The sequence below is a fragment of the Acidisoma sp. genome (genome assembly GCF_965199065.1).
Lineage (GTDB): Bacteria > Pseudomonadota > Alphaproteobacteria > Acetobacterales > Acetobacteraceae > Acidisoma.
This window is the reverse complement of the sequence record NZ_CBDAQN010000002.1, coordinates 57,672-115,342: the sequence shown is the minus strand read 5'-3', so window position 1 is coordinate 115,342 and position 57,671 is coordinate 57,672. Positions and strand designations below refer to the sequence as shown.

At 64.4% G+C, this 57,671-nt stretch carries 44 protein-coding genes (2 of these 44 cut by a window edge); 20 read left to right on the top strand and 24 right to left on the bottom strand.

All coding sequences use genetic code 11. The features are described from left to right. The 5 genes from ACOEQ1_RS08125 to ACOEQ1_RS08105 all read right to left on the bottom strand — a co-directional run. Positions 1–1,825: the 5' portion of a heavy metal translocating P-type ATPase gene (locus tag ACOEQ1_RS08125; RefSeq protein WP_419758764.1), read on the bottom strand. It extends 185 nt beyond the left edge of the window; the window shows 1,825 of its 2,010 coding nt (coding positions 1–1,825); its start codon is at positions 1,823–1,825; its stop codon lies beyond the left edge, outside the window. Beyond that, a complete protein-coding gene (locus ACOEQ1_RS08120) occupies positions 1,822–2,925 on the bottom strand; it encodes an SPFH domain-containing protein (RefSeq protein ID WP_419758763.1) in 1,104 nt (367 codons plus the stop codon). Before ACOEQ1_RS08120 ends, ACOEQ1_RS08125 begins: the two co-directional genes overlap by 4 nt. Then, on the bottom strand, positions 2,922–4,016 hold the full coding sequence (hflC, locus tag ACOEQ1_RS08115) for a protease modulator HflC (protein WP_419758762.1): 1,095 nt from the start codon (positions 4,014–4,016) through the stop codon (positions 2,922–2,924). The genes ACOEQ1_RS08120 and hflC overlap by 4 nt, the downstream gene beginning before the upstream one ends. Beyond that, positions 4,013–5,887, bottom strand: a complete 1,875-nt coding sequence (locus ACOEQ1_RS08110) for an SPFH domain-containing protein (protein WP_419758761.1) — start codon at positions 5,885–5,887, stop codon at positions 4,013–4,015. Before ACOEQ1_RS08110 ends, hflC begins: the two co-directional genes overlap by 4 nt. Before the next feature lie 159 nt (positions 5,888–6,046). Continuing rightward, positions 6,047–8,023: an alkaline phosphatase family protein gene (locus tag ACOEQ1_RS08105; protein ID WP_419758760.1), complete on the bottom strand. Its 1,977-nt coding sequence runs from the start codon at positions 8,021–8,023 to the stop codon at positions 6,047–6,049. Positions 8,024–8,546: 523 nt separating this feature from the next. Between ACOEQ1_RS08105 and ACOEQ1_RS08100 the strand changes: the two genes are divergently transcribed. Further along, on the top strand, positions 8,547–8,960 hold the full coding sequence (locus ACOEQ1_RS08100) for a lytic transglycosylase domain-containing protein (protein ID WP_419758759.1): 414 nt from the start codon (positions 8,547–8,549) through the stop codon (positions 8,958–8,960). Between the two features lie 95 nt (positions 8,961–9,055). Here the strand turns inward: ACOEQ1_RS08100 and ACOEQ1_RS08095 are convergent, their stop codons facing one another. The 3 genes from ACOEQ1_RS08095 to ACOEQ1_RS08085 all read right to left on the bottom strand — a co-directional run bounded on the left by ACOEQ1_RS08095 (position 9,056) and on the right by ACOEQ1_RS08085 (position 15,819). Continuing rightward, complete coding sequence (locus ACOEQ1_RS08095; protein ID WP_419758758.1) at positions 9,056–9,979, bottom strand: ferritin-like domain-containing protein; 924 nt, start codon at positions 9,977–9,979, stop codon at positions 9,056–9,058. Between the two features lie 44 nt (positions 9,980–10,023). Beyond that, positions 10,024–10,902: a ferritin-like domain-containing protein gene (locus ACOEQ1_RS08090; RefSeq protein ID WP_419758757.1), complete on the bottom strand. Its 879-nt coding sequence runs from the start codon at positions 10,900–10,902 to the stop codon at positions 10,024–10,026. A gap of 249 nt (positions 10,903–11,151) precedes the next feature. Continuing rightward, positions 11,152–15,819 carry an FkbM family methyltransferase gene (locus tag ACOEQ1_RS08085; protein WP_419758756.1) on the bottom strand — a complete coding sequence of 1,556 codons (4,668 nt, stop codon included), beginning with the start codon at positions 15,817–15,819 and terminating at the stop codon, positions 11,152–11,154. 228 nt (positions 15,820–16,047) lie between these two features. Between ACOEQ1_RS08085 and ACOEQ1_RS08080 the strand changes: the two genes are divergently transcribed. Both ACOEQ1_RS08080 and gspG read left to right on the top strand, forming a co-directional pair. Next, entirely contained in the window at positions 16,048–17,055 is a 1,008-nt protein-coding gene (locus ACOEQ1_RS08080; RefSeq protein WP_419758755.1) for an FkbM family methyltransferase, read from the top strand. 133 nt (positions 17,056–17,188) lie between these two features. After that, positions 17,189–17,614 (top strand): type II secretion system major pseudopilin GspG, encoded by a 426-nt coding sequence (gspG, locus tag ACOEQ1_RS08075; protein ID WP_419758754.1) that lies wholly within the window; start codon positions 17,189–17,191, stop codon positions 17,612–17,614. A gap of 52 nt (positions 17,615–17,666) precedes the next feature. Here gspG and ACOEQ1_RS08070 read toward each other — a convergent pair whose 3' ends face one another. From ACOEQ1_RS08070 to ACOEQ1_RS08020, 11 genes are all read right to left on the bottom strand, one after another. Then, on the bottom strand, positions 17,667–18,437 hold the full coding sequence (locus ACOEQ1_RS08070) for a ferritin-like domain-containing protein (RefSeq protein ID WP_419758753.1): 771 nt from the start codon (positions 18,435–18,437) through the stop codon (positions 17,667–17,669). A 299-nt stretch (positions 18,438–18,736) separates the two neighbouring features. Then, the gene (locus ACOEQ1_RS08065) at positions 18,737–19,540 is read right to left on the bottom strand and encodes a general secretion pathway protein GspK (protein WP_419758752.1); all 804 of its coding nucleotides are present in this window, start codon (positions 19,538–19,540) and stop codon (positions 18,737–18,739) included. 5 nt (positions 19,541–19,545) lie between these two features. After that, complete coding sequence (gene gspD / locus ACOEQ1_RS08060; RefSeq protein WP_419758751.1) at positions 19,546–21,888, bottom strand: type II secretion system secretin GspD; 2,343 nt, start codon at positions 21,886–21,888, stop codon at positions 19,546–19,548. Further along, positions 21,885–22,565, bottom strand: a complete 681-nt coding sequence (locus ACOEQ1_RS08055) for a hypothetical protein (protein WP_419758750.1) — start codon at positions 22,563–22,565, stop codon at positions 21,885–21,887. Before ACOEQ1_RS08055 ends, gspD begins: the two co-directional genes overlap by 4 nt. Then, positions 22,562–23,137 (bottom strand): type II secretion system protein GspM, encoded by a 576-nt coding sequence (gene gspM / locus ACOEQ1_RS08050; protein ID WP_419758749.1) that lies wholly within the window; start codon positions 23,135–23,137, stop codon positions 22,562–22,564. The genes ACOEQ1_RS08055 and gspM overlap by 4 nt, the downstream gene beginning before the upstream one ends. Before the next feature lie 18 nt (positions 23,138–23,155). Beyond that, positions 23,156–24,208, bottom strand: a complete 1,053-nt coding sequence (locus ACOEQ1_RS08045; RefSeq protein WP_419758748.1) for a PilN domain-containing protein — start codon at positions 24,206–24,208, stop codon at positions 23,156–23,158. 124 nt (positions 24,209–24,332) lie between these two features. Continuing rightward, a complete protein-coding gene (locus ACOEQ1_RS08040; protein ID WP_419758747.1) occupies positions 24,333–24,932 on the bottom strand; it encodes a prepilin-type N-terminal cleavage/methylation domain-containing protein in 600 nt (199 codons plus the stop codon). Further along, the gene (locus ACOEQ1_RS08035) at positions 24,929–25,354 is read right to left on the bottom strand and encodes a type IV pilus modification PilV family protein (protein WP_419758746.1); all 426 of its coding nucleotides are present in this window, start codon (positions 25,352–25,354) and stop codon (positions 24,929–24,931) included. Before ACOEQ1_RS08035 ends, ACOEQ1_RS08040 begins: the two co-directional genes overlap by 4 nt. Next, complete coding sequence (locus ACOEQ1_RS08030) at positions 25,344–25,802, bottom strand: GspH/FimT family pseudopilin (RefSeq protein ID WP_419758745.1); 459 nt, start codon at positions 25,800–25,802, stop codon at positions 25,344–25,346. Before ACOEQ1_RS08030 ends, ACOEQ1_RS08035 begins: the two co-directional genes overlap by 11 nt. After that, positions 25,792–27,009, bottom strand: coding sequence for a type II secretion system F family protein (locus tag ACOEQ1_RS08025; protein ID WP_419758744.1), 1,218 nt, complete (start codon positions 27,007–27,009; stop codon positions 25,792–25,794). The genes ACOEQ1_RS08030 and ACOEQ1_RS08025 overlap by 11 nt, the downstream gene beginning before the upstream one ends. Before the next feature lie 4 nt (positions 27,010–27,013). Continuing rightward, positions 27,014–28,774, bottom strand: a complete 1,761-nt coding sequence (locus ACOEQ1_RS08020; RefSeq protein ID WP_419758743.1) for a GspE/PulE family protein — start codon at positions 28,772–28,774, stop codon at positions 27,014–27,016. Between the two features lie 150 nt (positions 28,775–28,924). Between ACOEQ1_RS08020 and ACOEQ1_RS08015 the strand changes: the two genes are divergently transcribed. Beyond that, positions 28,925–29,638: a prepilin peptidase gene (locus ACOEQ1_RS08015; protein WP_419758742.1), complete on the top strand. Its 714-nt coding sequence runs from the start codon at positions 28,925–28,927 to the stop codon at positions 29,636–29,638. On the opposite strand, the gene ACOEQ1_RS08010 is transcribed toward ACOEQ1_RS08015, so the two are convergent. Beyond that, the gene (locus ACOEQ1_RS08010) at positions 29,635–30,909 is read right to left on the bottom strand and encodes a penicillin-binding protein activator (RefSeq protein ID WP_419758741.1); all 1,275 of its coding nucleotides are present in this window, start codon (positions 30,907–30,909) and stop codon (positions 29,635–29,637) included. The genes ACOEQ1_RS08015 and ACOEQ1_RS08010 overlap by 4 nt on opposite strands. Before the next feature lie 226 nt (positions 30,910–31,135). After that, complete coding sequence (locus ACOEQ1_RS08005; RefSeq protein ID WP_419758740.1) at positions 31,136–32,011, bottom strand: SDR family NAD(P)-dependent oxidoreductase; 876 nt, start codon at positions 32,009–32,011, stop codon at positions 31,136–31,138. 515 nt (positions 32,012–32,526) lie between these two features. Here ACOEQ1_RS08005 and ACOEQ1_RS08000 point away from each other — a divergent pair. From ACOEQ1_RS08000 to ACOEQ1_RS07975, 6 genes are all read left to right on the top strand, one after another. Then, positions 32,527–33,804, top strand: coding sequence for a replication protein RepA (locus tag ACOEQ1_RS08000; RefSeq protein WP_419758739.1), 1,278 nt, complete (start codon positions 32,527–32,529; stop codon positions 33,802–33,804). Positions 33,805–33,821: 17 nt separating this feature from the next. Next, positions 33,822–35,018 carry an AAA family ATPase gene (locus ACOEQ1_RS07995; protein WP_419758738.1) on the top strand — a complete coding sequence of 399 codons (1,197 nt, stop codon included), beginning with the start codon at positions 33,822–33,824 and terminating at the stop codon, positions 35,016–35,018. An 83-nt stretch (positions 35,019–35,101) separates the two neighbouring features. Then, positions 35,102–36,181 (top strand): ParB/RepB/Spo0J family partition protein, encoded by a 1,080-nt coding sequence (locus ACOEQ1_RS07990; protein ID WP_419758737.1) that lies wholly within the window; start codon positions 35,102–35,104, stop codon positions 36,179–36,181. Next, positions 36,178–37,176 (top strand): alpha/beta fold hydrolase, encoded by a 999-nt coding sequence (locus tag ACOEQ1_RS07985; protein ID WP_419758736.1) that lies wholly within the window; start codon positions 36,178–36,180, stop codon positions 37,174–37,176. The genes ACOEQ1_RS07990 and ACOEQ1_RS07985 overlap by 4 nt, the downstream gene beginning before the upstream one ends. Positions 37,177–37,203: 27 nt before the next feature. Continuing rightward, entirely contained in the window at positions 37,204–37,503 is a 300-nt protein-coding gene (locus ACOEQ1_RS07980) for a hypothetical protein (protein WP_419758735.1), read from the top strand. Positions 37,504–37,525: 22 nt separating this feature from the next. Next, positions 37,526–37,933, top strand: coding sequence for an MFS transporter (locus ACOEQ1_RS07975; RefSeq protein WP_419758734.1), 408 nt, complete (start codon positions 37,526–37,528; stop codon positions 37,931–37,933). On the opposite strand, the gene ACOEQ1_RS07970 is transcribed toward ACOEQ1_RS07975, so the two are convergent. Then, positions 37,916–38,554, bottom strand: coding sequence for a TetR/AcrR family transcriptional regulator (locus ACOEQ1_RS07970; protein ID WP_419758779.1), 639 nt, complete (start codon positions 38,552–38,554; stop codon positions 37,916–37,918). The two genes, ACOEQ1_RS07975 and ACOEQ1_RS07970, sit on opposite strands and share 18 nt — an antisense overlap. 175 nt (positions 38,555–38,729) lie before the next feature. On the opposite strand from ACOEQ1_RS07970, the gene ACOEQ1_RS07965 reads away from it, so the two are divergent. The 4 genes from ACOEQ1_RS07965 (at position 38,730) to ACOEQ1_RS07950 (ending at position 45,099) form a co-directional block, all read left to right on the top strand. After that, a complete protein-coding gene (locus tag ACOEQ1_RS07965; RefSeq protein ID WP_419758733.1) occupies positions 38,730–40,289 on the top strand; it encodes an efflux transporter outer membrane subunit in 1,560 nt (519 codons plus the stop codon). 33 nt (positions 40,290–40,322) lie between these two features. Continuing rightward, complete coding sequence (locus ACOEQ1_RS07960) at positions 40,323–41,456, top strand: efflux RND transporter periplasmic adaptor subunit (RefSeq protein ID WP_419758732.1); 1,134 nt, start codon at positions 40,323–40,325, stop codon at positions 41,454–41,456. A 9-nt stretch (positions 41,457–41,465) separates the two neighbouring features. Beyond that, positions 41,466–44,558: an efflux RND transporter permease subunit gene (locus tag ACOEQ1_RS07955; protein ID WP_419758731.1), complete on the top strand. Its 3,093-nt coding sequence runs from the start codon at positions 41,466–41,468 to the stop codon at positions 44,556–44,558. Positions 44,559–44,667: 109 nt separating this feature from the next. Beyond that, positions 44,668–45,099, top strand: a complete 432-nt coding sequence (locus ACOEQ1_RS07950; RefSeq protein ID WP_419758730.1) for a MarR family winged helix-turn-helix transcriptional regulator — start codon at positions 44,668–44,670, stop codon at positions 45,097–45,099. A 17-nt stretch (positions 45,100–45,116) separates the two neighbouring features. Here the strand turns inward: ACOEQ1_RS07950 and ACOEQ1_RS07945 are convergent, their stop codons facing one another. Then, positions 45,117–48,278 (bottom strand): efflux RND transporter permease subunit, encoded by a 3,162-nt coding sequence (locus ACOEQ1_RS07945; protein ID WP_419758729.1) that lies wholly within the window; start codon positions 48,276–48,278, stop codon positions 45,117–45,119. Between the two features lie 40 nt (positions 48,279–48,318). Then, entirely contained in the window at positions 48,319–49,581 is a 1,263-nt protein-coding gene (locus ACOEQ1_RS07940) for an efflux RND transporter periplasmic adaptor subunit (protein WP_419758728.1), read from the bottom strand. 736 nt (positions 49,582–50,317) lie between these two features. Between ACOEQ1_RS07940 and ACOEQ1_RS07935 the strand changes: the two genes are divergently transcribed. From ACOEQ1_RS07935 to ACOEQ1_RS07910, 6 genes are all read left to right on the top strand, one after another. Beyond that, complete coding sequence (locus ACOEQ1_RS07935) at positions 50,318–51,271, top strand: COX aromatic rich motif-containing protein (protein WP_419758727.1); 954 nt, start codon at positions 50,318–50,320, stop codon at positions 51,269–51,271. A 34-nt stretch (positions 51,272–51,305) separates the two neighbouring features. After that, positions 51,306–53,339: a cbb3-type cytochrome c oxidase subunit I gene (locus ACOEQ1_RS07930; RefSeq protein WP_419758778.1), complete on the top strand. Its 2,034-nt coding sequence runs from the start codon at positions 51,306–51,308 to the stop codon at positions 53,337–53,339. Beyond that, a complete protein-coding gene (locus ACOEQ1_RS07925; RefSeq protein WP_419758726.1) occupies positions 53,339–53,965 on the top strand; it encodes a cytochrome c oxidase subunit 3 in 627 nt (208 codons plus the stop codon). Before ACOEQ1_RS07930 ends, ACOEQ1_RS07925 begins: the two co-directional genes overlap by 1 nt. Then, positions 53,965–54,378 carry a hypothetical protein gene (locus tag ACOEQ1_RS07920; RefSeq protein ID WP_419758725.1) on the top strand — a complete coding sequence of 138 codons (414 nt, stop codon included), beginning with the start codon at positions 53,965–53,967 and terminating at the stop codon, positions 54,376–54,378. Before ACOEQ1_RS07925 ends, ACOEQ1_RS07920 begins: the two co-directional genes overlap by 1 nt. Positions 54,379–54,408: 30 nt before the next feature. Next, complete coding sequence (locus tag ACOEQ1_RS07915; protein ID WP_419758724.1) at positions 54,409–55,278, top strand: DUF2189 domain-containing protein; 870 nt, start codon at positions 54,409–54,411, stop codon at positions 55,276–55,278. A gap of 1,146 nt (positions 55,279–56,424) precedes the next feature. Continuing rightward, on the top strand, positions 56,425–57,671 hold the 5' end (the start) of the coding sequence (locus ACOEQ1_RS07910; RefSeq protein WP_419758723.1) for a carbohydrate-binding domain-containing protein. It continues 1,963 nt past the right edge of the window; the window shows 1,247 of its 3,210 coding nt (coding positions 1–1,247); it begins with the start codon at positions 56,425–56,427; its stop codon lies beyond the right edge, outside the window.

Genomic DNA, 57,671 nt, shown 5'->3' with positions numbered 1-57,671 from the left:
CCGCCAGCACGACCAGGATGATTGTCCAGCCCAGGCCGAGCACGACGTTGACGTGGATGGTCCGCCGGCAGCGGCGGCTGAGGCGGACGCAGGTCGCGAGGCGGCGAAGGTCGCTCGTCATCAGCACGAGGTCGGCGGAGGCGAGCGCCACGTCCGTGCCCTGCGCGCCCATGGCGATGCCGACGGCGCCGGCTTTCAGGGCCAGGCTGTCGTTGATGCCGTCGCCCACCACCAGAGGACGGAAGCCGCGCTTCACCTCATCGAGCACCCGGCGCATCTTCTCCTCGGGCAGCGCCTCCGCGGCGACATCGGTGATGCCGAGGAGGCCCGCGATGCGGCGGGCGACGGGCGCCCGGTCGCCGGTCAGGAGCAACTGCCGGTTGAGGCCGAGGCCCCGCAGCGCCTCCATGGCGGCACGTGACTCCGCACGCGGTTCATCCGCCAGCATGAGCCAGCCGAGGAAACGACTGCCCCGGCAAAGACCGACGATCGGCCCGTCATGATCGGGCACCGGCCCGGGCACGGCGCCAAACTGCGCCAGCAGCGCCGCGCGTCCCATGGCGACGGGTGCGTCGCCCTGCCACGCATGCATGCCGAGACCCCGCTCCTCGCGCGGTTCGCGCAGCAGGGGGCGAAGCTCACCCGGCGCCGCATCGGCCAACGCACGGCTGACCGGGTGGCTGCTGGCGCCGCCCAGGCTGGCGGCGAGGCCGAGCACGTCCTCCTCCGTCACGCCTTCGGCCAAACGAACGCCGATCAACTTCAGTTCCCCGGTGGTGACGGTTCCGGTCTTGTCGACGACGACCGAGGTGACCTCGGCGAGCTGCTCCAGAAAGGCCGAGCTCTTGATGAGGATGCCATGACGCGCCGCGACGGCGATGGCCGCGACCGCCGTCGCCGGGGCCGCGAGCACCAGCGCGCAGGGGCAGGAGGCGACGAGCACCGCGAGCATCGCGGCGGTGTTCGCGGTCGCGAACCATACGCCGGCGGCGACCAGCAGGATCAGCACCATGTAGTGGCCGGAATAGGCCTCCAGCAGCCGGGTGACCGGCGGCTTCGCCCGCTCCGCCTGGTGCATCAGGGCAACGATCTTGCCGAGCGTCGTCTCGCCGCCGACCTTGGTCACGTCGAGCAGCAGGCTGCCGTCGAGGTCGATCGACCCGGCCAGCACCACATCCCCCTCGACCGCGTCGATGGGCACAGACTCGCCCGTCAGCGAGGCGGTGTCGATGCTCGCCGCGCCCTCGCGGATGATGCCGTCCACCGGCACCCTGTCCCCTGCCCGCAGCGCGATGCGGTCGCCCACACGCAGCGTCTGCGTCGGCACCTCCTCATGCGCGCCGTCTTCTCGCACCAGGATCGAGGTGCTCTGCACCAGCCGGCCGAGGGCGTCGATCGCCTCGCGCGAGCCGAGCAGGCTGCGCTCCTCCAGGACATGGCCGATGATCATGACGATGGGCAGGATGGCCGCGGTCATCAGGTCGCCGGTCGCCCAGCAGGCGACCAGGGCCAGCGCCACAAGCTGATCGCTCATGCCGTGCAGGCTAGGGTGGCGCAGGCTGCTCCAGGCGGCGGAGAGAACCGGCACCGCGACCAGCAGCGCGGCGAGTCCCGCCACCAGTTCGGCTATGCCACCCTCGGCGGGGAACAGCACCCGCCAGAGCAGGGCGATGCCGAGCAGCCCGGCCGCGAACATGGAGAGCGTCAGGCGCATCGCCAGCGTCCAGCGTTCGCCGAGGCTCAGCAGCGAGGTGCGGGCCGGCTTCGCACGCCGGTCGTCTTTGGTGTGGCGGTCGTCGGTGGAACCGAGGGCAAGTCCGCTCATGGCATGGGTCCTGGCAGCACGAGTTGTTTTCCGCCTCGCATGTCGACCGCCGTCACCTCTCCCGCATGCTGCAGGATGATCGCGATCTGGTCCTGATAGGCGTGGGTCAGCAGCGTGTCGCGGTTGGCCGCGGTCTCCTGGGCTTCGAGGGCGTCCACCGGATCGGTCTGCGACATGGCGGTACGGATGCGCTCGTCCGCCGCCGCTGAGGCCGCCGCCAGGACAGCGTCGCGTTGCTGGTCGGCCTCCTGGGTCATCTGCGCGGCATCGGTCCGGGCGGCCGCCGCCTCCTGGTCGGCGATCTGCGCCGCCGTCAGCACGGCATCGAAGGCGGTCTTTGCGACCGGGGGCAGCAGCGCGACCAGATCGACGCGGCTGATCCCGACGCCGAGGTCCTCCCCCGCGAGGCGCAGCTTGTTGAGCCGGGCGTTCATCGCCGCCACCAGGTCGCTGCGCAGCGCCTGCCGTCGCGCGGCCAGGGCAAGGGTGTTCGGGTTGCCGGCGTCGGCAGCGGCGCTACCCGTCTGGTCGGGCTGGGCGACGAGAAAATCGTCGAGCTTGCGCGACGCCGTGAGCGATACGGCGGTCGCGAGGAAAATCCGCTGCAGGGCGGGCCGGACATGATCCTCGACCAGCAGATAGGCCGTCGGGTCGATGATGGTGAAGAACAGGGTGGCATTGAGTGAGACGACGTTGCCGTCGCCCGTCATCAGGTAGGCCGAGTTGTTCAGATCCCGTTCGCCCTGCAGGTGGATGACGTCGTCATTGGGTTCGAGCTGCATGTCGGTCTCGTCCGACTGGAAGCCGGTCTGCTGCGCCTGGACGTGATACTCGATCTGCCGGTCGGACGCGGGCAGCAGCCGCACCTGCTCGATGGGCGTTGGCCAGGCGAGGAGCAGCCCGGCCTCCTGCACACGGTTCACCCGGCCGAAGCGGAAGACGACGGCGCGGCTGTCCGGCGGCACCTGCCGCAGATTGGTCGTCACCCAGCCGACAGCCAGCAGAAAGACCATGGCGTAGAGCATGAGGAAGCCTAGCCGGACCGACCCCGCCAGCGGTCCGCGCAGCGCCGGATCCTTCTCCGGACTACCCTGGCTCATGGAGCCTCCGGGCCATGCCGCGGATCGAGCAGGCCCATGACCGAGGCGGCTCCACCATCGAGCTTGTCGCTTCCGGGCCTGTCGTCGCCGGGCGGCGCGCCCGCCGGCGGCGGAGGCGGCGGTGCCTTGGCCTTGAAGTCGATCGGCGGACCCTGCACCAGAACGTTGAAGGGCGCGGCATCCGTGCGCAGGATGAGCCGCGTCCGCGGCCCGACGATCGTGTTGATGGTGTCGAGCGACCGCAGGAGCATGTAGAGCTGCGGATCGCGGGCGTAGCTCGCGGCGTAGATCTGGGCCGCCTTCTCGCGCGACTGGGCCTCGATCTGGGCGGCGTCCGACTGCGCGTTGGCGATGGTGATGCGCGCATCCCGCGCCGCATCCGACCGGATCTGAGCCGCGATCCGCAGGCCCTCGGCGGCCCGTTGAGCGGCCACCGTTTCGCGCTCGGCCCGCATGCGCGCGACCGTCGCCGCCAGCGTTTCGGACGGCAGGCTGAGGCGCTGGACGCCGACCTGCTCGATGCGGACGCCGTAGATCTCGAGCACCTGCTTCGCCACATTGTCCTGCAACTGCTGCTCGAAGTCAGCGAGCCTCACCTTGCCAGGGTCGGTGTTGACGAGGTCGGCGAGGTCGAAGTTGCTCGCGGTGATCTGCAGCGCCGAGCCCACGAAGCTGCGCAGCTGGCGCGCCGCCTCATCCGGGTTGTTGCCGGTGGACCGCAGGAACTGGCGGATATGGGCGGCGTCGGGGGCGACGCGCCAGGCCAGGAACGTCTGTACGAGGATTCGCAGGCCGTCCCGCGTGCCGACATCCTCGAGGCCGCTCGACGTCGTATGCAGCCGCAGATCGACCGCGATGGTGCTGTCGACCGGCGCCGGCACCTTCCAGGCAAGGCCCGGATGGGTCAGCACACGCAGCGGGTTGCCGAACCGGGTGACGACCACGGCCTGGCCATCCGCGACCATGATCTGGGACGAGACGATGACGGCCCCCGCCAGGATGAGCGCGGCGAGACCCATGCGGATCGCTTGCCGACCGCGCGGCGCTGTCGCCGGCGTCGCATCCTCGATGGCGATGTCATGTGCGGTCATTGCGAGTTGTCCTGGCTGGCGGCCGGCGCCACCGGTGCGGTGCCGTTGGTGGTGGTGGGCCTCAGGTCGAGGATCGGCGTTGTGGCGGCGCCCAGGCGGCTGTCCATGATCTCCACCGCCGCCTTGCTCAGGGCCGAACCGAGATTGGCGAAGTAGCGTTCGATCAGGAAAGCGTTCCCGGAGTGGCGGAAGGCCAGGGTATCGGCGCTCGATTGCCAGCGTTCGACGGTGGCGGAGCTGACCAGCTCAGCAGCCGCCGCTGCCGCCGAATCCCGCATGTTGTGCGCGTCCGCGGCGGCGACGCTCAACGTTCCCTGCGCCCGCCCCATTTCCTCGGAATAGCGCATCGAGGCGATGATCTGTTCCGTCTGCACGCCGCGATAGGCGGTGGCGGCGCCGCTCGGCGGATGCATGGATTCGACGACCAGCGCCACGACCTCGAGCCCGCTCCTGTCGCGGTCGAGATCGGCCTGGAGGGCGCCACGCAGCTGTGTGGCGATCTCTTCGTTGCGCTCGCCGAGAACGGCAAGAAGGGTCCGGGAGGCGAAGAAATGCGACAGTTCGCGGCCTGCCAGGGCGCGCACGAGCGCCGCCTGATCGATGGCGCCGTAGAGCGCCCGCCGCGCCGATTCGTCGTCAAGCCCGATCCGGTAGAGCACGGTCATGACCACGCTGACGGTCTCGAAGCTCTGGCGGTCCCCGGTCTGGCTCGCGATGATGTAGGACGTGTCGTTGCGGAGTTGCTCGTCCCACAGCCTGTTGGCGCTGCGCGGCGCCGGACCGTCGGCTGTCGAGGCATCCTGCGGCAGCTGCCCTGAGTTCGTGGGGCCGTTGACCGTGGCGCCGATCGGAAGCGCATGGACGACGCCGTATTCGACGAGGCGGACGCGGCCGAAGGGCCAGGGGAGCAGCACGTGCAGGCCGGGCCGCAGCATGGCAACCGGTGCGCCGAAGCGCTCGTAGGAGCCGCGCTGGTCCAGATTGATCCGGGTGACGCCGCTCAAACCCCAGGTGAACATCAGCAGGACGAGCAGAACCGGAGCCGCCGCCGTGCGGGCGTAGGCCACTGCCCAGCTGCGGCTGATGTCGATGCCGAAGTTCCGGCGCATGCGCCGCGTCATCTCGCCGGGCCGCAGCGCGCCCGGCTGCAGGAGGGAGGCTGCGGCGCTGCCGATGGAGGCGCGCGCCAGCTCCGGCACGGGAGGCGGCAGGAACCAGACCGCGACCGTCCGTACCGCGAGTTCGGCCGCAACGATATAGAAGAAGACGTCGACCACGGTGGCGGCCAATGTCCCGCCAGGGAGACCGAACCCGCCGGCGACGATGATCGCGGCATGGGCGGCGAGCGCGACGACCGGCAGTCGCAGCAGCGCGGCGAGGCTCGGCACTTCAGGCAGACGGCCCGGCGACGTGGACGATACAACGCTTTCGAGGACCATCAAAAAGAAGGCCGGGATGACCATGAGCGCCGCGGAGACCGGCCAGTTCGGCATGGTGTCGCGCGCCAGGGCCGGCAGCGGCGGCCAGACATGCAGGCTGGAGGCCGCGAGCGCGGCTCCGGCGAGCACGACGATAGCCTGCGGCCAGCCGGCGGCGATGGTCACGGGAGCGCGCTCGAGGCTGGTGTCGAGCCCCTCGTGGCGGAAGGTACGGTGTCGCGCGGAGGCCAGGAGGAGGCAGGCAAGCGTGCCGGTCAGCGCGAGAAAAAGGGTGGCGCAAAGGGCGCCGACGGCGCCGGTTCGGACGAACCCCTCCCATACCGGCGCCCAGGGAGGCGACCACTTCGCATGGAGGCGTGCCCAGAGGGTGGGTGCGAGGAGAAGAGCGAGGAAAAGAAACTGGCAGCCCGCGACCCGCCGTAGAAGCCGCATGACGCCTCCGGCATCGGCGAAAGCAGGCAGCGCATGAAGATCAATATCGTCAGCGGTCGAAATTCCGGGTCGCCCCATTACTGATACACCTCGAAGCAGAAAGTCGGGGCGGCGCCTACGCGCTGCCCCGACCGGCCTTGTCCTGATGTCAGCGCAACATCAGTTCTTCTGGTAAAAGTTGAACATATCCATCAGGTCGCCGATGGCCGGGCTGTTGACCGGAGCATACGGGTTGTTGGCGTAGGCGATCGGGTCAGGCAGGTTGTCACGGCCGCTCTTGGAGACCGCCTCGAGACCCCAGTTCCGCTCGATGAACTTCAGGAACGAGACATGATCTGCGTAGACGTGGGTGACATGGCCGCCGGTGGAGTAGGGCGAGACCATAATCGCCGGGATACGCGTGCCGTCGCCGAAGAAGTCGAGCGGCTGGATGTAGCCCGAGTCCCAGTATCCACCGCCCTCGTCGAAGGTGATGAGGATCGCGGTATGCGCCCACAGCTTGGGGTTGGCCTGGATCTCGGAGACGATGTTGCTGGCGAAGGCTTCGAAGAGATCGAGCTTAGACGAAGCCGGATGTCCGTCGAGCAGGCCATCGGGCTTGATGATCGAGACCGCCGGCAGATTGCCGGTGCTGATGTCGGAGACCAGATCCGGCACGTCCTTCAGATGCGTCGAGCGCTGCGTCGCGCTCGTCATGATGTTGGTTTCATACAGGAAGGGATTGCAGATGTTGCAATAGAGGCCGCCGAGGTCGCTCGACGGGTTGGCCACGTAGTTGTCCCATCCGGCGCCGTAGTATTTCCAGGAGATGTTGTGCGCGTTCAGGACATCCGCGATCGTGTGCACCGGCGAAGGCGGCACGGTGAAGGTCGAGGTGTTGACGGTGCCGTCCCCGAAGTAGCCCGGGTTGTAGTTGTTGAGAAGGTAGTAGGCGTCCTTCTTGCACTTCAGGGCGGGCTTCGACGGCAGAGACTTGAGGTAGGTGCGGACTGCCGTCACGCCCGGCTGCGTGTCGTCCGAGCAATTGCTATATGAACCGCCCGAGTAGCCGTCCTGCACCCACCAGTTGTTGGTGCCGGATTGGCTGTTGGGGTTCTCGATTTCATCCGCGGGCGGCGTCGCGACGTTGCCCTGACCATCGGTGTAATAGATGGCGAGGCCGGTCCCGAGCGCGATGTGGTTGGCGCCGGTGCCGCCCATGATGGCCTGATGGTAGTTGTCGCTGATCGTGTACTGGTCGGCGAGCGACTTGAACGTTGCCGCGTCCCCCTGCGCCATGTTGAAGAAGCCCATCGACGCCGAGCCTTCGCCCGTTGTCAGATTATTGAACCCGGCGGGTTGCGGCTTGCCGTTGGTGCCGGCGCCCTCGGTGACTTCGGTCCAGGGAAAGAGGTCGTTCAAGCAGCCGGAAGGATTGGCGGCTGTGATATGGCCTTTGGCGCAATCAGTTTGTTGCCACATCTCGTAGAAGCGATGAACCGGGCTCGCTGTATAGGAGTCGTACGGCAGGGTCGGGCCGGTGATCTGATAAGGGCCATCCGGGAGCGAGTTCGCGTTCGTGATGCGCGTGTCCGCGACATCCGAGGCGAGGCCGGTCGCGCCCGTCGTCAGCAGATTGTAATCGGCGCTGGGCAGGCCGTCGTTGATCTGTGACTCAACAGCCGCGACCGCCGCAACGCTCGCGAAGGGAGGCGGGTTGCTGTCTGACGACGCGGTCGGCGCGCCGTCCGTGCCGGGCGCCGGAAGGTTCGTGTAGAGAACCTTGCCGCCGGGGTGCGTGCTGTAATTGGCCGGCTGCTGGGCCGAGAACTGTCCGGCGTTGCGGTAGTTCGGTCCGGGCGTGCCGTTCGCGTTGATAATGCCCTCGGAGAGGAGGTTGAACACCTTTTCCCCGTGCGGCGGCTGATACGTTGCGAACACATGGTCGAACGTGCGGTTCTCGCCGATGATGACGACGATGTGCTGGATCGGAGTGCTCGCAGGCGGCGATCCAACCATATTGTCGACGCCACCGGTCGCGGCGGCGGATTGGGCGAAGGCCGGAACCACCGGGCCTGCGATCAGGCTAGCGGCGGTCGCGGCGAGCATCGCCGACCGGAATTGCAGGCGCGTTCGCGCCCACGTTGATTTCTGCAAGAGAGGAACCCTCCACAAATACAATTGTTGCCAGAGCCATCTCGACCTTTCGAGCACGGCCAGGGTTGGAGGTGTTTTCATTCATCGCACGCCGCGCGTCTGTAGCAATGCGATGACGGTTTCATGAATGCTCAACGCAATTTGTTTGGAGCATCGACCGAATACCGGTGAAAGCAGTTTCTGCAATCGCTGACAATTCTGCAGAAGCTGACGGCTAGCGCTTTTCACGCGACGATTTGTAACGTTCCGTCGCAACGTCAATCCATTTCGATTTCGGTTCGGATATATGGGAGTGTTGACATAGAGCCGTCGCAGGGTGCTTTGTCATCTATCGTCCGGGCGGCGGCCCTGTGTTGTAAGCGGCTGCCGTTTCGCGTAATCGGCTGCGGCTTACGTTTGTGCAGACCCAACGCCGTCGAGGCTGCCTCTCGCCTGCTTCGGCGGTTTGTTTTTGTTCACGGCTTCCCGGCGCGGCGTTTAGCCAGTAGAAGCTGTCAGCCGTATCATCCAGGATGCTGCCGTCGTGATACCGTTCCTCGCTTGCATGGCGCTCGTCGCGTCGATCTACCACCTCCCGCCTCGGGTGCTGCCGTCTATCCAGGCGATAGAAGGCGGCCGGCCAGGGACCATTAGCAACGACGCCGACGGATCGCAGGACCTAGGGGTTATGCAGATCAACACGCGTTGGATTGGGCCGCTCGTGGCATACACGCGAGAACCGGCCAGTCAGGTCCGGGCCCGTCTCATCAACGCGCCCTGCTATAATATCGCCGCAGCCGGGGCGATCCTCAAAACCTACCTCGCCGAGGATCGAGGCGATCTCATGCGGGCAATCGGCGACTACCACTCTCACACCCGCCAGCTCAACCTCTCCTACCAGTCGCAGGTCATCCAGGCGGCCGAGGCGCTGTTCGTACGGGTCCATCATCACGATTGACAAGGAAAAGCGTGCCCCTGACTACCGTCCGCAACGGACCAGGTCAGGCGCACGCTTGCAGCTGAGAAGGCGGCTGGCTCAACCGAGCCAGACGATCAGGCGGAAGCCGTGGTTGTGATGGCGCCGTTTACGCCATTCGGAAAGAATCCGCCACCCGCCGGTGCCCCACCGTATGCAATCGCCAGAACTTCCTGGGGGGTGCGACGAAACGCCTGGGCGTTGCTGTCAGCATTGGTGAAGTTGAAGGGGTTGCCATAGGCATTTGTGCCTACATCATTGACGCCCATGTTGACGACCGTGTTCGAGAGGCTCGACCGAAGAGCGGAGATGGCATCCGTAGCGACATCCGCGCCGATCGCCGATAGACGCGATCTGATGAGGCCGACCTGGTAGCCCTCCACGCCGAGAATGGACGCGGCATAGGCCAAGTTCACCTTGCTTGAGATTAGCGGCGCCGCGCCACAAAGTGCGGTGACGCAAACATCCTCCAGAACGTAGGCACCCAGCAGGAAGTCGGTTTCGCTAGCGAAGGGATTGAAGGTCTGGCCCGGAGTGATCAATCCTGCCGCCGCCGCGAGCGAAGTCCAGCTCGTGTTGAGGTTGATAACCGGTTGCGGGATCGGAGTGGCGCCCTCAGCCGCCAGAGCCTCCCGGATAACGGTGACGTGCGCGAGTTCGTCAACAGCGAGCTGCTGAGCGAAGTAAGCAACGGCCTTGTTCTGGAACGGAACGGCAGTCGGGGTCGGCAGGATCACCGCACCTGCGCCGGTACCTGTCAGGCTCGCAGGCAAGGAAGTGCCAAGCGCCGCAAGATAATACTGCGACCCGAGATACTCGAAATTCAAAGCAAAGTTGAAGATGTCCGCGTCGGTCAGGGCCTGAGCGCGCGCGGGCTTGGCGGATAGAAACGCACCTGAGACTGCAGTTGCCAATCCGGTCAGGCCAAGCCCGGAGCGCCTCATGAAGCGGCGGCGGTCAATACTCTTCTGGAGTACGGTCTTGATTGTGTTGTCAGGCATTGAAGCGTCCTCGATGATGTTAGTGCTATCGGCTGGCGGCTTGCTTAAGTCGAGGCAACGGCACCGTTGACGCCATTGGGGAAGAACAGACCGGACGTGACGCCCGTTCCAGGTGCACCGTAGACGATGTTAAGCACCTGCTGCGGCGTTCTGCGGAACACCTGGCCGTTGTAGTCGTCGTTTGCGAACGAAAACGGGTTGCCACCGCTCCCGCTGAGATCGGTCCCGTTGTCCTGCACGCCGGAAAGCTTCTGACGCAGCGCGGAAATAGCGTCTGTAGCCGCTCCGCCGCCAATCGAGGCAAGGTAGCCCCGGATGCAGCCGGCATGTTCGGCTTCGATCGCGAGGATGCTGGCGCTGTATGCAATATTGTTGGGCTCGGTCAGAAGGGCGGCGGCTCCGGCATAGGCCGTGACGCCGACATCTTCGAAGATGTAGGCTCCAATGAGGAAGTCGAGTTCGCTCGCGAACGGGTTGAAGGTTTGGCCCGCCGTGATGAGGCCCGCGGCTACGGCAAGCGTGGTGAAGCTCGTCTCAAGATCGATCACTGGCTCGGGAATGGCCGCGGCACCAAGCGCGATCCGGAGAAAGTTCACATGGGCGAGTTCGTCATTGGCAATCCGCTGCGCCCAATAAGCTACTGCTGACGTCTTGAAGGGGACCAGGGTCGAAGTCGGAACGACCGCTGTGCCTGCTCCTCCGTAAGCCGCAGAAAGGCCCGCTCCAGTCACGGCGCGCAAATAGTACTCGGCTTCGAGGTATTCGAGGTTGAGAGCAAAGTTGAGAACATTTACGTCAGCGTCTGCCTGAGCTTTTGCCGGCTTGCTCGCAAGACCAGCCAACGCGCAGAGAGCGACGGCACCTGCGCCAATCTTTCCAATAAACCTTCGGCTTGCGGTTTCGCTACTAGCGATATTGTTCATGTGGCTGTTTCCAAAAAGTTGACTCATCTGGACACGCTCTTGGTTTTCGCAGCGTCTACCGAACTTTCTGAACGCAGCGACAATTACAAATTAGTTGACCAGATTTCATCTTCAGCATCACGTTGATGTGCTGGCACCGCCATCGCGGCAAAGTTACAGGGGGCCGCAGGCGACCGAGTTGTCTTGATAATGTAACTCTTGGAGGCAGCTCGTCTGGGGAATGCTGGCCGATCAGCGGTGCAGAAGCGATCAGTCTACCGTCGCGGCAGCCGCGGGCCCAGGCACTGTGGAGTTATCACTGGCGCACGGCTGAATGACATTGCCGCTTTTCCAATTGGAACGCAGCCCCTGGAGCATGCCTCCAAAGCGCGTGGCGACGCGGGGCCATTCGCGGCTCGTCATCCAGGATTTCATCTCCGCCCGGATTGCCTGCCGCTCCTCAGGCCGATTGAGGAGGTGGGCAATCCCATCTGCTATATCGGCGCTCCCAGTGCCGCTGAAGCGAAACACAGCGGCTTCAGCCTCATCGAACAGCGGCAACGGCGTGACCGCCACAGGCACACCGGCGGACATCGCCATCCGCAACGCCGCGCTCGATCCCTCTTTCGACGTCTGATAGGGAAGTGCGATGAGATCGCACTCGCCGAGAAGCCGGCGCGACTCCTGATCGGGCAGAAAATTCGTGTGCCATTCTACCGCGTCGGCAAGACCGGCAGCCTCGGCCGCGGCGCGGCAACGGGCAATCTCCGCTGCGGACTCCACCGTGCCGTACTGGGCATTGACGAGGCGTAGCCGGAGGCGACCATCACGCGCGCGCAGTTGCCCGAACGCCTCGATAAGTTGCAAAATCCCCTTCTCGCTGAAGAAGAAGCCGTAGCATCCGATGATGAAACGACGCTCTTCGGCTGGCGCGATGGAAAGCACCACCGGTTCGCCCAGAGGCACGGCCCCTTGCGGTATCATCACCACGTTCGCGACCAGTCCGAGCTTCCTCAGCCGGTTCACGTCATTGACCGTGTGAACGACGACGCGGGCAACACCCCTCAGCGCGGCTATGATCGCCGTGCGATCTTCCTCGGTGATGTCGAGGATGCGTTGCGTGGTGTGGAGAACCAGTACGACCGGCCGCTGCCGGACGGTTTCCGAGGCGAGTAATTCCGCCAGCGAGTTCCAGACGATCAGTCCAGGTTGATGCTGGATCACCAGCACATCAGGATCGGTCTCGGCTACCGCGCGAATGAGTGGCTTGGCCCCGTCGAGAAGAAAAAGGTCCCAGGAGGGCCGGATGGTGGCATCCAGCGCCTCGGGTGCCTCGGTGGACGTCCGCGTGTCGCAAAGAACCGTGACCTCTGGAGGTGAGCCGCCCTCCGCGCCCGGTTCGTCCGAGGCGAGCATCGCATCCAGCAGATGACGGGAGTATTCCGCGATCCCGCAGCGCACGCCCCAGCTCGACACCCAGCCGATACGCAGCGGCGGCGGTGGCGGAAGCAACAGGAGCTCTGCCGAGGTCGCGATGATGCTTTCCGCGAAGGTTCTCGCATCTGGTAGTTGGGCCGGACTCGGCCTCGGCAACCGGTCCAAAACAGCCTCGCGCAAGGCGTTCGTCAGGTCGTCCGCATCCGGGTCTGCCCAGAGCGAGCCACTCGCCGCGAGGTGGCTCCCGGAAGGCGCGAAGCTGTAATCTACCAACCGGACGGATCGGTCGCAGAAGTCCATGTGTCCGCCGTGCCCGGTGACGATGAGAGGGATTCCGGCCGCCATCGCCTCGGCCGCCGGGATATTGAACCCTTCGCCGCGGGTTGGAAGCACAACTGCGTCGGCGTTTCGGTAGAGGTCCACCAATTCCGTTTCGGAGATGTCGTCATCGATCAGGGTGATTGCAGGCGCATTACTGTCCGCCGTCTGCAAGCCGGCCAGCTGCTGCGCCACCGTGTTATGCGGATTGGGGAACACCTTGATGACGAGGCGAACGTCGTCCGAGCTGCGAAAAGCCTTTGCGTAGGCCTCGAGAAGGACATCGATGCCTTTGCGGGGGAAGCCGGATGAGACATGCAGAAAGGTAAAAGGGTGGCCGGCCGCTGCCTTGCGCGTAGCCGCCAGGGCCTCGAACCCCTCCAGCCGAGGCGCATAGCCGACAACGCGAACCGGAAGCGAGAGTCCGGAATCGATCAGCGTCTTCGCCACAAAAACCGTCGGCGCAAGTATTGCCCGGAAATTCTTGTTCAGACCTTCAATCGTCTTGAGAGGGATAAGCGACTCTTCCCAGAAGAAGTAGGCGAGCGAGAGGTCCCCGGGATCAGACGGAACATACACCGGATAATGCTGGCTGATCACGACGTGCGGGGCAGTCATGGGCCTTGGCCGCGCAACCAGCGCCTCGATCTTGGTCAAGTCCTGGCCGGGTAAACCGCTGATCGTCGTCGTCGGCGTGCCCTCGACCGGTGCGAGGCGGACATCGCCCGGCCGGGCGATGTCCAGCGCGAGCGCCAGCGTGCGGTTGATCGTCGCCAGGCTGTAACTGCCGCTGACATGCCCGGTCACCGTGAATGTTATCGACGACAACAACAGGGCTTCCGTCTCGCGGGGAACCGATGGCGCCGCACCGGCAGCCGTCAAGGTCTGCATGAACGCGTCTTTGTGACGCTCCCAACGTACACGCTCCAGCGCCGCACGCTGCCGCGCGATCAAACCCGCTTGGCGCTCCTCTCCCTCCGCAAGATCAAGAAGCCTGCCGACAACGCCACTGATCGAATCGTCCTCCAGCAGACCGCCGGTGCCGCCGAGGGTGTAGGGAACAGCGGCGACCGGAAGCGCGAGGACCGGCAGATCATGCGCCATGGCCTCGATCAGAGGCACACCAAAACCTTCATGACGGCTCAACGACAAGTAGACATCCGCACTTGCGTACCAGGCATGCAGATCATCATCCGACACCGGCCCGGTTAGCACAACGTCGCTGGCTATCCCGTACTCTTTCAGGCGCGATTTGATCGAAATGAGGTAGTCGTCCTTGGCATCGCCGTGGCGGCCGACGAGCACTAGTCGGCATGGCTTCCGATACCGATTGCGGAATGCGGCGAACACGTCCACCAGTTCCGCCTGCCCTTTTGAGCGCACGACGCGGCCGACGAAAAGGATGGTGAAACAGTCGGCCTCTTTCACCTTTAGGGTGGAGGCGGCGCGGGCGAGAAGCGCATCGGCATCGAACAACGTATTGCAGACCTGCACCGGGTAAAACCCGTGAGCACGAAGCTCGATGGCGTTGTATTCGCTATCGGCAAGGGACCCGCCGACCACGGAGCGCCATTTCTTGAGCTGCTCCCGGCCCAGGATTGCGTATCGCTGCATGAAGGCGTCGCCCTGCAGCAGATCAGGCGGCGTGATATTGTGATACAGCAGAATCTTGGGCGCCGGAACCGACGCCACCGCGTCGAATGCATCGAAGCCCATCGAGTGCCGGACAATCAATACATAACGATCATGACGCGGCAGATCGTCCGCCAGACGAAGCTCATGCGCGAGGGACGGATCGCGGAAGCTCACGAAGATCTCGCTCTCGTATCCAAGATCACGTAGCCGCTGGCGGGTCAGCAGCATGCTGTTGGTGATCGCATCGCCGGTAGCGGCACCCGAATGATACTGATGGACCTTGGTCCGCGGCGGCGCCGGCCGGCGCTCGCGCCCGGAAGCCATCAAACCCGAACTCGCAAAGATCGAGCGTTCTTCACGCGCAATGGCCAGCTCAGCCGGAGGCTCCGGCAGCGGCGGTTGTGTGATCACCGGTCCCGCCGCGTTTCGCCGCGACCGCAGGCGACGGAGCGGCGCCGTTATGCGCCAGGAGGTGCTGCGATGGATGGCTTCGAAGGCGGCCATCGCCTCCCGTCGAAGCTGCTCGTTGATCGCGGAACGTTGCTGCTCGTAACGGGCGCGCATGGTTTCGGCTTTTGCGTGCGTTGCCTGCCCAACGGCATTGCTTTCGGCTGCCTCGGCGCGCCGTGTGAGGGCCTCTGCCTCCGCCTCGGCGGCCAGCCGCTGCGCCCTTTCATCCTGCAAAGCGGCGCGTAGCTGCTGGGCTTCGCGCCACGTCTCGTCGATCCGAACCCGGGCATGCGCGGCCGACAGCGACTCATGATCCGCCCGCACCTCGGCCGTGATCGCACGCTCAAGCAGTTTCACGACCCGGTCCGAGGCGTGGTTTTCGGCCGCCTGAATGCGCCGCGCCCACTCGGTGTCGCTTGCACGAATAAAGTCGTCGAAGACATTCACCGGCGCCTGGAACGCGTGAGCGAGCGCGTCATGCCTCTCCGAAGAGAGGTAGAACCGGTTGAGACCATCGAACCAGACAAAGCGATACCCTGCCTCGAGCAGCATGAACTCCCACGTATCATGCGTCATCACGCTGGACATCGGCGCTGTCGCCTCAACCACGACGATCCATGGCCGGAATGACATGAAGTCGGCGCCGGCCAGCACAGCGCGTTCGGCGCCTTCCACATCCACCTTGAGAAAATGGATCGACTCAGGAGCGTGCTCGCGGCACAGATTCGCCAACGTATCCATGGCGACTTCGACCCGGTGGCTTTCCTTGCCGGCCTCTCGGATTGCATCGACCCCTGCGGGCACCATCGTCGAAAGGCCCGTGCCATCAACAACGAACAACGTGGCCCGGCCGGGATGCTCCCCCAGAACCAGCTGCAGATTGATGTCGCGTGGACGGGCGGCCGCGAGACGTCGGCTGAATTCAACGGTCGGCTCGATATTGATCCCGTGCCAGCCGCGGTCGTAGAAGGCGCGAGAAACCGAATCGATATCTGGATGCCCGGCGCCCACATCGATGTAGAAGCCGTTCTCGACCCCCCGGAGCGCGCGCCACAGCAGCACATCTTCGAAATTCTGGGCGTAAGACACGAACGTCACAGTCGGGCTCCCGCGGGCATCGCAGTCGAGCGAACCCAAAGTGTAAGTTTGCCTCCTTCAAGATCCTGGAGCAAGCCCCGGCAGCACTGCCATGATTGGCAGACTATTTGGCCTCACGGGCGGATAGTGCTGGTTGTTTGCGCGCCCAGCAGGCTGGACATCGTGCAGCGCCCGCATTACCACTCCGCCCCAAAGACGGGTAGCGAGCCCTTTTAGCGGTGGTGACCGATGCGACTGCCATGGGCCAGGACGCGCCCTATTCCTGAGATACGCGAGCCTTGGACCACAACATTCGAGGATACGGCAAGCGAGGCTGACATCCTGGGCTGCTTCCGGTTGATCCTGGGACGGATGCCTAATCCGGAGGAGTGGCGCGGCCACAGCTCGCGCGTGGGGGAGCCCCTTGGTCAGGTTGTCTCGAGCTATGTCACCAGCCTCGAATTCCAACGCCGCGGATTTCTGAACCGCGATCCGGGCGAGGACATCGTCTCAACCGAGGTTCAAGGTTTCCGCATCTACTCCAACCAGAATGACGCCGCCGTCGGCAAGCCTGTTCGCGACGACAATTATGAACCCGACGTGACGCGCTTGTTCCGGTCGAGACTGCAACCCGGCATGAGCGTCGTCGATATCGGTGCGAACATAGGCTATTTCACCATGCTTGCCGCCACCCTTGTCGGGGCGCAGGGGCATGTTCTCGCGGTCGAACCCAATCCGCGCAACGTGCGGCTACTCGAAGCAAGTCGCAGAGCCAACGGCTTTGACAACGTAACAGTCGCGCAGAGCGCGGCCGGGCGTGAGACCGGGATTCTGATCCTGAACACCTCCTTTTCAAACGGGACGACGTCGGCGCCGCCCGACGAGCTTGGCCAGTTGCTGGCAGCGGAATCGGTGTCCTGCCTCAGGCTCGACTCGCTTCTTGATGCCTGGACGACAGTGGACCTCATCAAGGTCGACGTCGAAGGTGCTGAGTACAACGCGCTGCTTGGCGCGGAGGCGACGATACGGCGATGCCGGCCCTTCATCATCAGCGAGTTCAGCCCAGGCATGATCCCGGGCATCTCGCATATTTCCGGCGAAGACTATCTGAGCTGGCTCATCTCGCTCGGCTATGTTTTGGGCGTGGTGGAGCCCGACGGGAGCCTGAGCGAAACCGGCACGGATATTGACGCCGTCATGCGCATCTACCGATCGCGGATGAGCGACCATATCGATATCGCGGCGCAACCTCGCTAACTTGGCGTCGCCCGTGACGATGGTCCCGTACAGAAATGCGCCTCAGTTAAGGAACGAAGTCACGATGCCAGCACCTTGGATGACGCGACCGAAAACTCTTCGCGCCTCCCTGCGAATGAGGCAAGCTGCAATTATGAGGGTTAGTGTCGCCGGCGAAGACACTCAGGCCGGTTTCACGCTTCTCGAAATTCTGGTCGTCATCGTGATCCTGGGCCTGCTGATCGGCTTGGTGGCACCTGCCGTGCTGCGTCAACTGGGAGGCGCACGCGTCTCGATCGCGCATCAGTCGATCGCACGATTGGGTTCGGTTCTCGACATGTACAAGCTGGATGTCGGGAGCTATCCGTCCACGGATCAGGGGCTGGAAGCCCTGGTTCAGACCCCCGCCGGCGTCAGCAACTGGAACGGTCCCTACGTTCAATCGGGTCAGGTGCCCGTCGATCCCTGGAACCATCCATATGTCTATCGTGATCCGTCAGACCGCGCCGGACACGACTACGACCTCTGCTCGACCGGACCCAATGGCACCGCAACCGGCGACAACATGATCTGCAACTGAACGATGGTTGCGAGCGGCGCCCAGCCTGGCGCCACTCGCATTCCCATAGATGTCAGGCGACCGTGATGGCGCCGTTCATGCCATTCGGAAAGAACAGGCCACTCGATGTGCCGCCACCGTAAACGATGCTCAGAACCTGAGCCGGCGTGCGGCGATAGCTTTGCCCATTGCTGTCGACGTTCGTGAAGTTCGCCGGGTTGCTTTCGTAGTTGCAGCCGTTGTCACCCACGCCCGATAGCTTCTGGCGCAGCGCAGAAATCAAATCTGTCGCCGCCGAACCACCGATCTCCGACAGACGTGTCCGGATACCACCAGCATGATAGCCTTCGACGGCCAAAATGCTGGCGGCGTAGGGAAGCACCGCCGCCGACAGGGATGCGGCAGCGCCACCATACGCCGTCACGCCCACATCCTCGAAGATGTATGCGCCAAGAAGGAAGTTCGTCTCGCTTGCAAACGGGTTGAAGGTCTGGCCAGGTGCAATGAGACCTGCCGCGATGGCCAACGTCGTGAAGCTGGTCGACAGGTCGAGGTTTGGCTCAGGAACCGCCATCGCGCCGAGGACGGTGCGGATGAAGGTAACGTGGGCCAGTTCATCGACCGCAATCTTCTGCGCGAGATAAGCGATGGCGGTGTTCTGAAACGGAACAAGAGAGCCACCCGTGACCGTTGCGGCGCCTCCGGTCAGGCTTGCGGGCAGGCCTGTTCCCGTGACGGCGCGAAGATAGAATTCGGCTTCGAGATATTCGAGATTGAGAGCGAAGTTAAACACTTCGATATCAGTATCGGTTTGTGCCATGGCCGGCGTCGATCCGAAACCCAAGCTCGCGACGCCGGTCGCGGCAAGAGCAGCAGTTCCCGCGACACCTAGACCTACGGTCTTCAACAGGTTACGCCGGTTGGATCGAAGCGCGTCATCGACCCCGGAAATTAACTCGGACATTAGGAAGACCCCCTAAAAGCTGCCGTGACCTGCTTTGAGCGGCCACGATCTCACTACCGCATTAACTCTCTGTTGGATGCAGTACTTTTTTCGAAAAGTTCCGGAAACTTCCATGAGACAGCAGCGGCTGCGGGCCTGCTTGATTGTGCAATGCAGCATCATCGGCCAAGTGTCGCGGCCTAGGCCCCTCCGCTCTCCCAGGTTAAAATTTGAAAACCTGTGGGTGATGAGGAGCTTTGCAGTTGCACGTCGGCTTGTCGCGACGCCTCGGTGCCGCCCGCCCCGGAAATGACGATGTCGACAGCGACGACCCGTAGTGGGTGCGAGGCTCCGGATGTTCCGACCGTCCCAGTGTCACGCAGTGCGTGGCGGACGACCGGATCCGCATCATCCGGGTTTGGGTTGTCACCATTATACAGCGATAGATGCGGCGCCAGCTTGGCGAGAAGTTCCGGCGTCATCCCAAGAACGAGCCCGAGTTCGCCGATGCTCTGGAACGGCGATCCCGCAGGCGTGTAGGACAGGCCCGCGCTCAGATACTGTGGCGCTTCAAAGACACCCTGCGCATCCGGCGACCGCCAGTCCGCCATCGCCTGCGACACGCTGCGAGCCGTTGTCGCGTCAGCCCCCACTCGCGAGAGCAGCGCATAAAGCAGGGCCGGCGACGCGGTGTTCGGATTGATGAGGCCGTCCAGGTTCTCGATGGAGACGCTTGCGACCGCCGCGGGAAGCCGAATGCGATGTGCGGCTCCATCCGCCGGCCAATGTCGGCCGGGGCCGAGCAGGCTGAAGATGACACTATAGAGAAGCCCGTCGGCCTGAGCTTGCCTTTGCGCCGCCGCGCGCAGGTTGAACGCGATCTCCGCTTCGCTTCGTCCGGCGGAGACGAGCCGCGCGAACAACAGCGACAGCAGCACCATCGACCACAAGACGATCAGGAGCGCAAAACCGCGCGGATGCTCCAGGCGGCGAGGCAGCCGCATCAGTATTACTGATCCAGCCGGAGTTGCCGGCGCACGACCGAATTCGGATCATCCGACCCGGGTGATTGCAGGCTGTTCAGTTCACCCGGAACAGTGGCCGCGTCCTGCAGCTGCGACTGCAGATCCGCCGTCAGCGCGCGCGCGTCGTTCTCATCGTACTGCACGTGCGGCGTGATGAGGATGAGCAGCTCGTCCCGCGTGCGAGTGTTGTTCTGCGTGCCTGCGAGCAGGCCGATCAGCGGGATGTCCTTCAGAAACGGAATGCCGGAGTTCGTCTTGGTGAGATTATCGGTAATCAGCCCCGCCAAGCCGACCGTCTGCCCATCCTGCACCGTCACGCGCGAGGAGACGTCCTGCTCCGAGAAGGTTGGCGACGAGATGCCGGTGGTCGACGTGCTGACCGAGGTGTCGACTGCGCTCACCTGCTGTGAGATGTCGAGCGTGACACGGCCGCCCTCGCTGATCCGGGGCGTCACGCTCATGATGACGCCCGTCGGCTGATAGTTGATGTTGTTGATGACCGCCGAGTTGGCCACGGTGCTTTGCGAACTCGACGCGAGGTATGGCACCAGCTGGCCCACCTGCAGCCGGGCAGTCTCTCCGTCCAGCACCATCAGCTCCGGTGAGGACAGCACCTTCACCGTCGTCACCGCCTGCAATGCCTGCAGCGCGATCGGCGCGCCGCCGGCCCCGTTGCCGCTGAGGACGAACCCGGGGAAAGCCGTTGACAAGACAGTGGAGCTTGGCGTGCCCAAGGGGGTCGCGGCGGCCGTGTTGTTCAGAATGCCGTTAATGCCCCCGGACCTGAAGAAGAATTGCGTGCCGTATTGCAGCGCACTGTTGAGCGTGACCTCGGCGATGGTCGCGTCGATACGCACCTGCAGCGGCAGGATATCGATCTTGCGCAGCATGGCGTCGATGCGCTCTTCCTCGTCCTGCGTCGCGTAGATCATCACCGAGTTGTTGTGGTCGTCCGGGATGATGCGGAGGGCGTCGGCGTCGCTGGCGCCACCCGCGCCGCCGCCGCTGGCGCTTAGACCGCCCAGAAGAGGATTGGCCGCGGTCTGGCTCGGCGCGGCGCTCTGCCCCGAGGACGAACCGCCGGTTGCCGCCGGCTCCGAGTTGCCGCCGCCCAATATGCCGCCGGACGTGCCGTTGATGGCGGTGCCGGTGCCGATGCCCCCACCGACGGCGGTCTGGCTGCTGCCCCCTGCGCCCGCGCCGGCACTCGTTCCGGTGCCGATGCCGGGGGTGCCGGCGCCCCCGGTGGCGGACGTGCCGCTCTGCTGGCTCGTCGTGGTGCTGCTCGGGGTCGCGGTCACGTTGTCCGGGGTGAAGGCCTCCTGGAGCAGGTAGGCCGCATCCTCCGCCTTCGCATCCTTGAGGTAGTACACGTTCCAGCTACGCACGGTCGCGCGTTGCTTCCGCTCGAGCAGATCGTACACGCGCCGGGCCGCGTCGATGTATTCAGGCTGGGAGGCGATGACGAGCACCGCCCCGGCACGTTCCATCGGCACCACGCGCACCAGGTTCGTCAGCCCCCCACCCTGAGCACGGAAAGCCGTCTGCAACTCGGTCGCGAAGTCGGCCGCGCCGCCCTGTGGCGATGGGAGCAGCGCGTAGGATTGTCCGGCCAGGAGGTTCGTGTCGAAGGCCTGCGCGAGGGCCACGAGCGCGTCCCGCGCATCCGGATCGCCGGCGATGACGAGACTGTTGCTACCGGGGTCGACGGCGATCCGTGCCGACTGTCCTGCGAAAGGCTGCAACACCTTGGCGAGGTCGGTCGCCGAGACGTAGCGGAGAGGCACAAGCTGGGCGCCTGACGTTCCGCCTCCGCTCGCAAGGCCGGCACTGCTCGCGCTCCCGCTTCCCGGGGCCGCGGCGGGAAGCACCCGGTAGAGACCGTCGGTATCGACGAGGGTAGCGCCGGTTTCGGACAGCAGGGCCTCCAGGGTCGGCAGCAGCTGCGAGCGCGCCAGCGGCGTCACCGTATGCAGCGTCGCCGTGCCGTGGACGGCCGGGTCGATGGTGTAGTTGACCTTCAGGATCGAGCCGAGGATCTGCGCGACGACCTCGCGGATGTCGGTGTCCGCGAAATCGAGCGAGACATCCCCGGCGCCCGCGCCTTGCTGTGCGGGAAGCGAGACCGTGCCCGAGGAACCGTACGATAACAACGGCTGCTGCAGCGCTTTCGGACTGCCGATCGGCCCGCTGACGCGATAATCCGGATGATTGGTATCGGGCACAAGTTGCGGCGCGAGCGCCCGCGGCGGACCTTCGGTCGGCGCGCAACCCGCACCCGTTCCCGCTACGGCCAGTGCGAGGGCCAAGGGAAACAGACGCTTCATGGCGAAACTCCGGGAGAAGCAATAGATGGCAAAGTGTTGGTCGCGCCCCCACCCGGAGGCGGCGAGGCATCGGGCTGGGCCGCCAGACCCAACGGACGGCCGCTAAGTCCTGGGATGGAGGCAAAAGGCGAGGTGCCGTGCGGCGTTGGCACGGGCGGCTGGTCGACCGTGACGGAAAGTGGGCGCGGAGCGGTAGGGACAAGTGAGCCCGAGGCTGTTCCGGCGGCGAAGGACGGGCGGATAATGCGAGCCCCCGCGGCATCGACGACGACGATCGCGCCGGCATCGATCGACTTGATCAGCACGCCGTTGAGGCGGCTGCCCGCGCTCACCACGATCGGCTGCGACTTCCCGGGCGCCGCAAAAATGGCCTCGCGCTGCTGCGGCATGATGATGATGCCGGTGAGCCGCGGGAAGCCCGGGCCGCTGTCGCCCGGGCCGGCAGCAGCCGCGGGTGGCCGACGCGAGGGCACGAAGAGCGGCCGGGCGAGGATTGCCTCGACCCAGGACTGAACCTGCCGCGCGTCGCCGCCATGGGGAACGACCGGGCCGGCCCGCACCAGATCCTCTGCCGGCGGAACGGATCGCCTCACGTTCTGAGGCTTCGCTTCGATTGCAATGACTCCGCCCAGCACGACCGCCAGACAGGCGAGCATCAGAATGGCCAGCCTGGTCAAGGCGCGCTTCCCGGACGGAAGGCGATCACTGTGAAATTGGCCCCGATCGCGATGCCGTCGGGACGGTTGAGGTCCGGCGAGGCGTCTAGATCGAGATCGTCGATCAGCATTCTCGGGTTTGAAACCTCCAGCTTCTGCAGCAAACCGACCAGGACCGGCAAAGCGGCGGAGCACGTCACCCGTAGGCTGATGCGCCGATAGCCGCCTTGCTGCTGCGCGGGCAAGGTCTCGATGCTGCTGAACCGGATGCCCGCGGCCGTCGCCAGGTCCTGCATCCGCTGCTGCAGGCGTGCGCCCGCGACGGCATCGCTCGGCGCCTCGAGAGCGATGTCGCGGCCGGCGGGTGCAGCCGCGCGCAGCGCCTCGGCCTGCCGCATGAGGTCGGGGATGGTCTGGGCGATCCGGGCCATCCGCGCCGCGACCATCCGGCGATCTTCGAGACCCTGCGACCGCGCCTCGTACCAGGACATCAGGGGGCCCACGATCGCGACCCAGAGCACAGCAAGCCCGGCGATCGTCAGTCCGACCGCGAGCAATTGGCCGCGTCGGCCGCTAGGGAGGGTTTCGCTCATGGCCGACGGATTAGCAGCTTAAGGTGCCAACTCGGCGTTGATCGAGAACAAGCTGCCCTTGCCTGTCGGGGCTGCGGTGACCGGCGCGGAGAAGCTGGGGCTGGCGATCATCGGGTCGGCGGACATGGCGGCAATCAACCCGGCCGGATCGGTGGACTGGCCGGTCAGGCTGAGATTGCGCTGCGACAGGCTGAACGCGGTAAGGAAGGTGTTGTCGGGCATTACCTCGGTAACGGCGGCCAAGGCCTGAACGGCATCGCCGATCCGGACCTCGGCGGCCGCGATCACATCGGCTCCCGCAGCCTGCCCCAAGATGCGACGTCGAAGCATGACGGCTTCCGAGACACGGGGCTGAAGCTGCGCGATCTCACGTTCCGTGTGCTGGATGCGTGCCTGCTGGAACACGAAGGGCAAGACGCCGGCAACGATCGCCAGCACAGCGCAGACGGCGGCGAGGACACGGACGACGCCGCGCTGCAGCGTTTCCCCCGCGCGAGCGTCCGTCTGCAATGGCAGGTGGCGGAGCGACCCGTCCTCGGCGGCCACCTCAAGCCGGCGCGGAGAGAGCCCAGCAGCAGCCAGAACCCTGAGGCCGCTTAGAACGGACGCACGCGGAACCAGAGAGAGCCGCACGAAGAGGCGACCGCGCTCTCGGTCGCGGCGCTCGGCCTCCCAGGTCCAGAAGATGTCCTCGGCGGTAAAGGGCGTCACGCGGTCGATCTCGTAGCGCAGCACCTCGGCGGCGTCGTGTTCGGCCGCGAGCGGTATGGCGAAGCGATGCTCCAGCAGCGCGCCGGGCCACAGGCGCAGCAGAATATCGAGGCTTCGGCCCTTCACCCGGCGTGCGCGGCGGATGGCGGCGATCCCACTGTCATCGGTCCGGAAGCGTCCGAGCGGCGTCTCCTTCCCACGGAGGCGGCGGATCAGGGCGAAGGGAATCGACCCCGTCTCGTCCCGCTCCGTCGGCAGATCGATGACCAGGGCGTTGCTCCATCGGTTGGTCGCAGTCAGTTGCGGCGGAAGCAGATCCAGCCATTGCCTCGCCCACCAGGTCACGAATTCCTTCAGCATCAGCGTCCGCTGTGAACCTTCTTAATCCCTGAACGTGTATCTCTCTTCTCTGGCCAATGCTGGCAAGGAGTTTAGCTGACTACGGCTTGGCTGCCCCGACAGATGCAAAGGCGGCCGGATGCCGTCAGGGCCGGCTGCGTTGCGGAGCGGCAACGATATCGGGCCAGTCGATCCCTGTGCCGTGCTGAAAGGTGAGGCTGATGCGGATAAGCGCCGGAACCTCGGGGCTGTTCCACGTGGCCAGCCAGTGCGGCGGCCCCGCGTGCGCCCAGTAGCTTATGGTGATGTGATCGACCTGCGGGAGAAGCACGGTGTCGACTGGGGGCGTGGGTGGCCCGGCGGGCTTCGCGTGCCGATATGGCGCCCATCGCAGAATTAGCCGATGGTCGTGATCGACGAGGATGCGGATCTCGGCTTCCCGCGATCCGAGCGCCGCAGCGGCCCCCTCCGGCAGCTCCGAGGTGAACTCCACGCTCCGCGCATTGCCGGCGATCTCGGGCGCGTCGTGGCGATTGCCGGGGTCGATCTGTTCGATGAGGCCGCGCAGCGTCCGGTCCACCGCATCCAGATTGGCGGCACGATCGATGGTGGCCGCCTGGTGCTGGAAGGCGAGGACACCGAAGCGCAATCCCTGGGACAGCCCGAGAATGATCAGGGCGAGGACGACCAGCGAGACCAGCACTTCCAGAAGGGTGAAGCCCGCCGCGGACTTGCCGGACCTCATGGACGCGCCGCGGGTGCCGGACCGATGCGCTCGGTCGTCAGCTCCACCTGCCGGTGGCCGCCGTCCTTCGTCCAGCCGATGACGACGGTGACGGCGAATAGCGACACCCGCGTGGCGGTCGTGGAACCGGCCAGGGGGCTGGCGTTCCGCAGGGCGGTCGTGGAGAGGGGTTGCACGGTGACACGCCAGGTGAAGCCCTGCCCGTCGTCCCCCTGCTGCGTCCCCGCGACCAGCGGCGCGCCGATGCCGGCGACGGCGAGGTGCGACCGCGCGCGCGACACCGCCTCGGCATAATCCAGCGACAGCCGCGCCGAGCGCATCCCGGTGACAGCGCCTGAGAACAGCGCGCCCAGAGCGAGCCCCGCGATCACCAGCGCGACGAGCACCTCGAGCAGGGTGAAGCCCCGAGCCTCACGCCGCATTCGTGACGCTCACCCGGCCGGTCAGCCAGTCCACGACGACCGCCACGGCGTTGACGCCCGCCACCAGAACCACGCGCCCGCCGGAGGAACTGCCGTCGGGCGCGAAGGTGATGGCGCTCAGCGGCCGCGGCTTGCCGCCCGTCTCCGTCGTCATGGCAACGGCGACTTCCGGCGGGAGGAGAGGCCCGGCGACTCCGTTCGTCTCGTACCGCCGGCCGGCGGGGTTCAGGGTGAAGCGCGTCAGCCGGTCTGTCGCGATGGCCTCCGACCGGGCGAGGCGCAGCTGCTGGGCGATGTCCCCGGCGGTCGCGCGGAGATCGAAGCCCGTGCTGCGGGCAGGCCCACGCGACACGATCAGCGCGATGGTCAGCCCCAGAATGACCAGGACCACCAGCACCTCGATGAGCGTGAAACCCGCCGTCCGGGCGCGGGGCGTCTCAGCCGGCAAGGTTGTTCAGGCTGAGCATGGCGAGGATCAGCGAGGACACGATCCCGGCGACCGCCGCGCCCATCAGAATGGTGATGGCGGGCACCAGCAGCGACACCAGCCGCTGAATGCCGAGCCGTGTCTCCTCCTCGTGGATCTCGGCGGCGCGCAGCGCCATCTGGCCCAGCTGCGCCGTTTCCTCGCCGAGGCGCAGCAGATAGATCATGCGGACCGGGAAGATGCCGGCCTCGGATAGAGGGCGCGACAGGCCGCTGCCGCTCTTGGCGCTGACCGTCGCGGCATCGACGGCGGCGACCGCAGCGCGATTGCCGATCGCCTCCCGCACGATGCCCAAGGCGGCGATCAGCGGCACGCCGTTGAGCATGAGCGTCCCGAAGGTGCGGCTGAACCGCGCCGCCAGCACCTCGCGCGCCAGCCGCCCGAGGATGGGCAGCCGGAGCATCAGACGGTCGAACACCAAGCGGATGCGCGGCTGGCGCAGCGCCTGGACGATCAGCAACGCGCAGACGGCGAGCCCGATGAGGATATAGAGCCCATCGGTCGCCACGACGTGGCCGAGATCGACGAGGAGTTGCGTCGAGGCCGGGAGCTTGGCGCCGTTCTGGGCGAACAGGGGCACGAACTCCGGCAGCACCGAGGTCAGCAGGAACGACACCGAGCCGATCATCGCGATGAACAGCAGCGTCGGATAGACCATGGCCGACCGCACGGAGGACGACAGGCTGCGCTGCCGCTCGAGCACCAGAGCGAGCCGGTCGAGCGTGGTCGCCAGAGTGCCGCCCGCCTCGCCGGCGCGCACCATGCCGACATAGAGGCGGGGAAAGCTGCCACCTTGCTTGCCCATCGCGACGGCCAACGAATCGCCGTCCCGGACCGCGCCGCGCAACTGCTCCACCACCGCGGCCAGTCGGCGGCTTGCGGACGTCTCGACGAGGAAGCGCAGCGCGCGGTCGAGATCCTGCCCCGCCGCCAGCATGATGGAAAGTTCCCGGGTGAAGTTGGCGAGGTCCTTGGCGCCGAGCCCGCTGCGCGTGATCTCGATATTGATGCGCCCAAGGAAGGAGCCGCCAGTGTCGGGTTCGGTGCGGACCGGCAGATGGCCGTCCCGTCGCAGGCGCTGCACGACCGCCGCCTCGTTCGCGGCCTCCATGACGCCGCGCGCCATCTTGCCCGCCGGGTCGATCGCGACATAGCGGAAGGCGGGCATGAGGTCAGGCCTCGCCGCGCAAGGTCCGCACCACCTCTTCCAGCGTCGTGGTGCCGGCGAGCGCCGCCGCGATCCCAGCCTCGAACATGGTCACCATGCCGCCCTCGACGGCCGCCCGCTCGATGTCCGACTGCTCAGCGCGGCTGAAGATGAGGCGCTCGATGCGCTCGTCGGGCAGTAGGAACTCGGCGACGGCCTGACGGCCTCGGTAGCCGGTCTCGCGGCAGTGCGGGCAGCCGACCGGACGATAGAGGGTGATCGGGCCGCCCTCGCAGCGCCGCTCGAGGTCGAAGCGCCGGACGAGTTCGGGGGCGGCGGCGACGGGCAGGCGGCAATCGGGGCAGAGCCGGCGCACCAGCCTCTGGGCGAGCACGCCGCGCAGGACGGCGGTGATGAGGTAATCCTCCAGCCCCATGTCGCGCAGCCGGGTGATGCTGGAGGCGGCGGAGTTGGTGTGCAGCGTCGACAGCACGAGACGCCCGGTGAGAGCGCCGTTGACCGCGATCTGCGCCGTCTCGAGGTCGCGGATTTCGCCGATCATGACGACGTTCGGGTCCTGGCGGAGGATCGACCGGAGCACATGAGCGAAGGTCAGGCCGATCTGCGGCTTGATCTGGGTCTGGGTGATGCCGGGGATCTGATACTCGATCGGGTCCTCGACGGTCATGATCTTCCGCATGGTCGAGTTGATCTGGATGATGCCGGTGTAGAGCGTCGTCGTCTTGCCGCTGCCGGTCGGCCCGGTGACGAGCACGATGCCGTTCGGCAGATGCAGCGCGCTGTTCAGCCGCCCGACGACCGCCGGGGCAAGCCCCAGTTTGTCGTAGTCGAGCGAGACCGTCCCGCGGTCGAGAATACGCAGCACCACCGTCTCGCCGTGCAGCGACGGAATGGTGGAGACGCGGAAGTCGATATCCTGCCCGCGCACGGGGAGCTTGATGCGGCCGTCCTGAGGGAGCCGTCGCTCAGCAATATCGAGCCTTGCCATGATCTTGACCCGGGAAATGATGGCCGGGATGAGGCGTGCGGGCTGCGAATCCACCTCATGCAGGACGCCGTCATGCCGGTAGCGGATGCGGAGGCGATCCTCGAAGGGTTCGAGGTGGATATCGGAGGCCTGGGCTTCGACGGCCCGGGAGATGATCTGGGCGACGAGGCGAATGACCGGCGCCTCACTTGCCAGATCCTTCAGCCGCTCGGCATCCTCCTCGGAGCCTTCGGCCTCAGCATCGGCTGCCGCGGTCTCATCAGCGGCATCGGGGTAAAGCCGCTCGAACGCGGCCTCCAGATCGATCGGGACGGCGACCTCCATCGCGACCGTGTGTCCGGTGGCGGAGGCAATGGCCGCCGGAGTGAAGCGGTCGAGAGGGTCGGCGACCGCGATGACCAGCCGTCCTGCTTCTATCGCAACCGGCAAGGCCCGTGCGTGGCGCAGGAAGCGCGCGGTCAACCGCTCGGGAAGGATGGGCTCGGCCGGAAAACGGGAGGGGGCGGCCACCGGCAGGTCCAGCAGCTCGGCATAGGCTGAAGCGAGGCCGCGCTCCGTCAGCAGGCCAAGCTGGATGAGAACGCCGTCGACACGCTGGCCGGACTCGTCGGCGATCCGTCGCGCGCGGTCGAGGCCCCGGTCGTCGCAGAGCCCGCGCGCGATCATGATGCCAGCCAACCGGTCGAGCCTGTCGTCCCGGTCGCGCGGCAGGGACGGCGGTGGCGCCTCGTTGGCGCCAGCCGCCGCGGATCTCCATGGCAGTCTTATCGCGACCATCTTGGTGTCCTAAACATCGTCCCGTAGGCCATCTTCGGCGTCTCACGAGTGGCAGACCAATCGCAAGCGCGTCGTCTTAAACGGATCAGAGAAGAATTTGGAGGCAGCGGCCTGACCACCACCCTGCCCGTCTGGCTTTTTGCGCTCATCGTGTCGCCTGTCATCGGCAGCTTTCTCGGGGTCCTCATCCGGCGCTTGCCTGCGGGCGCGCCCGTCATGCTCGACCGGTCCCGCTGCGAGACGTGCCGCCGGCCTCTCGGTGCCGCAGAATTAGTGCCTATCGCAAGCTACCTCATGCTGCGGGGCCGATGCCGCAAGTGCGGCGCGCAAATCGCTCCGTTCCACATCGCCATCGAACTTGCGGCGCTCGCGGTGGCCGCGATCGCCGCCGCTGTGCTGCCCGACCCCACCACGCTCTGCTGCGGCTGCGCGCTTGGCTGGACGCTGCTGGCGCTGGCGTGGATCGACTGCGAGGCGTTCATCCTGCCGGACGCCCTCACCTTGCCGCTCGTGCTGGCGGGGTTGGCGGCAACCTTCTGGCTGGAACCTGAGACGCTCACGGCCCATGCGGCGGCGGCGGCGCTGGGCTACCTGCTCTTCCGTGGCGTCTCCTGGTCCTATCGGCGGCTCCGCGGCCGGGATGGGCTTGGCGAAGGCGATGCCAAGCTGATGGCGGCAGCGGGCGCCTGGGTCGGCGTCACCGCACTCTCCGGCGTGTTGCTCGGCGGCGCGCTGCTGACCCTGGCCGTGGCTCTGGTGGACGCCGTGCGGCGTGGCGAAGGGGTGCGCGCGACCACGCGCCTGCCATTCGGCCCAGGCCTTTGCGCCGCATTGTGGATCGTCTGGCTGCTGGCGTTTCGCTAAAGGAGCGGCGCCGGGAGAGCTGCGGGTGCCGGCCGGACGATCTGCGAGCCATCCGCCTGGACCCGAAACACGGCGAGCCCACGACGGACAGAACCGTCCGGCTGCAGCGCCAGCACGCCATCCGCCCCGCTGAAGCCCGCTGGATTTGTCAGCGCCGTGAGATCGAGGCCGCCGGCCTCCGTCGCTGTCCGGGCAATGGCGCCGGCGTCGAAGGCAACGGCGGCCAAGGCTGGCGGCGTGCTTCCGAACTGCAGCGTATAGCGCGAGACGAAATCCGCGGCCGCGGCCGGATCGGGGGCGGCATAAAGGGCACCGCCGAGACCGGCCGCTGCGACCGCCGCAGGATAAGCGGCCCACAAACCTGGGCCAAGGACGAGAACCGGACCCGGGTTTACATCATAATAGGCGAGGAGGCTCGCGAGTTCCTCCAGCCCCCGTCCGGTTTCGGCAATCACCAGCGCGTTGAAGGGTGGCGGCGGCACCGGCTGCCGCGCGAGGCGGGAGGCCTCGGCCGAGGCTGCCGCTGTGTGCTCCCCCCGCAACTCCTTGATCTGCGCGTCGACCGGGCCGCGGCGCGTTTCGTAGTTCGACAGACTGCGCGTCGCCGCGTTCATCGAGGCGAAGTCGCCGTAGAACTGTATCCGCGCGTCGGGCTCCTCCGTCCGGAGGGCCTGAGCCATGGCCTCGCCTAACGGCGTCAGCGGCAGCAGGCCGGCGATCTCGCCGTGGCCGCTCGCCTTGGCGGCGCGCACTAATGCCTGGACCTGCTCCAAGGGCGTGATCCCCAAGGTCCAGATGCCGGGCCGCGCCGCCGCGCCATCCGAGGTGAAGGCGAGCACGTCGACATGGGAGGCGGTCATGGTAAGGGCGACGGCGCTAGTCTCTACATCGGTCAATGGTCCGAGGATGAGGCCCGCGCCTTGGGCGACCGCCGCAGTCGCAGCAGCATTGGCACCTGCCGGCGTGCTGCCGGTGTCGAACACCTCAAGGGGCGGCACCGTCCCGGTCCCGAGACCAAGCTTGGCGGCGTTCACTAGAGCCAGGGCCACTGCGGCATCCGGGCCGGTGAGCGGCGCGAGCAGTGCAACTCCACGCCCGGCTGGCGGAGGCAGTGACGCCGTGTTCCCAAAGGTCATAGTGGCCGTGCCCATCCGCCCGGGGCCCATTAACGGCGCGTTGCAGCCACTCAGGCCCGCGAGCGCCCCGTAGAGCAAAAGCCGCCTGAGGCTGAGGTCAGGAAGCTTCCAGCAGCCGAGCGACAAGGCCGACATCAATCAAGAAACCCTCAGGAAACCATCACTTCCGGCTCCGCGAACTAACCGGCCCTTGGCTATAGGGCGCGGCTTGATACAGGTCGAGATCCTCTTCGTCCTACTGGCTCGATCCTACCTGAGCGCCGGATGATCCTCGGCGGCAGTCATTAAGGCAGCACGAGCTCACGGTATTGACGCTTCCCAAAATGGGTTTTTTGAGAAGTTCCATGCGCCGGATGCACGTCTACGCGGTGACGTTCGCGCTGTCCCCGGCCGTCACCGCGTAGGTGCCGCCACTGACCATCCGGGCTTCGTCGGACGCTAGGAATACGACCATGGGCGCCACGTCCTCGGGCTCGATCCAAGGCATGCCGAGGGGTGATTTGGCGGCAAGCCCGGATCGTGCCGCCCCCTCATCCTTCGCCACGTCACCCGTGGGTTCCTTGCCCGCCGTTTCCAGCGCCTGAGCATAGCGATCCTCGTGTCGCGTGAGCGGCGTATCGATGAGTCCGGGAATGAGAGCGTTCACGGTGATCCTGTGAGCGCCAAGCTCCATCGCCGCCGACTTCATCAAGCCGATGATCCCCCACTTGGAGGCCGAATAAGCGGAGCCATTCTTGGTCCCGTGCTGACCTTGCGTCGAGGAAGTCACGATGATCCGCCCGCCGCCCCGCTCGACCAACAACGGCGCGAAGGCGCGGATCGCGTTCATCGTTCCGGTCAGGTTGATGTCGATCTGGTCGTGCCAATCGGCGTCCTCCATCTCAAGAATAGGCTTGAACGCCTGAATGCCGCCATTGGCGAACAGGATATCCACACCGCCCAGTTCAGATTTCGCGGCGGCCGCGGCCGCGCGCAGTTCGGGAAGGTTCCGCTGATCGACCGTCAGCGACATCCACCGGCCGCCTGCCTGCTGAACGAGCCGGCCAGTCTCCGAGAGGTCGCTCGCGCTCGCAGGGGCGAAGTCGACATGGGTGCTTGCCGGCCCGGCGATGTCGATGCCTACGATGGAGGCGCCGGCGCGGGCGAGAGCCACGGCGGCCGCACGGCCAATCCCTCGGGCGGCACCTGTGACGACGGCGACCTTGCCGGACAGACGGAACGCACCTGTATCACTCATCGTTTTTCTCCTTCAGAAGGAGCGCGATTTGATGTCGCGCATGGAATCTCAGATGGGCCGTCGATCGACACGCGCCGTTGCTCTCGCCCGGTTGTGACCGGCCGAGTGGTCCGAACGGGACCGGCCGATGATAATGGTACGGCCTCCTCAAGCGCTCAGACTTGTGCGGCGCGTGCGACCAGATCGTCCTCCATCGCGATGATAAAGGTACGGGCTGGAAGCACCGATGCCTCCGGTACGAAGATGCGATGGCGAACGTACGCCACGCCCGAGTCGGACCGATGAACTAGGTACGGCAAGTAAGCTGTTGCCGATGAAAGAAGTACCAATCCTAAGAAGCTTCCTAAGAAGCCCTCAGAGGGTCCTGGGTAGAAACATGGTCGTCTGACACCAAAGCATTTGCACATCTGAGGTCGAAAGCGCCGCATTTGTGAAAACTGATTGGTCTTCCGCGAGGGTTGTGCTAGCGGAGGCACGGAAAGCATTGCGGAGTCGGATGTGGCGCGGTGGCATCGATGACGAGTGGCAAACGCCCTTTGGGTCAACAGGTCCACGCGGTTCTTGTCGGCGAGGGCCAGGGAGCTGCAAGGCTTCATGCCAATCAACTTGGCCAGCCCGATCTCTTCGAACGTGTTCAGGCAGTTGCGCTCGAAGAACCCACCCCGAGTTTCCTGCATTCGGCCCTGTGCGCCATGTCCCTGCCCGTTCGAAAGCCGGCGGATGATAAGGCCTCGATCATCCGCCAGGACGGCCAATACACGCTCGCGATCACGCCGAGGCCGGTCCTGCAGCGGATCGATGGCCAGCAGCGCATGGCAATCCTCGGTGTCCCCTACGGGTCTCTCCCCCGCCTTGTCCTGATCCACATCATGACCGAGGCGGTCCGCACCCGATCTCGTCATATCGTTCTTGGCACGTCCTTCACGGACTGGATGCGGCGCATGGGTTTCCGGTCGATCAGCTACGGGCCGCGAGGATCGGCCACCCTCATTCGCGAGCAGCTAGACCGGCTGCTCGCCTGCGAATGGATGATCCGGTGGGACAGCGAGGCGGCCGCAGGCAACCGCGAGTTCGCGGTCAAGGAGGTCAAGCTCACCAATGACTATGCGGGCCGCGACGACAAGCGTGGCGCCTTCTCCCGAGAGATCATCCTCACAGAGGGTTTTTTCGACCATCTGCGGGATCATGCCGTCCCTCTCGACGAGAACGCGATCCGGCAGCTGCGGGATTCCGCGACCGCGCTCGACCTCTACACCTGGCTTGCGTACCGCCTGCCCCGCATCGCCAAGGCTCGCCCATCGCTGCTCAGCTGGTCGCAATTGGCGGTGCACTTCGGCAACGACGGCAACAATATCCGCAAGTTCCGCCAGACGATCAGGGATGCCTGGGAGCGTCATGTCTCGGCGGTTTATCCCGAGGCGCGGGCAGAGTTCGACACCACCGCGATTCGTCTGTTCGCCTCCCCTGCCCCGCTCCAGCGCCGGCCGCTGCGGCTGGTGAGTGTTGCCCCCAAGCCCGATGTGCCCTCTCCGGCACCCGCGACCCCGCGAAGCCTTCTCGAGACATTCAAGGAGGCCATCGGCGAGACGCTGGCGCGCGCCTGGCTCTCCGACGCGACCTTTGAAAGCCGTCAGGCAGGTGACGAGAACAGCAGCCTCATCGTCGGTTCGCGCTTCAAGGCCGACTACATCCGGCAGAATTTCGGCCCGCAGCTCGAACGGGCCGCACGGGATTGCGGTCTTGAGCGCGCACCGGTCGTCATCGCGCGCGTCCGAACGACCCCGCAAGCATGAAAGCGGGCAGGGAGGTTATGGACGGTATCGATCCCGCAAGCCTGGTCGAGTCTCTCTACAACCGGTCGATCGACGTTGTCAGCAAGCTGCGGGCCCGCGGCGACGTGACCGATGAGACGGGCGAAACCGGCATCAGGCGCTCGCCCAGGTTCTCGATCACGCGTGCCGCCGATCTTGTGGGCCGAACCGGCGCGGCCATCCGTGAGGCGGAGAAGGACGGGCGGCTGCCGGGCGTCGCACGCACAAATACAGGCCGTCGCATCGGCTACACGCTCGATGAAGTCAACGAGATGCGCCGCGTCTTCTCCACGCGTCCGTGGCGGGATCCGTCCGACCCCGTCTCCATCATCGCGGTGCAGAACTTCAAGGGCGGCGTGGGCAAATCGACGGTTTCCGTCCACCTGGCGCAATACCTCGCGACCCGCGGCTATCGCGTGTGCCTGATCGACTGCGATAGCCAGGGCTCCTCCACCGCCATGCTGGGCTACATCCCGGACCTCGACATCGCCGAGGAAGATACGCTCTATCCCTTCATCCGGAACGCCGAGATGTCGAGCCTCGCCTATGCGGTGCGGGAGACCCACTGGGACGGGCTGTATCTCATTCCCGCCAATCTCCGGCTCTACTCGGCCGAGTACGAGTTGGCGGCCAGGATCGCGCGTAGCGACGGGTTGCTTCTGAACCGGCTTTCGGAGGGCATCGCCTCGATCTCCGAACATTTCGACGTGGTGATCCTCGATCCGCCGCCGGCGCTCGGCACCGTGTCGCTGTCGGTCATGCGAGCGGCCAATGCGCTGCTCATCCCGGTGCCGCCGACCGTCGTCGATTTCACCTCCACGACCAGCTTTCTGGCCATGCTCCATGAGAGCATCGGAGTGCTGGGCGAGCGCGGCCTGCCGATCGACCTCCGCTGGATCCGCTTTCTGGCTACGCGGGCCGACGAACAGAAGTCCATGCAGCGCGAGCTGCTTCAGCTCATGAAGAACCTGTTCGGGGAGAACATGCTGCGCTCGGTGCTGCGCGATAGTGCAGAGATCGACAACGCTTCGGCGCGGATGATGTCGGTCTACGAACTCGACCAGCCGGTCACCTCGCGCGAGACCTATCAACGCTGCCTGAACTACCTCAACGCGGTGAACGCCGAGATCGAGACGCAGATCAGACTGACCTGGCCTAGTCACCTGCCGCGGTTGCGGGCTGAAGGCGTGCTTTAGGGCGCCCACGGGCACCTTTGGAAAATTCGTCGAGTTGCAGGTCTGCAACTTTGGGCTAAAGCGCTGATAAAAGGAGAGTTTCCGTGGCACTTGGAAACAAGGGTTTCGCCGGACTCGTCATCGGTGGTGGGGAAGGGGCGCCGGAAACGCGGCGTCCCCCGCGGACCGGCTTCCTCGGCGCCCGTGAAAATCGATTGGCCGAACTGTCGTCGGGCGCGATGATGACGCGCGTTCATGAAGCGGTTGATCCTGACACATGCCGGATCTGGCAAGGACACAACCGCGATTATGAGGCGCTGAACGAGCAGGCCTGTTCCGACCTGATCGACAGCTTGCGCGCCCAGGGGCGTCAGGAGGTACCGGCGATCGTGCGTCGTGTCACCGGCGACCCGAAGATCCGCTTCGAGGTCATCTGTGGAGCCCGACGCCATTGGAGCGTCAGCTGGCTGCGCAGGCATCACTTCCCGGATTTCAAGTTCATCGTCGAACCCCGGGAACTCACCGACGAGGAGGCGTTCTGCCTCGCGGACCTGGAGAACCGATCGCGCAAGGATTTGTCCGATTATGAACGGGCGACCGACTACGCGCGCGCGGTCGAGCGCTATTACGACGGCAGCCAGCAGCGGATGGCCGAGCGCCTGCAGGTCACCAAAAGCTGGCTGAGCCGCTATCTGGAGCTTGCGAAGCTGCCGCCGGAGGTGCTGGCGTGCTTCGGTTCGCCGCACGTCATCGGCATCACGCATGCGGCAAGCCTGGCGCCGAGGCTGAGCCATCCGCGCGACCGGGCGCAGCTTATGGAAGCAGCGGCTGAACTTGCCGCGGAGCAGATGGCGCGGAAGGAGCGGGGCGGGACGCCACTGGCGCCAGCGCAGGTCGTCTCCCGGCTGCTCGCGGCCAAGCCTGACCCGCTGGCGAAGGCGCCACCCGCGGAGAAGATCGTCGATGAGGAGGGACGCGTGATCCTGACAGCCCGGTGGGACAGCAGGAGTGGCCTGCTCGTGGCAATTCCGAAGACGCGCTTGAAGGACGCGGCCATCGTCGGCATGGCTCTCGACCGTTACCTCAGCGGCCTCGGTGCAACCGATGATAAACGTACGGAGGACGTGCGAACACCCAAGCCGCGCCCGGGCAAGAGGGTCCAGAAGGCCGGTGGTCCGCGATGATGTGGCCGACCGAGGCCGGTGCCTTCGACCTGGGAGACGTGGATCTGGAATCTGGCCGAACGCTGCCGGAGGCGACGATCAGCTGGAAGACGCATGGGGTGCTGTCACCTGCGCGCGACAACGTCGTGCTGTATCCGACGAGCTATTCCGCCCAGCATCCTGACCTTGAATGGCTTATCGGCCCGGAGGGCGTGCTGGACCCTGACCGGTGGTTCATCGTCATCCCAAACATGTTCGGGAACGGTCTGTCGTCGAGCCCATCCAACACCGCCGCCTGGCCAGGTCTGGTCACGCCCTTCGACAACGTCCGGGCGCAGCGCCGCATGCTTGCCGAGGTTTGGGGGATCGAGCACCTCCACGCGGTGTACGGCTGGTCGATGGGCGCGCAGCAGGCTTACCACTGGGCCGCGCGTTTCCCCGGCCAGGTTTCCCGCGCCATCATCTGTTGCGGAAGCGCCCGCACGGCGATCCATAACAGCGTCTTCCTGAAATCGCTCATGGCGGTTCTGGAGGCGGCGCCTGAATACATCGGCGAGGGCCGGTTTTCCTCCGAGCCACGCGCGGCGATCCGCGCCTTCGGCCGCAGCTACGCCGCTTGGGCGCTCAGCCAGGACTTCTACCGGGCAGATTTGCACCTCAGCGCCCTTGGCGCTCCCGATCTTGATACGTTCCTGCGAACCGACTGGGAGGAGCGCTATGCCCGCCGCCATGCTTCCGACCTCTATGCGCAGCTGAAAACTTGGGATGCCAACGACATCAGCGGGGGCGGCGACCTCGCGGCGGCGCTCGCCGCCATCGAGGCCCGCGTGCTGCTGATGCCGGGCGAGACCGACCTCTATTTCCGCGTCGCCGACAATGCGGCCGAGTTGCCGCACCTCAAGCATGCGGAGTTGCGCCCGATCCCCAGCATCTGGGGCCATCGCGCCGGCAACCCCTCTGCCAATCCGGCCGACGCGGCCTTCCTGCGCGCAGCCGTCAGGGCTTGGCTCGACTGACATCGACCAAACGGCGCTTTGCCACAGATGATAAAGGTACGCCTGACACGGAACCATCTTTGTCAGGATGCCGCGGCCGCCGATGAACAACAGGTCGGGTTGAGCAGCAGGTTCGTCGAACCCTTTGGCCTGTCGCAGATCCTTCCGAGGCCTCTGAGCGAAGTTCCGCATGGCGGCGGCCTGATGCTGAAGTTTACTACGCCCGCCGATCCCCGCGACGCCGAGATACGTTTCAAGGTCAGCCCTTCTTCTGTGGGCCCGGTTCATCTCTCAGTGCGGCTTGGCGACGGCGAGAGCCTGCACTGGACCCAATTCGTTCTGACATGACAACGTACTTTGGGGACTGCCCATGAGTGTCGTGTTGCGGGCTGCTGTCGCCTACTGGGTGTTGCTGCTGGGCGTCCGGCTCATTGGTCGCCGGACGGCAAGCCAGATGGCGGCCTGGATGGTGATCTTCTTCTTCTCATCCACCGCCGCGAGCTCCGCCTACCTCACGACGAGTGAAATCTTTCCGCTCGAGACCCGGGCACTTGCTTTGGCGGTTTTCTACGCCATCGGCACTGCTCTGGGCGGGATCGTGGCGCCACTGCTCTTCGGCGTGCTGATCGCCACCGGCCACGAGTGGTCGGTGAGCATCGGCTACATCATCGCGGCGGCATTGATGTTGATCGCGGCGGGCGTCGAGGCGAAGCTCGGGATCGATGCCGAGGGCAAGTCTCTGGAAAGTATCGCCGAGCCGCTATCGAGCAGCAGCTAGCCTCTTCGACTTCAGAGAGGGACTGACCGGGCGTTCGGGAAGCGCTGGCTCCAGCGCGCAAGCCGTGCCGGCCAGGAACATCGCGACCCCTTGCCGGATGCGCCGTTCGAGCAGCGCCTTTGTGGGGGGCGCCCGGAACCCGACTAGCACGCTGAGGTGAAACTCGCCGATCGTCATGCCGAACAGCATTGCCGACATTTCGCTGAGGTCTTTGAAACGGGCGTTTTGCTTCGACGCGACGGCCACAAGGCAGGCTTCCAGCCTCGCCTTCGCCTTCTTGACGCGGCTCTGGTGAAACGCGCGACTGAGGTCCGGGCTGTTCGTGTACTCCGCCATGATCAGGCGGATGATGGCAAGCTGTGCCGGCGACAGTAGGAAGTTCGCCAGAGCAAGCAACTGCTCCACCAGGATGCGCTGCTCGCTCCAATCCGGCTCCGGCTCGGGCACGACAAGCCGCTGCTGATAGTGGTCGAGCAGAGCCATGAACAGCTCGTATTTGGAGTGGATGAGTTGATATACCGTCTTTTTGGACATGCCGGCAGCTTGCGCGACGTCGTCCATGGTCGCCGAATGATAGCCTTTGGCGAGGAAAACCTCTTCCGCCGCCTGGATGAGGACCATCACTTTGACAGCGTCGGCCGCCGCCGGCCGCCGCGCCCCTGCTCCCGGCGATCCTCTGACCGATTTAATCATAACTATCTGATAGAGACCTTTTGGAAACTTACAAGTTTATTCATGGTCTGAGATAGTTCATGTCATGCTTGACGCGTTCTCGAAACCCCGCTACGTGGATTTGATGAAACCAACGGGTTTCCATTACGCTGCGCTCGCTATCGTTTTGCCGCTTGCTGTGAATGCTTGCGCGGTTGGTCCGGATTATCATCAGCCGGGCGCGCCGGCGGTGGCTGGCTATACGCCGGAGCCCTTGCCGGGGACGACACAGACCGCGAATGGTCTGGCGCAGCATTTTATTTCCGGAGCCGATATTGCCGGCGATTGGTGGAGCCTGTTCCACTCGCCGGAACTGACCAGCCTGATTGACGCAGGCCTCGCTCGCAACCCGACGCTCGCGGCCGCGCAACAGACGCTGATCGAAGCAGAGGAGAATGTTCGCGCCGAGCAGGGGTCGTTGTTCCCCACCATTTCCGGCAACTTCCAGGCTGAGCGCACAAAGATCTCGTCGGCGGAGTTCGCGAACGTCGGTGAGACCGGTGCGGCCTCATCGGGCGCCGTGATCGTTCCACCCTTTAACTTGTTCAATGCAAGCGTGAGCGTGTCGTACAGCCCCGACGTGTTCGGCGGCGTTCGCCGGCAGGTGCAGAGTCTGCAGGCGCAGGCGGATTACGAACGCTACGAGCTCGAGGCATCCTATCTCACGCTGACCGACAATATCGTGACGGCGGCGGTCACGGAGGCATCTTACCGCGCCCAGATCGACGCGACGAACCAGATCATCACGGCCGACCGGCAGCAACTGAACATTTTGAATACGCAGGTGGCGCTCGGCGGCGTAGCGCGCGCGAACGTGCTGAACCAGCAGGCGACCGTGCTGAACGAGGAAGCCACGCTGCCGCCGCTGGAACAGCAACTGGCCCAGGCGCGCAATCAACTTGCGGATTATGTCGGCGCCCTTCCGGCAAATTTTCACGCAGCAGACTTCACGCTGAATTCGCTTGATCTGCCGACCGACCTGCCGGTTAGTCTGCCGTCGTCCCTGGTCGATCAGCGGCCCGACATACAGGAGGCGGCGGCGCAGTTGCATGAAGCATCGGCGAATGTCGGCGTCGCGACCGCGAACTTGCTGCCGCAAATCTCCCTGACGCCCGAGGTCGGATACGAGGCGCTGACGACGGCCACGCTGTTCACCCCGGCGAGTTTGTTGTGGAGCCTGGTGGCCGGCGTCACCCAGCCGATTTTCGAGGGCGGGACGCTCCGGGCGAGACGGCTCTCCGCGATCGCTGCCTTGCGAGCGGCCGGCCAGACCTATCAGGCGACGGTGCTGACAGCGTTTCAGAACGTGGCGAACACTCTCCAAAGCCTCCAGTATGATGCGGCGACGCTGCAAGCGGCTGAGCTTGCGGAGCACGCCTCCGGGCGTAGTCTCGCGGTGACGCGCGACCAGTATCAGCTGGGCGGTCAACCGTTCACGGCGGTTCTGACGGCGCAGACGACCTATCAGAACGCGGTGATCTCGCGCGTCAGAGCCCAAGCCGCGCGCCTGAGCGATACCGCTGCTTTGTTCCAGGCGCTCGGCGGCGGCTGGTGGCACCGTCAGGACGTAGCGCCCGCCGCCACGGATTGCTGTGGGCTGTTCGTCCCAATCACCGCACCGAAAACGGCCAGTGAGTCGGAGTAATCCATGGATGCCGTGATCCCGAGGAGGCGACCCATGCGCGTAGTCAGACGTCTCGTCGTCGTCGTGGCGGTTCTGGCGCTTCTGTTCGGGCTCGTCTTCGGGTGGGGGGCGTTGAAGGCGCATTTCATCGGGAAGTTCCTGGCGCAATTGCCGTTCGCGCCGCAGACCGTGTCGAACATCACCGCATCGGAAAGCACCTGGCAATCGTCGATGAGCGCCGTCGGCAGCGTGGTCGCCATCAACGGCGCAAACCTGTCCGCCCAGGTCTCGGGCATCGTCGATACGATAAACTTCGAATCCGGCGATGACGTCGTCGCCGGGCAGACCCTGTTGACGCTGCGCGCCAACAATGACCCGGCCGTGCTCGCGCAACTGCAGGCGACCGCGGCAGTCGACGAGAGCAACTACGACCGCGACCGCAAGCAGTTCCGGGCCGATGCCGTCAGCGCGGCTCAGGTGGATACGGACCGCGCCACCTATCTCGCGGCGCAGGCGCAGGTGCAGGGGCAACTCGCGGAGATGGCGGAGAAGGTGGTGAAGGCGCCGTTCACCGGCACGCTCGGTATTCGTCAGGTCAACCTCGGCCAGTATCTCGCTGCAGGGACCAACATCGTATCTCTGCAGCAGCTCGATCCGCTCTTCGTGGACTTTTATCTGCCTCAGCAGGCGCTCGCGCAGATCCGGACCGGCCAGGCGGTCTCGGCGTCTATCGACGCCTTCCCGGACCGGAAGTTCCCCGGCACGATCAGTGCGATCAACTCCGAGGTCGACACGGCAACCCGTACCGTGCAGGTCCGCGCGAAGATCGCGAACCCGTCGCTGCTCCTCCGGCCGGGCATGTTCGCAACCGTCACCATCGCGGTCGGCTCGCCCGCGACCCTGGTGACGCTGCCGCAGACGGCGATAACCTATAACCCCTATGGCGATACGGTCTATCTGCTGCATAAGGGGACAGATCATGCCGGCAAGCCGGCGTTGATCGCCCAGCAGACGTTCGTGCAGCTCGGCGATACGCGCGGCGACCAGGTGTCGATCCTGAAGGGCGTCTCCCCGGGCGATCTGGTGGTCACCGCCGGACAGCTGAAAATCCACAACGGCTCGACCGTGACAGTCAACAACGCGGTGCCTGTACCAAACTCGCCCAATCCAAACCCGCCGAACGAATAGGCGCCCAACATGCGCGGTTTTACGGATCTCTTTATCCGCCGGCCTGTTCTCTCTCTCGTGGTCAGCGCGCTCATCCTCGTGCTGGGGATGAAATCCCTCAGTAGCCTGCAGATCCTGCAATATCCGAAGACCGAAAACGCCACCATCACCATCACGACCACCTATTCCGGCGCCGATCCTTCGGTGATTGCAGGCTTCATCACGACACCCATCGAAAATGCCGTCTCCCAGGTCAACGGCATCGATTACATGACCTCGACCAGCCAGACGTCGACCAGCACCATCACCATCAACCTGATCCTCAACCATGATCCGGATGAGGCGCTGACCGAGATTTCCGCGAAGGTCAGTTCCATCCTCAACCAGCTTCCCGCAGGCGCTTTGCAGCCGGTGCTCGTGCTTCAGGTCGGGCAGACGCTGGATGCGATGTATCTCGCCTTCCGCAGCAACGTCCTGAGCGGCAACCAGATCACCGATTACGTGACGCGCGTCGTGCAGCCGCGGCTTCAGGCCGTGAGCGGCGTGCAAACGGCCGAAATTCTCGGCGGCCGGAACTTCGCTATGCGCATCTGGCTTGATCCGCAGAAGCTGGCCTCCTACGGCCTGACCTCGACCGCTGTCTACAGCGCGCTGCAGAACAACGACTTTATCGCGGCCCTTGGAAACACAAAGGGGCAGGGAACCCAGATCACGCTGACGGCGTCGACTGGCTTGAGCAGTGCCGCCGAATTCCAAAACCTCATCGTGCGACAGACCAACAACGCCATCATCCGGCTGAAGGATGTCGGCACGGTCGAGCTTGGTGCGGACAACTACGACCAGCACGTCACCTTCGACAACAAGGAGGGCGTGTTCGTCGGCATCCAGGTGGCGCCGAACGCCAACCTGCTGAGCGTCATCGCCCGGATACGCCAAGTCTTTCCCGGCATCGTCGCGAACTTGCCGAGCGGTCTCGAGGGCTCGATCGCCTACGACTCCACCGAGTTCGTCAACGCCTCGATCCATGATGTGCTGTCGGCGTTGATCGAGGCGCTGGTCATCGTCACGCTCGTCGTCTTCGCCTTCCTCGGCTCGCCGCGCTCCGTGTTGATACCGGTCATCGCCATCCCGCTGTCGCTCGTCGGCACCTTCGCGATGATGCAGATCTTCGGCTTCTCCATCAACCTGCTGACCCTGCTGGCGCTCGTTCTGGCCATTGGCCTCGTCGTCGATGACGCAATCATCGTGGTCGAGAACGTCAACCGGCATCTGGACGAGGGTTTGCGGCCTTTCGATGCCGCTTTGCTCGCCGCGCGCGAACTCGGCAGCCCGATCATCGCGATGACGGTCGTTCTGATCTCCGTCTATATCCCGATCGGCTTCCAGACCGGCCTGACGGGCGCACTGTTCACCGAATTTGCCTTCACGCTGGCGGGGGCGGTGACGATCTCCGCGATCGTTGCGCTGACGCTCACGCCGATGCTGAGCGGTCACCTGCTCAAGCCGATCGACCGGAGAAGCCGCGGCCTGGAGAGCCGGCTCGTGGTCTTCATCGACCGCCGTTTCGACAGCCTGCACCGGGCCTACACCCGGCTGCTGGCGAGCAGCCTGAACACGATCTCCGTGACGCTCGTATTCGCCGCGATCATCCTCTGCAGCATCGTGTTCCTGGCGCAGGGCGCCAAGAGCGAGTTGGCGCCGCAGGAGGATGAGGGCGTGGTGATCCTCTTTTCCACCAATGCGCCCAACGCCACCATCTCCGAGTCAACCCGGTACGACGAGTATCTCAACAAGCTGATGCTCAAGCATCCGGAAGTCACGCACACTTTCCAGATCGATGTGCCGGGACAGGACATTCTGGGTGCCGTGCTCAAGCCGTGGGACCAGCGTTCGAAGTCTGCGACAACGCTGCAGACGATCCTGCAGAACGAGGCGGTCCATGAGGATGCGGGTCAGCAGGTCGTCGCTTTCCAGCCGCCATCGCTGCCCGGCTCGCAGGGGCTCCCTGTGCAGTTCGTGGTGAAGACCACGGATGATTTCAGCGTGCTCTATCCTCTTGCCAAGCAGTTGCTGACGGCGGCGCTGAAGACCGGCCGGTTTATCTTTCTGCAAACCGACCTCAAGATCGACCAACCGCAGGCGACCGTATACATCGACCGGTCGAAGGCCGCCGAAATCGGCCTCAACATGGATCAGGTGGGCGCCGCCCTGTCCGAGGCGCTCGGCGGCGGCTACGTCAACTACTTCTCGCTCGACGGCCGGTCTTACAAGGTCATTCCCCAGGTCCAGCGCCACGCCAGGCTGAACGTCTCGGATCTGCTGAATTACCCCATCGCCAGCATCAACGGCATCAACGTGCCGCTCTCCACGATCGCGACCATCAAGACCGAAGTGATCCCGGAGTCGATCGATCATTTTCAGCAGCAGAATTCCGCAACCATCCAGGGCGTGGCCGCTCCCGGCGTCTCGCAGCAGGAGGCGATCGCCACGCTGCAGCAGCTGGCGTCTCAGATTCTGCCGCCATCCTATGCCGTGGATTACGGCGGCCAGATGCGCCAGTTCACCCAGGAGGGAAACGGGTTCATCCTCACCTTCGGCTTCGCCGTCATCATCATCTTTCTGTCGCTCGCAGCCCTGTTCAACTCCTTCCGCGACCCGCTGATCATCCTCGTCTCGGTGCCGATGTCGACCGCGGGCGCGATGATCTTCATCTATCTCGGCTTCGGCGGCCTCTCGCTCAACATCTACACCGAGGTCGGCCTCGTCACGCTGATGGGCCTCGTCTCCAAACATGGCATCCTGATCGTGGAGGTGGCGAACGAGGCGCGTCTGGCCGGCCGGTCGAAATTGGACGCTATCCAATACGCCGCCAACATCCGGCTTCGCCCGATCCTGATGACGACAGCGGCAATGGTGCTTGGCGTGTTGCCGCTGATCCTCGCCACCGGCGCAGGCGCTGCATCCCGCATCAACATGGGCGTTGTAATCGCAAGCGGCCTCGCCATCGGCACGCTGTTCACGCTGTTCGTGGTGCCGGCGGTCTACATGGTCCTCTCGGGCGTCAAGACGGTCCCTGCCGTCGGCCAGGAGAGGCGTGCGCTCGCGACGATCCCACGGGACTAGGGTAGCGCGCTCCACGCGCTTCTGAGCGGCGTTAAACCGGGATCATTGTCAAGCCTCCTTCGCGCATATAAGGGCGATGGGTAGGGTAGACGCGTCCGGGTTGGATAAGATGGCAAACGTTGAGATGCAGTGCGACTGCTATTGCCTGCGTCAGGCGACGCGCCGGGTCACGCAGCTGTTCGACCGTACGCTCGCGCCCCTTAACCTGCGTTCCACCCAATACTCGCTGCTTACCGAGATCGCCCGGCTCGGACCGATCGCCATCATCCCCCTGGCCGAGGCCATCGTCATGGACAGGGCGACGCTCGGCCACAACCTCCGCCCTCTCGAGGCGCGCGGCTACGTGAAGATCGTGGTCGGGCAGGATCGCCGCAGCCGGGAGGTCTCCGTCACCAAAGCCGGACGGGATATGCTCGCGAAGGGGACCCAGCTCTGGCGTCGCGCGCAGTTGGCTTTCGAGGAAGCCATTGGCCAAGACGAGTCCGCCCGGCTGCGCGCGGCGCTGCTGCGGGTGGCCGCGGCCGATTTCGGGGACGAGTAGCCCCGCCCCCGATGCTCTCAGACCGGCGCCTTCAGCCGCACCGGCGCCGTCTGCTTGCGCCCGATGGTGCGGACGATCGTGTAGAAGGCCGGGGTGAACAGCAGCCCGAAGCCTGTCACGCCCAGCATCCCGAAGAAGACCGCCGTGCCGAGGGATTGCCGCAGTTCGGCGCCCGCGCCGGTTGCGACGACAAGCGGCGCCACGCCCAGGATGAAGGCGAAGGAGGTCATCAGGATCGGACGCAGACGGGTGCGGGCGGCATGCACGGCGGCGTTGGCCGGCGTCGCTCCTTCCGCCTCGGCCTGACGGGCGAACTCCACGATCAGTATGGCGTTCTTGGCCGCCAGGCCCACCAGCACGACGAAGCCGATCTGCGCCAGGATGTCGATCGGCATGCCCCGCAGCAACAGGCCGCTGACGGAGGCGAGCAGGCACATCGGCACGATCAGGATGACGGCGAGCGGCAGCTTCCAGCTCTCGTATTGCGCGGCGAGCACCAGGAACACGAAGAGCGCGGAGGCGGCGAAGATCAGCAACGTCGGCGTTCCCTTCTGCTCCTGCTGGAAGGCGAGGTCGGTCCACTCGAAGCCGATACCCGGCGGCAGCACCTGGTGCGCCAGCGTCTCCATCCTCGCCAGGGCAGTGCCCGTGGCTATGCCGGGCGCGGCGGTCCCCATGATCTCGGCGGCCGGGAACAGGTCGTAGCGCGGCACCCGGTACGGTCCGGTTGTTTCGGCGAAGCGCGCGACGGTGCTGATCGGGACCATCTGACCTGCTGCGTTGCGCACCTCCAGCCGGCTGATGTCACCGACATTGCTGCGGAAGCGGCCATCCGCCTGGGCGATGACTTCGTAGGTGCGGCCAAGGTAGTTGAAGTCGTTGACGTATTGCGAGCCTAGGTAAATCTGCAGCGTGTTGAACACGTCGGTCGGCGTCAGCCCCACCATCTCGGCCTTCTCGCGGTCGATGTCGAGGTAGACCGATGGCGTGCGCGTGCTGAACAGGGTGAAGACACCTGCGAAGTCGTGGTCCGCGTTGGCGGCCGCCACGAGCGTCTGCGCGGCCTTTGCCAGAGCATCGGGTCCTACTCCCCCGCGGTCCTGCAGCATCATCTTGAAGCCGCCCGCGCTCCCGAGCCCGGGCACCGGCGGCGGCGGAATGGTGAGCACGAACGCGCCCTGGATCACCGACAGTCGGCGGCGCAGGTCGGCGAGGACGGTCGTCGCCGTCACCCCGGGCAGCGAATGGTTGTAGAGCGACGGGAGGCCGCTGAAGATGGTGCCGGCGTTGGAGGCGACCGTGAACGTCGTCGCATCAAGCCCGGCGAACGGGGCCGCGTGCTCGATGCCGCGGGTCTTGAGGATGATGTCCGTCGCCTGCTTCACGACCGCCTCAGTGCGATTGAGCGTGGCGCCTGCCGGCAGCTGCAAGACCGTGATGAGATAGCCCTGATCCTGCTCGGGAATGAAGCCGGTCGGGGCGCGTGCGAACTGGAAGCCTGCCAGGGCGATCAGCCCGAGATAGACAGCCAGCACGAGGCCCAGCATGCGGACAAGCCGGCTCGTGAGAATTCCATAGCCGTCCGAAAGCCGCTCGAAGCTACGGTTGAACAGGGCGAAGCCGCCGCGGACGAGCCTGACCGCGAGCGCCTGCCGCCGCTTGTCATGAACCTGATGCGGCTTGAACAGAACCGCACAGAGCGCCGGGCTCAGGGTCAGGGACACGAGACAGGAGATGACCGTCGACGCCGAGATCGTGACGGCGAATTGGCGGAAGAACTGCCCCGAGATACCGGAGAGGAAGGCTGTCGGCACGAACACCGCGCAGAGCGCGATGGCGATGGCGATGAGCGCGCCGCCGACCTCGTCCATCGTCCGGTGCGCGGCCTCCTTCGGCGTCATTCCAAGCCGCAGGTTGCGCTCGACGTTCTCCACCACGACGATGGCGTCATCGACCACGATGCCGACGGCCAGCACGAGCCCGAAGAGCGACAGGTTGTTGAGGGATATCCCAACGGCCTCCAGGATCACGAAGGTCCCGATGAGGGACACTGGAATGGCGATGACGGGGATGAGAGAGGCGCGCCAGGTCTGCAGAAACATGATGACGACGCACACGACCAGCACGATGGCGATGAAGATCGTCTTGATGACTTCATCCACCGACTTCGCGACGAAGATGGTGGGATTGTAGATCACGCGATAGCCGACACCGGCCGGGAAGCTCCGCGCCAAGGTCTGCATCGTTGTCAGAACCTCGTGCGCCACCTGCAGCGAGTTGGCGCCCGGCTGCGAGAAGATGAGCAGCGGCAGACCGTCGAGGCGATCCATATAGGCGGCCGAACCATAATCTGCGGCGCCGATCTCGACACGGCCAATGTCGCGCAGGTGGGTCACGCGTCCCTGGGCATCGGATTTGATGAGGATGTTGGCAAACTGTTCGGGCGTCGAAAGCCGGCCGAGCGTCTGCACGTTGAGCTGGAAGGCTTCATGTGTGGCGATCGGCGGCTGGTTGAGAATGCCGGCGGAAACCTGCACGTTCTGCGCCTGGATCGCCGCCAGAACCTCGCTCGCGTCGAGGTTGCGCGCGGCGATCTTGTCCGGGTCGAGCCAGATCCGCATGGCGTAGTCGCGGCCGCCGAACAACTGCACATCGCCCACCCCGGGAAGGCGGGCGAGCGTATCCTTCACATGCAGCGTCGCGTAGTTCGACAGGTAGAGTTCGCTGCGCGACTGGTTGGGCGACATGAGGTGAACAGCGAGCAGAATATCGGGTGTCGACTTCCGGACCTGCACGCCCAAACGCTGCACGTCGTCGGGAAGGCGCGGCAGCGCGTCCTCGACACGGTTTTGCGTCAGCATCTGCGCGACGTTGAGGTCGGTGCCGATCCGGAAGGTCACAGTGATCGTAAGCTTGCCGTCACCCGTGGACTGGCTGCTCATGTAGAGCATGTTTTCGACGCCGTTGACCTCCTGCTCGATCGGCGTCGCGACAGTGTTCGCGACGGTTTCGGCGGAGGCGCCGGGATAGGTGGTGGTGATCTGAACCGTTGGCGGCACAATTTCCGGATACTGCGCGATCGGCAGGACCGCGAGCGCGCCCAGCCCGATCAGGGTCAGGAACACGCTGAGGACGGTCGCCAGAATTGGCCGGTCGATGAAGACGTGCGTGAGGCGCATGATGTTGGTCCTGAAGCCGATGAGGTGCGAAGGCCGGCGGTCAGTCTTGCGCGTCGGCTGCGGCGTCGAAGCGGATCGGGCTCGTCTGGACGGCAACCTTCGTTCCCGGCATCGCGTGCATCAGCCCGTCGATGATGACACGATCGGTAGGTGCCAAGCCTGAGCGGATGACGCGCAGGCCGCCGCGGAGATCGCCAATCTTGACGATCTTGGGCACTACGGTTCCATTCGGGGCCACTGTCATGACCATGTCTTGCGACTGATCGGGGATGATGGCGTCATCGGGCACAAGCAAGGCAGCCGTCGGCGGCGCAATCGCCAGACGAATGCGTGCGAACTCACCCGGAACGATCAGCATGTTGGGGTTGGAAACGGTCGCACGTGCCAGGATCGTCCCGCTGGACGAGTCTATGACGTTGTCGACGAAATCGAGCGTTCCGTGGTGGTCGTAGCTGTTCTCGTCGCCGAGGCTGAAATCCACCTGATCGGCTTTGGGATTGGACGAATTTGCCCGTGCTTCCGCGAAAGCGAGGTAGTCGGCCTCGCTCATGCGAAAGTTCAGGTACATGGGATCGACGGATACGAGCGTGGCGAGCAGCGTCGTGCCGCTCGTCCCGGCGCGGCTGCCGGTGACAAGGCTACCAATGGAGACCTGATGCTCGCCGATCCGTCCGGTGAAAGGCGCGGCGACACGCGCGTATTCCATGTCGAGCTCAGAGTTGGCGAGCTCTGCCTGTGCCTCTGCCAAGGCCGCCGCAGCGGACCTCTGATCGGAGTTGCGCTGGTCGACGTTCTCGGCGGTTCCGAAATCGGTCCGCTTGAGCTGTTGAGCGCGCCACAACTCGCTGCCCAGAAACGTCAGCTTCGCCTCGGCACTTCGGATATCGGCCTCTTGCTCGGCGACTTTGATGGCATACGGCCGCGGGTCGATCTGGAAGAGCAGGTCGCCCTTGTGGACGATCGCGCCGTCGGTGAAGTCGATGTCGCTCAGGGTGCCGCCGACCTGAGGCCTCAGTTCAACGCGGCTCACCGCCGAAAATTGGCCGAGGAATCCTTCCCACTGCCCCACCGGGTGCTGAAGTGGAGCGCTCACCGTCACCAGTGGAAGCGGCGGCGGCGGCATCGGGCTCGCGCTCCCATGGCGGGTCATCTGCCAGGCGCCACCAGCTGCCAGCGCCACGACGACGGCGAGCGCCAGACGTGGCCCGGTCAAGAGGCGCCGGCGCTTCTGCGGCCGCTCTTCGTGAAGCGGGCCGGCAACCTCACCGAGGGGCGAGCCCGAATGAGTCTCTCGAGTGTTCATTGTGTTGTCCATGATCGTCGGCATCCGCGATGGAAATCATGATCGCGAACCATTCCTTTCGCCAATTAAGGGCATATAAGCATATCTTGCAAGTCATGTCGGCTCTGCAAATTGCTTCATGCCGTTCGCAAGGTTTGGCCACTCGGATAAAGCTGCGCGAGAGCGCTTCGTACTCGAAAAGACTACGGAAGCGAGTCGGTTGTTATAACAGCACGGCCGAAAAGAGGCTCGATTTAACTAGAGAAAACACTCGGCGCATATGCCCGCATTGTCTACGCGTCTTGTAGAACAATTGTAATGTGCACGGCGTATCGACCCCGAATGGCGCTCTGCACTGTCTTTCGACCTTCGGGAGCAAGTCGCATCGTTCGGTTCCGGCCTCACGACCTAACCTGATGGTAGTCTCGGTATATGAGTTCATTAACGATCAGTCATTAACGAAGCCGAAGCCATTGTGCCGCCGCGCCATTTTCTCACAGCAGCAGAGAGAATTCACATCCTGGCAGGCGTTGCCCGGCTGGCTGTTTTGTGATCTTTGGGCTTGTCAAACCGTGGACGGAGCCCCTCGACAGCGTCGCGATCTGCCGTAGAACTACGCGCGATCCGGCTCGGCGTAGCCCGCTGTACGAAGGAACCACAGTCAAACCCGACGTCCGCGTGGAGGATTTTCGCCTTGGCTTTGGAAAAATGCGTCCCCACCGGGTTTAATTTGAAGAAATGGTTTACCTGGCCAGCAATGGCCACGGCTCTGCTGCCCCTCGGCGGCTGCGGGGAGACCTTCCGGCTGTTCTACCCGAAGGGGCCGGTGGCAGCCGCTCAGCTCAAGTTCACCATGCTGGACGTGGGCATCATGTTGCTCATCATCCTGCCGACCACTTTGATGCTGTGCCTTTTTATCTGGCGCTACGCCAAGGTGCGGAACGCTGCCTACGACCCCGACTGGTCACACTCGCTGGTGATCGAACTGCTGATCTGGGGCGGCCCCATCGCCATCGTGGGCATGCTCGCCGTCTTCACCTACGAGTCTGTGATCGAGACAAACCCGTATGCCCCGACGGTGCTGCAAACCTCAGGGGGCGCTGCCGGACCGGCGCAACCTCCGCTTGAGGTCGATGTCATCACCACGGATTGGCAGTGGTTCTTCATCTATCCTCAGCAGCACATCGCTACGATCGACGACCTCGTCATTCCACGGGGGAGGGTGGTGCACCTGCGTATGACTTCGACCTCGGTCACCAACGACTTCTTTATCCCCCAGTTGGCGCCCATGATCGACGTGATGCCGGGGATGCAGACGCGGGACGTCTTCAGCTCCGATCATTTCGGAACCTATGAAGGCTTTTCAGCGGATTTCAGTGGGGCGGGGTTTGCCTGGATGCAGTTCTCGACGCGCGTCGTGAGCGACGATCAGTTCAATGGCTGGGTTTCCAGCGTGCAGGCCGGCCAGGCGGCTCCGAACCACGGCGCGCTGTCCTACGCTACGTTCCAAAAGCTCGCCCACCCGACGCTCAATATCGGGGCCAAGCCGGGCTACTTCGCCTCGGTTGACCCCGACCTGTTCAACCACACGGTGGCGGATGCGATGGACGGGGTGACCTACCCTGTGCCCGCCGACCTCACCGAGAAGATGGCGCCTGCTTCCGGGCCGTCTAACGATCGCCGCGCCGCCTCAAATCCGAAGGGGTTATAAAGTGCTCGTCCATCTCCAGGGCCCCTGGTCCTTCCTGTTCGGGCGTCTCACGCTGAGCGCCATCCCGATCGACAACGTCATTATCCTCTTCGCCTTCGTCCTGGCTGCTGTCGCGGCAGTTGCCGTCATCGTGCCCGTCCTCTACTTCAAAAAAATCCCGTACCTTTGGCGAGAATGGATCACGACGGTCGATCATAAGAAGATCGGCGTGATGTACATCATCGTCGGCCTCGTCATGATGTTCCGCGGATTTTTCGACGGCCTCATGATCCGGACCCAGCAGGTCCTCGCCGATGGACCGCATTCGCCGCACTATCTGGACGCCTTGCACGGCTACATCCCGCCCTACCACTTCGACCAGATCTACAGCTCGCACGGCACCATCATGATCCTGTTCGCGGTGACGCCGATCCTCACCGGCCTCACCAACGTGATCGTGCCGCTGCAGGTCGGCGCGCGTGACATGGCCTTCCCATACCTGAACGCCGTCAGCCTCTGGCTGACCGCGATGGGCGCGGCCCTCGTCATGGTTTCGCTCTTCGTCGGCGACTTCTCGGATGCCGGCTGGTCCGGCCTCATCCCGCTGACCGAGCTGCCGTTCAGCCCGGGCGTCGGCGTCGACTACTGGATCTGGGCCATCCAGATCTCGAGCATCGGCACCACCCTGAACGCGGTCAACATGATCGCCACCATCGTCATGATGCGGGCGCCGGGCATGACCTGGTTCCGCCTGCCCGTGTTCACCTGGACGACGCTCTCCACCAACATCATCGGCCTGACAGCCTTCCCGGTTCTCGGCGTGGCGCTCGCGCTCCTCAGCGCCGACCGCTACATCGGCACGCATTTCTTCACCGCCGGCCAGGGCGGCAACCTGATGCTCTATACGAACCTGTTCTGGATCTGGGGCCACCCGGAGGTCTACTTCCTCGTGCTCCCGGCCTTCGGCATCTTCTCGGAGATCATCCCGACCTTCTCGGAGCGCCCACTATTCGGTTACACCACGATGGTGGCCGCGACCTTCGCGATCGCCGGCATCGCCTGGCTGGTCTGGCTGCACCATTTCTTCACCATGGGCGCCGGCCCCGCCGTCAACACCTTCTTCAGCGTCGCCACCATGTTCGTCGGCGTCCCCACCGGCGTGAAGGTCTTCAACTGGGTCTTCACGATGTATCGTGGCCGGCTGAGCTTCGACACCCCCATGCTGTGGTGCATCGGTGGCCTGTTTCTCCTGTTGGCCGGCGGTCTGACCGGCATGATGCTGGCGATGCCCGCGATCGACTACACCGTCCACAATAGCGTCTTCGTCGTCGCCCACTTCCACTGCATGGTCCTGCTCATCGCCTACGCAATCTTCGGCGCCGTAACCTACTGGTTCCCCAAGGTATTCGGCATGATGCTCGACGAGCGCAGCGGCAAACTTTTCTTCTGGACCTTCTCGATCGGCACCATTCTCGTCTTCGTCGCCATGTTCGCGCTCGGGTTCATGGGCGAGACGCGGCGGCTGGATTATGAATTCGACACGCACATGCTGCCGCTCCTCATCATTCAGGAGGTCGGAATCGGCTTCTACAGCCTGTCCGTCCTCATCTTCGCCTGGATGCTGTTCGTGAGCATCCGCGACCGCAAGACGCGCCTCGAGGCTGACCCCTGGGGCACCGCCCGCACCCTGGAGTGGCTCACCCATACGCCGGTGCCATTCTACAACTTCGCCGTCACGCCGCAGGTCAACGCGCTCGACGAGCTGGACTGGCGGCGCCGCAGCGGGCTCGATCTGTCCCAACCGGACCGGTTCGGGCCGATCCACATGCCGAGCAACACGATGGTTCCGTTCGTCATCGGTATCTTCGCCTTCGGCTTCGGGTTCGGCATGATCTGGCGCATCTGGTGGATGGCCGGCGGCTCGATGCTCGCCATCATCGCCGTTGTCATTGCCCGCTCCTTCCAGCGGACACCCGGGTACATCCTGAAGCCTGCCGATATAGCGGCCATGGAACGGCGCACGACGGCCTCCGGCATCATTGCCGAGCAGCCGTCCAGGCCGCCGCTCGTTGAAGCCGAGGTCCACTGATGGCAATCCAGCGCCCGGCCACGCCAGACTCCGTGCTCTGGCAGCACGAGGACCACACGCACGACGATATCGCCACCCGCACCCTCGGGTTCTGGCTCTACATGATGAGCGACGCCCTCATCTTTGCGGGGCTGTTCGCGGCTTACGGGGTCCTGGACCACTCGTTCAACACGGCCGGAGGGCCGGACGCCCACCAAATCGTCCGCCCGATCAACGGCTTCTGGCAGACGCTCGCCGTCATGACGAGCGTCTTCGCCTACAGCCTCGCGACTGTCGCCATGAAGATGCGGAGCCGCCCCGGCGTCATTCTCTACACGACAATCGCACTCGTGCTCGGCCTCGTCTTCCTGGGGCTGGAACTGGGTGATTTTGCCACCCTCATCAACGAGGGCAACGGGCCGGACCGCAGCGGCTTTCTATCCGTCTATTTTGTACTTATCGCGACGCACGGGCTGCACATGGCCTTCGGCATCCTTTGGATGCTGGTGATGATCGTTCAGGTCGCCCGGTCGGGCTTCACGTCCAATATCGTGGCGCGCCTGCTCAATCTGAGGATGTTCTGGCAGTTCCAGGCCTCGGTCTGGGTCTGCGTTTATGTCTTTGTCTACCTCAGAGGAGCCTTCTGATGGCTGTCCATGCCCCTGGCCAAGCCTACGCCTCTCATGAGACAGACCCGCTGCTCCATGCGGAGGTGCGGCAGGCCAGCACCGGGGGCTACTTCGCAGGCTACGCCGCCTCCATAGTTCTCATGCTGGCGGCGCTGCTCGTGACCCAGCAGCATGTGCTGACCTATCCCATCTTTCTCTGGGTAGTCTCTTCCCTGGTCGTCATCGCGCTCGTCGCCCAGGCGGCTCTGTTCTTTGGGCTTGGTCTGTCGCCGGCGCAGGCCTGGAAAAGCGTCTCGCTCATCCTGACGGTCCCGCTGTTCGTCTTCACGATCGGCCTCTCCGTCTGGATGTTCCATACGCTCTATCCGCGGACCATGCCCGACAAGATGCCGGGCATGGACATGACGCAGCAGCCGACGCTGCTCGAGTAGCCGCACGCGTTCAGGAGGGAGACGACCCGCATGAGCTTCGCCACCACGCTCTCGGATGCCTTTACCGTCGTCTTTCTGCGCGCGCCGCCGGAGACCCATGAGGAGGTTGCGGCCAGAATAGAGGAGGAGCGGGATGATGCGGCCTCTCCCGGGCCGATCGACATCCGGAAGGTGGGCCTGAACGAGCTCATGCCCGCTCTCAAGGCCGGGTTCGAGGACCTTCGCGAGTTGCGGACCGATCAGGTCACGATGGCGGTGCTGTTTCCGCTTGCTGGCCTCGTGGTCGCCGGGGTCGTCGCTGACCGAGCGCTGCTGCCTTTCCTGTTCCCGGCCGCATCCGGTTTCGCACTCATCGGACCGCTCGCGACGCTCTGGTATGCGGCGCTCAGCCGCGGACGCGAATTGTGGGGTGAGGATGCGGCGTCGCACCCCCTGCACCTCTTTTTCGGGCCACGCGGGCGGTCGCTGCGCATCCTTGGCGGGGTCGCGATTGTCCTCTTCCTGCTCTGGAACGCGGCCGCCGGTATCATCTATCATCTTACATTGGGGACATCGTCTGCGAAGCCCAACGCATTCTTTCTTACTCGCGTGCTGACCACGCAAGCTGGATGGGAGATGATCGTCATTGGCTGCGGCGTCGGCGTCATCTTCGCGCTGATCGCAGTGGCAATCGGCTGCGTCTCCTTCCCGCTTGCGCTCGACAAGCCGGTAAAGGCCTCCGAGGCTATTCGCGTCTCGATCAGCGCCGTGGCACGGAACCCGGTCTTCATGCTGGGCTGGGGTGCAGTCATCGTCGCCGGTCTGGTGATCGGGGCCCTTCCCGGGCTTCTAGGGCTCGCCGTGACGTTGCCGGTTCTCGGCCATGCGACCTGGCACGTCTATCGCCGCATCGTCGCTTAAGTAGCAGCTAGGCCGGACGGCCCGTAGCGTCGCTGAGACGGCTGGTTCCCGACCGGCTGCTCACCACAAACGTCTGGTAACGGCGCCGCCGGCGGGATTGATCACGCCCATGGCTTTGGTGACGAGCTTTCCCCCGTAGGACCAAGAAGTAGGACCCGGCTCGCGCGATCTTCGACGGCGTCGGCCATCAGCCGGTCGAGGATCGGTCTTCCGCGAGAGGCGGCTCTGAGTGTCGCTTATCTGGCGGGGCGGACATGGGGCTCCATACGGAGCTTTCGGCTCTACGGATGGTCTTCGGGCGACACCCACTTTCATTCTGCCGTGGGCGCGGGGACCCACATGGTGAGGTGCCGCGTGTGGGAACGAGCTGTACACCTTGCCATGCAAGCCAATCAGCCTCGGAAGCGTTCACTCAACCTCCGCGAGCAAATCTCTCTCAGCAACAAATTCCGAAGATGAAACTATAATTATCTAGCCGATAATAAGTTTCAATTTCAGTTGGTTGGCGGTGACTCTCTTTGAAGCCAAAGGTGTTGTGTCGTTAAAGATGAAATCAATCGGACCGATCAACCACAAGCTCTGATTGAATTTTCCGAAGTTTGCAGGAGATTGTCCTGGCGGGCAGGCACTGCTCGCGACGGCAAAATAACATTTCCGTGTGATAACGATTGCATTCGTGTTTTGACTGGAATACGAGTGCGTTTCGCAAACCCGCGTTCAAGCTGAACAGGCGCACAGCAAGGCTAATACGAAGTCGTAACGGAACTCTATGGCGATCGTGTAGCCGCAACGACCGAGAGTGTCGGCCAAGGCGGCGATGTTAGACTGTCAACCGGCATGGCTCCGATCGCCAGCCTCGCGGTGCCACCGCACGCCAAACATGAGGACCAGAAACACGTTCTAGCGTTGGTTCGTCATGGGTCGTTAACGTCATAGAGAGCCCGCGCAAAGGCCATGCTTGACGACACATAGGGCCGTTTCCCCTTAAAGAACAAGTTATAACATCCCAAACCGGATCATATACCTCTTTTGGGTAGAGCCCGACTCGTTGATTTGACTCAATCTCTAACACTTTTAATCTTGTCAAGTTGACTAATCTGATTAAAATCCCCTTTGGCCTTCATCGAATTTCCTTGAGGATCTCCCATGTCGACCACATCATCCACCCCATTCCCGCTAGGTGTTTTCACAGGCAATGCGAACACGCCTGGGTCCTCGGCAGAGGCGACTTTCGACGCGACCAACGACGGCTTCGACAGCCTCATGGGAGCGACGCCCGTCTTCCAGAACAGCTACATTGATTTCACGCAGGCTCCGAGCGCTTGGCTCAGCAACACGAGCTGGTCGGCAAGCGTCTCCGCAGCCTCGCCGACCTTCAAGAATACTATCCCGGTCATCGCGCTTCCGATGGGCTCAACGAGCTCCAACGCGCCTTCATCTGAGCAGATTCTCCAGAATTATGCGAACGGCACGTATGACAGCATGCTGCAGTCAATGGTGCAGACCTGGGCCAGCGACGGCTTTAAAACGCAGTACTGGCGTCCAGGCGTCGAGATGAACCTGAACAGCACGCCCGGCTTCGTCGGCAGCAGCACGTCAATGCAGGCACTCTGGGTCTCTGCCTTTCAGCACATCTACACCGTCCTGCACTCGGCCGCTGCGGCCGACGGGGTTAGTTTGAAGGTTATCTGGAACCCCGGCATCGCCAATGGCAGCGCGGCAGGTAACGCGACGGAGACTATGTATCCAGGCAACCAATACGTCGACGTCATCGGAGCGGATGTCTACGACAATCTCTACCCGTATTCCCTCTACGACTGGGATAAGAGCGGGCAGGAACTAAACTCCCCCAACCCGGTGTATGACACGAGTTTGGCGCAATGGGCGTCAGACCCCATCAACCTTGAGCACTACTATACAGATCCCGCTTCTAACCAATACAGCCTCGATGCCAGCGGCGGAACCTCCCTGAGCCTGCAGAATCTGATAGATTTCGCGAAAGCCCAAGGTAAGCCCATTGCAATTTGCGAGACCGGTGCCGGAAGTTCGCCTACCAGCGACAACCCCACTTTTGTTCAATGGCTTTCTTCGACGCTGACGAACTCCGGCGTAACCGTCGACTTCGTGAGCATCTGGGACGACAACGGCGGCGGCACCTACGCGTTCTCGGATACGGCGGATGACAAGCCACTGGAAGCCGCGGCCTGGGCAAAGTATTTTGGCGCCCAGTCAACGACGACGCCCACGGCAACGCCAATCACGGTGACACCGGGGTCCGAAAACGCGACGACCAATGGTACGGCCAGCGCCAAGCCGTTCACCGGAGTTGTCATTACGGACAAGAACACCAGCCAGACCGAGACCGCCATCGTCACCTTGAGTTCCACCGCGCA

Coding starts and splice junctions, on each gene's coding strand:
- ACOEQ1_RS08120 (WP_419758763.1), bottom strand. CDS start 2,925: ATGAGCCAGGGTAGTCCGGAGAAGGATCCGGCGCTGCGCGGACCGCTG.
- hflC (WP_419758762.1), bottom strand. CDS start 4,016: ATGACCGCACATGACATCGCCATCGAGGATGCGACGCCGGCGACAGCG.
- ACOEQ1_RS08110 (WP_419758761.1), bottom strand. CDS start 5,887: ATGCGGCTTCTACGGCGGGTCGCGGGCTGCCAGTTTCTTTTCCTCGCT.
- ACOEQ1_RS08095 (WP_419758758.1), bottom strand. CDS start 9,979: ATGCCTGACAACACAATCAAGACCGTACTCCAGAAGAGTATTGACCGC.
- ACOEQ1_RS08090 (WP_419758757.1), bottom strand. CDS start 10,902: ATGAACAATATCGCTAGTAGCGAAACCGCAAGCCGAAGGTTTATTGGA.
- ACOEQ1_RS08080 (WP_419758755.1), top strand. CDS start 16,048: ATGCGACTGCCATGGGCCAGGACGCGCCCTATTCCTGAGATACGCGAG.
- gspG (WP_419758754.1), top strand. CDS start 17,189: ATGAGGGTTAGTGTCGCCGGCGAAGACACTCAGGCCGGTTTCACGCTT.
- ACOEQ1_RS08065 (WP_419758752.1), bottom strand. CDS start 19,540: ATGCGGCTGCCTCGCCGCCTGGAGCATCCGCGCGGTTTTGCGCTCCTG.
- gspD (WP_419758751.1), bottom strand. CDS start 21,888: ATGAAGCGTCTGTTTCCCTTGGCCCTCGCACTGGCCGTAGCGGGAACG.
- gspM (WP_419758749.1), bottom strand. CDS start 23,137: ATGAGCGAAACCCTCCCTAGCGGCCGACGCGGCCAATTGCTCGCGGTC.
- ACOEQ1_RS08045 (WP_419758748.1), bottom strand. CDS start 24,208: ATGCTGAAGGAATTCGTGACCTGGTGGGCGAGGCAATGGCTGGATCTG.
- ACOEQ1_RS08040 (WP_419758747.1), bottom strand. CDS start 24,932: ATGAGGTCCGGCAAGTCCGCGGCGGGCTTCACCCTTCTGGAAGTGCTG.
- ACOEQ1_RS08035 (WP_419758746.1), bottom strand. CDS start 25,354: ATGCGGCGTGAGGCTCGGGGCTTCACCCTGCTCGAGGTGCTCGTCGCG.
- ACOEQ1_RS08025 (WP_419758744.1), bottom strand. CDS start 27,009: ATGCCCGCCTTCCGCTATGTCGCGATCGACCCGGCGGGCAAGATGGCG.
- ACOEQ1_RS08020 (WP_419758743.1), bottom strand. CDS start 28,774: ATGGTCGCGATAAGACTGCCATGGAGATCCGCGGCGGCTGGCGCCAAC.
- ACOEQ1_RS08010 (WP_419758741.1), bottom strand. CDS start 30,909: ATGTCGGCCTTGTCGCTCGGCTGCTGGAAGCTTCCTGACCTCAGCCTC.
- ACOEQ1_RS08005 (WP_419758740.1), bottom strand. CDS start 32,011: ATGAGTGATACAGGTGCGTTCCGTCTGTCCGGCAAGGTCGCCGTCGTC.
- ACOEQ1_RS08000 (WP_419758739.1), top strand. CDS start 32,527: ATGACGAGTGGCAAACGCCCTTTGGGTCAACAGGTCCACGCGGTTCTT.
- ACOEQ1_RS07995 (WP_419758738.1), top strand. CDS start 33,822: ATGGACGGTATCGATCCCGCAAGCCTGGTCGAGTCTCTCTACAACCGG.
- ACOEQ1_RS07985 (WP_419758736.1), top strand. CDS start 36,178: ATGATGTGGCCGACCGAGGCCGGTGCCTTCGACCTGGGAGACGTGGAT.
- ACOEQ1_RS07980 (WP_419758735.1), top strand. CDS start 37,204: ATGATAAAGGTACGCCTGACACGGAACCATCTTTGTCAGGATGCCGCG.
- ACOEQ1_RS07975 (WP_419758734.1), top strand. CDS start 37,526: ATGAGTGTCGTGTTGCGGGCTGCTGTCGCCTACTGGGTGTTGCTGCTG.
- ACOEQ1_RS07970 (WP_419758779.1), bottom strand. CDS start 38,554: ATGGTCCTCATCCAGGCGGCGGAAGAGGTTTTCCTCGCCAAAGGCTAT.
- ACOEQ1_RS07965 (WP_419758733.1), top strand. CDS start 38,730: ATGAAACCAACGGGTTTCCATTACGCTGCGCTCGCTATCGTTTTGCCG.
- ACOEQ1_RS07960 (WP_419758732.1), top strand. CDS start 40,323: ATGCGCGTAGTCAGACGTCTCGTCGTCGTCGTGGCGGTTCTGGCGCTT.
- ACOEQ1_RS07955 (WP_419758731.1), top strand. CDS start 41,466: ATGCGCGGTTTTACGGATCTCTTTATCCGCCGGCCTGTTCTCTCTCTC.
- ACOEQ1_RS07950 (WP_419758730.1), top strand. CDS start 44,668: ATGGCAAACGTTGAGATGCAGTGCGACTGCTATTGCCTGCGTCAGGCG.
- ACOEQ1_RS07945 (WP_419758729.1), bottom strand. CDS start 48,278: ATGCGCCTCACGCACGTCTTCATCGACCGGCCAATTCTGGCGACCGTC.
- ACOEQ1_RS07940 (WP_419758728.1), bottom strand. CDS start 49,581: ATGAACACTCGAGAGACTCATTCGGGCTCGCCCCTCGGTGAGGTTGCC.
- ACOEQ1_RS07935 (WP_419758727.1), top strand. CDS start 50,318: ATGGCCACGGCTCTGCTGCCCCTCGGCGGCTGCGGGGAGACCTTCCGG.
- ACOEQ1_RS07925 (WP_419758726.1), top strand. CDS start 53,339: ATGGCAATCCAGCGCCCGGCCACGCCAGACTCCGTGCTCTGGCAGCAC.
- ACOEQ1_RS07920 (WP_419758725.1), top strand. CDS start 53,965: ATGGCTGTCCATGCCCCTGGCCAAGCCTACGCCTCTCATGAGACAGAC.
- ACOEQ1_RS07915 (WP_419758724.1), top strand. CDS start 54,409: ATGAGCTTCGCCACCACGCTCTCGGATGCCTTTACCGTCGTCTTTCTG.